This is a genomic window from Streptomyces sp. ISL-1 (genome assembly GCF_018614585.1).
Classification (GTDB): Bacteria; Actinomycetota; Actinomycetes; order Streptomycetales; family Streptomycetaceae; genus Streptomyces; species Streptomyces maoxianensis.
This window is the reverse complement of the sequence record NZ_JAGGOI010000017.1, coordinates 57,672-114,354: the sequence shown is the minus strand read 5'-3', so window position 1 is coordinate 114,354 and position 56,683 is coordinate 57,672. Positions and strand designations below refer to the sequence as shown.

At 70.3% G+C, this 56,683-nt stretch carries 51 protein-coding genes, 1 tRNA gene, 3 pseudogenes and 1 riboswitch (2 of these 56 only partly in view); of the genes and pseudogenes, 26 read left to right on the top strand and 29 right to left on the bottom strand.

Features of this window, described 5'->3' with window-relative positions:
• From J7E87_RS14480 to J7E87_RS14430, 11 genes are all read left to right on the top strand, one after another.
• Positions 1–317 carry the final stretch of a nucleoside triphosphate pyrophosphohydrolase gene (locus tag J7E87_RS14480; RefSeq protein ID WP_215093815.1) on the top strand. The gene continues 697 nt to the left of window position 1, outside the view, so only the last 317 of its 1,014 coding nucleotides appear in the window; its start codon lies off the left edge, out of view; the stop codon is at positions 315–317.
• Positions 314–1,549 carry a cytochrome P450 gene (locus tag J7E87_RS14475; protein ID WP_215093813.1) on the top strand — a complete coding sequence of 412 codons (1,236 nt, stop codon included), beginning with the start codon at positions 314–316 and terminating at the stop codon, positions 1,547–1,549. The genes J7E87_RS14480 and J7E87_RS14475 overlap by 4 nt, the downstream gene beginning before the upstream one ends.
• 112 nt (positions 1,550–1,661) lie before the next feature.
• The gene (locus J7E87_RS14470; protein ID WP_215093811.1) at positions 1,662–2,522 is read left to right on the top strand and encodes a transglycosylase family protein; all 861 of its coding nucleotides are present in this window, start codon (positions 1,662–1,664) and stop codon (positions 2,520–2,522) included.
• Positions 2,523–2,809: 287 nt separating this feature from the next.
• Positions 2,810–3,018: riboswitch (cyclic di-AMP (ydaO/yuaA leader) on the top strand.
• Between the two features lie 3 nt (positions 3,019–3,021).
• The gene (locus J7E87_RS14465) at positions 3,022–3,696 is read left to right on the top strand and encodes a transglycosylase family protein (RefSeq protein WP_215093809.1); all 675 of its coding nucleotides are present in this window, start codon (positions 3,022–3,024) and stop codon (positions 3,694–3,696) included.
• Between the two features lie 309 nt (positions 3,697–4,005).
• On the top strand, positions 4,006–5,292 hold the full coding sequence (gene eno / locus J7E87_RS14460) for a phosphopyruvate hydratase (protein WP_215093807.1): 1,287 nt from the start codon (positions 4,006–4,008) through the stop codon (positions 5,290–5,292).
• 147 nt (positions 5,293–5,439) lie between these two features.
• A complete protein-coding gene (locus J7E87_RS14455) occupies positions 5,440–5,916 on the top strand; it encodes a septum formation initiator family protein (RefSeq protein WP_215093805.1) in 477 nt (158 codons plus the stop codon).
• Positions 5,917–6,000: 84 nt separating this feature from the next.
• Positions 6,001–6,555, top strand: coding sequence for a DUF501 domain-containing protein (locus J7E87_RS14450; protein WP_215093803.1), 555 nt, complete (start codon positions 6,001–6,003; stop codon positions 6,553–6,555).
• Positions 6,552–7,466, top strand: coding sequence for a Ppx/GppA phosphatase family protein (locus J7E87_RS14445; RefSeq protein WP_215093801.1), 915 nt, complete (start codon positions 6,552–6,554; stop codon positions 7,464–7,466). The genes J7E87_RS14450 and J7E87_RS14445 overlap by 4 nt, the downstream gene beginning before the upstream one ends.
• Positions 7,467–7,812: 346 nt before the next feature.
• Positions 7,813–9,195: an NAD(P)/FAD-dependent oxidoreductase gene (locus J7E87_RS14440; RefSeq protein WP_215093799.1), complete on the top strand. Its 1,383-nt coding sequence runs from the start codon at positions 7,813–7,815 to the stop codon at positions 9,193–9,195.
• Between the two features lie 279 nt (positions 9,196–9,474).
• Positions 9,475–10,773 carry a cyclopropane-fatty-acyl-phospholipid synthase family protein gene (locus tag J7E87_RS14435; RefSeq protein WP_215093797.1) on the top strand — a complete coding sequence of 433 codons (1,299 nt, stop codon included), beginning with the start codon at positions 9,475–9,477 and terminating at the stop codon, positions 10,771–10,773.
• Between the two features lie 186 nt (positions 10,774–10,959).
• Positions 10,960–12,180 (top strand): phosphatidylserine/phosphatidylglycerophosphate/cardiolipin synthase family protein, encoded by a 1,221-nt coding sequence (locus tag J7E87_RS14430; RefSeq protein ID WP_215093795.1) that lies wholly within the window; start codon positions 10,960–10,962, stop codon positions 12,178–12,180.
• 96 nt (positions 12,181–12,276) lie between these two features.
• On the opposite strand, the gene J7E87_RS14425 is transcribed toward J7E87_RS14430, so the two are convergent.
• Complete coding sequence (locus J7E87_RS14425; protein ID WP_215093793.1) at positions 12,277–14,829, bottom strand: ABC transporter permease; 2,553 nt, start codon at positions 14,827–14,829, stop codon at positions 12,277–12,279.
• 52 nt (positions 14,830–14,881) lie between these two features.
• A complete protein-coding gene (locus J7E87_RS14420; RefSeq protein WP_215093791.1) occupies positions 14,882–15,652 on the bottom strand; it encodes an ABC transporter ATP-binding protein in 771 nt (256 codons plus the stop codon).
• Between the two features lie 376 nt (positions 15,653–16,028).
• On the opposite strand from J7E87_RS14420, the gene J7E87_RS14415 reads away from it, so the two are divergent.
• Positions 16,029–16,114, top strand: a tRNA-Leu gene (locus J7E87_RS14415).
• A gap of 150 nt (positions 16,115–16,264) precedes the next feature.
• On the top strand, positions 16,265–17,155 hold the full coding sequence (locus J7E87_RS14410; protein ID WP_215093789.1) for a Bax inhibitor-1/YccA family protein: 891 nt from the start codon (positions 16,265–16,267) through the stop codon (positions 17,153–17,155).
• A 93-nt stretch (positions 17,156–17,248) separates the two neighbouring features.
• Here J7E87_RS14410 and J7E87_RS14405 read toward each other — a convergent pair whose 3' ends face one another.
• Positions 17,249–17,479, bottom strand: coding sequence for a DUF4287 domain-containing protein (locus J7E87_RS14405; RefSeq protein WP_215093787.1), 231 nt, complete (start codon positions 17,477–17,479; stop codon positions 17,249–17,251).
• 99 nt (positions 17,480–17,578) lie between these two features.
• Between J7E87_RS14405 and J7E87_RS14400 the strand changes: the two genes are divergently transcribed.
• On the top strand, positions 17,579–17,905 hold the full coding sequence (locus J7E87_RS14400) for a hypothetical protein (protein WP_215093785.1): 327 nt from the start codon (positions 17,579–17,581) through the stop codon (positions 17,903–17,905).
• 24 nt (positions 17,906–17,929) lie between these two features.
• Here the strand turns inward: J7E87_RS14400 and J7E87_RS14395 are convergent, their stop codons facing one another.
• The 3 genes from J7E87_RS14395 to J7E87_RS14385 form a co-directional block, all read right to left on the bottom strand.
• Complete coding sequence (locus tag J7E87_RS14395) at positions 17,930–18,748, bottom strand: hypothetical protein (RefSeq protein WP_215093898.1); 819 nt, start codon at positions 18,746–18,748, stop codon at positions 17,930–17,932.
• Between the two features lie 534 nt (positions 18,749–19,282).
• Positions 19,283–20,503: an acetyl-CoA C-acetyltransferase gene (locus J7E87_RS14390; RefSeq protein WP_215093783.1), complete on the bottom strand. Its 1,221-nt coding sequence runs from the start codon at positions 20,501–20,503 to the stop codon at positions 19,283–19,285.
• 242 nt (positions 20,504–20,745) lie between these two features.
• A complete protein-coding gene (locus J7E87_RS14385) occupies positions 20,746–21,765 on the bottom strand; it encodes an SGNH/GDSL hydrolase family protein (RefSeq protein WP_215093781.1) in 1,020 nt (339 codons plus the stop codon).
• A gap of 125 nt (positions 21,766–21,890) precedes the next feature.
• Here J7E87_RS14385 and J7E87_RS14380 point away from each other — a divergent pair, with 125 nt between their 5' ends.
• A complete protein-coding gene (locus tag J7E87_RS14380; protein ID WP_215093779.1) occupies positions 21,891–23,279 on the top strand; it encodes a cystathionine beta-synthase in 1,389 nt (462 codons plus the stop codon).
• Positions 23,280–23,752: 473 nt separating this feature from the next.
• On the opposite strand, the gene J7E87_RS14375 is transcribed toward J7E87_RS14380, so the two are convergent.
• Both J7E87_RS14375 and J7E87_RS14370 read right to left on the bottom strand, forming a co-directional pair.
• Entirely contained in the window at positions 23,753–24,169 is a 417-nt protein-coding gene (locus J7E87_RS14375; protein WP_215093777.1) for a hypothetical protein, read from the bottom strand.
• Positions 24,170–24,278: 109 nt separating this feature from the next.
• A pseudogene (locus J7E87_RS14370) lies at positions 24,279–24,482 on the bottom strand (glycine betaine ABC transporter substrate-binding protein); the annotation flags it as partial.
• Between the two features lie 142 nt (positions 24,483–24,624).
• Here J7E87_RS14370 and J7E87_RS14365 point away from each other — a divergent pair.
• Both J7E87_RS14365 and J7E87_RS14360 read left to right on the top strand, forming a co-directional pair.
• A complete protein-coding gene (locus tag J7E87_RS14365) occupies positions 24,625–26,139 on the top strand; it encodes an aromatic amino acid ammonia-lyase (RefSeq protein ID WP_215093775.1) in 1,515 nt (504 codons plus the stop codon).
• Entirely contained in the window at positions 26,136–26,972 is an 837-nt protein-coding gene (locus J7E87_RS14360) for a MurR/RpiR family transcriptional regulator (RefSeq protein WP_215093774.1), read from the top strand. Before J7E87_RS14365 ends, J7E87_RS14360 begins: the two co-directional genes overlap by 4 nt.
• Before the next feature lie 295 nt (positions 26,973–27,267).
• Here the strand turns inward: J7E87_RS14360 and J7E87_RS14355 are convergent, their stop codons facing one another.
• The 6 genes from J7E87_RS14355 to J7E87_RS14330 form a co-directional block, all read right to left on the bottom strand.
• On the bottom strand, positions 27,268–27,642 hold the full coding sequence (locus tag J7E87_RS14355) for a hypothetical protein (protein ID WP_215093772.1): 375 nt from the start codon (positions 27,640–27,642) through the stop codon (positions 27,268–27,270).
• A gap of 57 nt (positions 27,643–27,699) precedes the next feature.
• Entirely contained in the window at positions 27,700–28,128 is a 429-nt protein-coding gene (locus J7E87_RS14350; RefSeq protein WP_215093770.1) for a roadblock/LC7 domain-containing protein, read from the bottom strand.
• 37 nt (positions 28,129–28,165) lie between these two features.
• Complete coding sequence (locus J7E87_RS14345; RefSeq protein ID WP_215093768.1) at positions 28,166–28,930, bottom strand: transcriptional regulator; 765 nt, start codon at positions 28,928–28,930, stop codon at positions 28,166–28,168.
• Positions 28,927–29,337 carry a hypothetical protein gene (locus tag J7E87_RS14340; protein ID WP_215093766.1) on the bottom strand — a complete coding sequence of 137 codons (411 nt, stop codon included), beginning with the start codon at positions 29,335–29,337 and terminating at the stop codon, positions 28,927–28,929. The genes J7E87_RS14345 and J7E87_RS14340 overlap by 4 nt, the downstream gene beginning before the upstream one ends.
• Positions 29,338–29,561: 224 nt before the next feature.
• On the bottom strand, positions 29,562–30,923 hold the full coding sequence (locus tag J7E87_RS14335; protein WP_215093764.1) for an APC family permease: 1,362 nt from the start codon (positions 30,921–30,923) through the stop codon (positions 29,562–29,564).
• 60 nt (positions 30,924–30,983) lie between these two features.
• Positions 30,984–32,306, bottom strand: a complete 1,323-nt coding sequence (locus J7E87_RS14330) for a diaminopimelate decarboxylase (protein WP_215093762.1) — start codon at positions 32,304–32,306, stop codon at positions 30,984–30,986.
• 118 nt (positions 32,307–32,424) lie between these two features.
• On the opposite strand from J7E87_RS14330, the gene hutU reads away from it, so the two are divergent.
• The 4 genes from hutU (at position 32,425) to hutI (ending at position 38,030) form a co-directional block, all read left to right on the top strand.
• Positions 32,425–34,089: a urocanate hydratase gene (hutU, locus tag J7E87_RS14325; RefSeq protein ID WP_215093760.1), complete on the top strand. Its 1,665-nt coding sequence runs from the start codon at positions 32,425–32,427 to the stop codon at positions 34,087–34,089.
• A 227-nt stretch (positions 34,090–34,316) separates the two neighbouring features.
• Positions 34,317–35,507 (top strand): allantoate amidohydrolase, encoded by a 1,191-nt coding sequence (locus J7E87_RS14320; protein ID WP_215093896.1) that lies wholly within the window; start codon positions 34,317–34,319, stop codon positions 35,505–35,507.
• Complete coding sequence (locus J7E87_RS14315; RefSeq protein WP_215093758.1) at positions 35,498–36,847, top strand: formimidoylglutamate deiminase; 1,350 nt, start codon at positions 35,498–35,500, stop codon at positions 36,845–36,847. Before J7E87_RS14320 ends, J7E87_RS14315 begins: the two co-directional genes overlap by 10 nt.
• 10 nt (positions 36,848–36,857) lie before the next feature.
• The gene (gene hutI, locus J7E87_RS14310; protein WP_251017421.1) at positions 36,858–38,030 is read left to right on the top strand and encodes an imidazolonepropionase; all 1,173 of its coding nucleotides are present in this window, start codon (positions 36,858–36,860) and stop codon (positions 38,028–38,030) included.
• Here hutI and J7E87_RS14305 read toward each other — a convergent pair.
• The 9 genes and pseudogenes from J7E87_RS14305 to J7E87_RS14265 form a co-directional block, all read right to left on the bottom strand.
• Positions 38,009–38,875: an SDR family oxidoreductase gene (locus J7E87_RS14305; protein ID WP_215093753.1), complete on the bottom strand. Its 867-nt coding sequence runs from the start codon at positions 38,873–38,875 to the stop codon at positions 38,009–38,011. The genes hutI and J7E87_RS14305 overlap by 22 nt on opposite strands.
• A 179-nt stretch (positions 38,876–39,054) precedes the next feature.
• Positions 39,055–39,234: a hypothetical protein gene (locus tag J7E87_RS14300; RefSeq protein ID WP_215093751.1), complete on the bottom strand. Its 180-nt coding sequence runs from the start codon at positions 39,232–39,234 to the stop codon at positions 39,055–39,057.
• Between the two features lie 104 nt (positions 39,235–39,338).
• Positions 39,339–39,485: pseudogene (locus J7E87_RS14295) on the bottom strand (IS982 family transposase); the annotation flags it as partial.
• 45 nt (positions 39,486–39,530) lie between these two features.
• Complete coding sequence (locus tag J7E87_RS14290) at positions 39,531–40,037, bottom strand: DUF3995 domain-containing protein (protein WP_215093749.1); 507 nt, start codon at positions 40,035–40,037, stop codon at positions 39,531–39,533.
• 483 nt (positions 40,038–40,520) lie between these two features.
• Complete coding sequence (locus J7E87_RS36135; protein ID WP_308312935.1) at positions 40,521–40,883, bottom strand: peptidoglycan-binding domain-containing protein; 363 nt, start codon at positions 40,881–40,883, stop codon at positions 40,521–40,523.
• Positions 40,884–41,965: 1,082 nt separating this feature from the next.
• The gene (locus J7E87_RS14280; protein WP_215093747.1) at positions 41,966–42,373 is read right to left on the bottom strand and encodes a hypothetical protein; all 408 of its coding nucleotides are present in this window, start codon (positions 42,371–42,373) and stop codon (positions 41,966–41,968) included.
• Between the two features lie 320 nt (positions 42,374–42,693).
• Positions 42,694–43,356, bottom strand: a complete 663-nt coding sequence (locus J7E87_RS14275) for a bifunctional 2-polyprenyl-6-hydroxyphenol methylase/3-demethylubiquinol 3-O-methyltransferase UbiG (protein WP_215093744.1) — start codon at positions 43,354–43,356, stop codon at positions 42,694–42,696.
• Between the two features lie 83 nt (positions 43,357–43,439).
• Positions 43,440–43,580 carry a hypothetical protein gene (locus J7E87_RS14270; RefSeq protein WP_215093742.1) on the bottom strand — a complete coding sequence of 47 codons (141 nt, stop codon included), beginning with the start codon at positions 43,578–43,580 and terminating at the stop codon, positions 43,440–43,442.
• Between the two features lie 135 nt (positions 43,581–43,715).
• Positions 43,716–44,408, bottom strand: a complete 693-nt coding sequence (locus J7E87_RS14265) for a hypothetical protein (protein ID WP_215093740.1) — start codon at positions 44,406–44,408, stop codon at positions 43,716–43,718.
• Between the two features lie 99 nt (positions 44,409–44,507).
• Here J7E87_RS14265 and J7E87_RS14260 point away from each other — a divergent pair, with 99 nt between their 5' ends.
• A complete protein-coding gene (locus J7E87_RS14260) occupies positions 44,508–45,197 on the top strand; it encodes an aspartate/glutamate racemase family protein (protein ID WP_215093738.1) in 690 nt (229 codons plus the stop codon).
• Positions 45,198–45,250: 53 nt separating this feature from the next.
• Here J7E87_RS14260 and J7E87_RS14255 read toward each other — a convergent pair whose 3' ends face one another.
• On the bottom strand, positions 45,251–46,456 hold the full coding sequence (locus J7E87_RS14255; RefSeq protein ID WP_215093892.1) for a cytochrome P450: 1,206 nt from the start codon (positions 46,454–46,456) through the stop codon (positions 45,251–45,253).
• A 291-nt stretch (positions 46,457–46,747) separates the two neighbouring features.
• Between J7E87_RS14255 and J7E87_RS14250 the strand changes: the two genes are divergently transcribed.
• From J7E87_RS14250 to J7E87_RS14235, 4 genes are all read left to right on the top strand, one after another.
• Positions 46,748–47,833 (top strand): GNAT family N-acetyltransferase, encoded by a 1,086-nt coding sequence (locus J7E87_RS14250; protein WP_215093736.1) that lies wholly within the window; start codon positions 46,748–46,750, stop codon positions 47,831–47,833.
• A gap of 151 nt (positions 47,834–47,984) precedes the next feature.
• Positions 47,985–49,445, top strand: a complete 1,461-nt coding sequence (locus J7E87_RS14245; protein WP_374195173.1) for a glycosyltransferase — start codon at positions 47,985–47,987, stop codon at positions 49,443–49,445.
• Between the two features lie 35 nt (positions 49,446–49,480).
• Positions 49,481–50,272: a polysaccharide deacetylase family protein gene (locus J7E87_RS14240; RefSeq protein WP_215093734.1), complete on the top strand. Its 792-nt coding sequence runs from the start codon at positions 49,481–49,483 to the stop codon at positions 50,270–50,272.
• A 55-nt stretch (positions 50,273–50,327) separates the two neighbouring features.
• Positions 50,328–50,702 carry a DUF6479 family protein gene (locus J7E87_RS14235; protein WP_251017420.1) on the top strand — a complete coding sequence of 125 codons (375 nt, stop codon included), beginning with the start codon at positions 50,328–50,330 and terminating at the stop codon, positions 50,700–50,702.
• A gap of 41 nt (positions 50,703–50,743) precedes the next feature.
• Here J7E87_RS14235 and J7E87_RS14230 read toward each other — a convergent pair whose 3' ends face one another.
• From J7E87_RS14230 to J7E87_RS14210, 5 genes and pseudogenes are all read right to left on the bottom strand, one after another.
• Positions 50,744–51,751 carry a glycosyl hydrolase gene (locus J7E87_RS14230; protein WP_308312933.1) on the bottom strand — a complete coding sequence of 336 codons (1,008 nt, stop codon included), beginning with the start codon at positions 51,749–51,751 and terminating at the stop codon, positions 50,744–50,746.
• 74 nt (positions 51,752–51,825) lie between these two features.
• Positions 51,826–52,269: a hypothetical protein gene (locus J7E87_RS14225; RefSeq protein WP_215093730.1), complete on the bottom strand. Its 444-nt coding sequence runs from the start codon at positions 52,267–52,269 to the stop codon at positions 51,826–51,828.
• Positions 52,266–54,137 carry a glycosyltransferase gene (locus J7E87_RS14220; RefSeq protein ID WP_308312932.1) on the bottom strand — a complete coding sequence of 624 codons (1,872 nt, stop codon included), beginning with the start codon at positions 54,135–54,137 and terminating at the stop codon, positions 52,266–52,268. Before J7E87_RS14220 ends, J7E87_RS14225 begins: the two co-directional genes overlap by 4 nt.
• Positions 54,138–54,155: 18 nt before the next feature.
• Positions 54,156–56,396: a lipopolysaccharide biosynthesis protein gene (locus J7E87_RS14215; RefSeq protein ID WP_215093728.1), complete on the bottom strand. Its 2,241-nt coding sequence runs from the start codon at positions 56,394–56,396 to the stop codon at positions 54,156–54,158.
• Positions 56,397–56,670: 274 nt separating this feature from the next.
• Positions 56,671–56,683, bottom strand: a pseudogene (locus J7E87_RS14210) (DegT/DnrJ/EryC1/StrS family aminotransferase) (its annotated part continues 1,157 nt past the right edge of the window); the annotation flags it as partial.

Sequence of the window (56,683 nt, the reverse complement as noted above, 5' to 3'; positions counted from 1 at the left end):
TCGGCGACGAGCGCGCCGAGACGCCGGAGGACGTGAAGGAGCACTGGCTCCGCACGAAGGCGATCGAGAAGCAGCGCGACTCCGTGACGGACGGCGTGCCGCTTGGCCAGCCCGGCCTCGCCCTCGCCGCGAAGCTCGCGGGCCGGGTCCGTACCGCCGGCCTCGACGTCCCGCTCCCCGCCGGCCAGGGCACCGGCTACGAACTGCTCGCCCTCGCCGTCCGGGCGGAGGCGTCCGGCACCGACCCGGAGGCCGCCCTGCGTGCCGCGGCCCGCGCCTACCGGGACGCGATCCGCGCCGCCGAGGGGCAGGAGTGAGCGCTCAGCCCGAGCTGTTCACCTGGGAGTTCGCCACCGACCCCTACCCCGCCTACGCCTGGCTCAGGGAGAACTCGCCGGTCCACCGGACCACCCTCCCGAGCGGGGTCGAGGCATGGCTGGTGACGCGGTACGCCGATGCCAAGCAGGCCCTCGCCGACCAGCGGCTCAGCAAGAATCCCGCGCATCACGACGAGCCCGCGCACGCCAGGGGGAAGACGGGGATCCCCGGCGAGCGCAAGGCAGAGCTCATGACCCATCTGCTGAACATCGACCCGCCGGACCACACCAGGCTGCGGCGGCTGGTGTCGAAGGCGTTCACCCCGCGCCGGGTCGCCGAATTCGCCCCGCGCGTACAGGAGTTGACCGACCGGCTCATCGATGGGTTCGAGGCGAAGGGGGAGGCGGACCTGATTCATGAGTTCGCGTTCCCGCTCCCCATCTATGCCATCTGCGACATGCTCGGCGTCCCGCGCCAGGACCAGGACGACTTCCGCGACTGGGCCGGGATGATGATCCGGCACGGCGGCGGGCCGCGCGGCGGTGTCGCCCGTTCTGTGAAGAAGATGCGGGGCTATCTCGCGGAGCTGATCCACCGAAAGCGGGAGGAGCCCGGGGACGACCTGATCTCGGAGCTGATCCGGACCAGCGACCACGGCGAGCACCTCACCGAGAACGAGGCCGCCGCCATGGCCTTCATCCTTCTCTTCGCGGGCTTCGAAACCACCGTGAACCTGATCGGTAACGGGGTGTACGCCCTACTTCGTAATCCGGAACAGCGGGAACGGCTCCAGGTGTCCCTCGCCGCCGGTGAGACGGAGTTGCTGGCCACGGGTGTCGAGGAACTCCTGCGCTACGACGGGCCCGTGGAGCTCGCCACCTGGCGATACGCCACCGAGTCGCTCGTCATCGGCGGGCAGCGGATCGCGGCGGGCGATCCCGTACTCGTCGTACTCGCCGCCGCAGACCGGGACCCGGAGCGGTTCGCCGCCCCGGACACCCTCGACCTGTCCCGGCGCGACAACCAGCATCTCGGGTACGGGCACGGCATTCACTACTGCCTCGGCGCGCCCCTCGCGCGTCTCGAGGGGCAGACAGCGCTCGCCACGCTGCTCAGGAGAATGCCGGACTTGCGGCTTGCGGGCGATCCAGCCGATTTGCGGTGGCGTGGGGGTCTCATTATGCGCGGATTGCGCACTCTGCCGGTTGAGTTCACCGCTCGCCAGACCTGACGTATCGTCAAGACTGTGACTTTCACGTGATCTCCGCTGCATCGACTTGTGACTTCCGTTCGAATGCGGCTACGTTCACCGTCGTCCCAGCAGTCACGTGAAAGGCCACCGCATGCGTTCCGGGAACGGGCGACACCGCCGACCTCGTCAGGTGCCGGCCATCGTTGTCGCGGCAGGAGTGACGGGATCGGCCATCGCCATTCCGCTTCTCGGCGCCGGTTCGGCCTCCGCCGCCGACGCCACCACGTGGGACCGCGTCGCGGAGTGTGAGAGCGCCGGCATGTGGAGCGCCGACCTCGACAACGGGCACTACGGCGGTCTGCAGTTCTCGCAGGAGACCTGGCAGGACTTCGGCGGTACGGAGTACGCGCCCCGCGCCGACCTCGCCAGCCGCTCGCAGCAGATAGCGGTCGCCGAGAAGGTCCTGGACGCGCAGGGCCCCGCGGCGTGGCCCGTCTGCGCGCCACTCGCCGGACTGAAGAACGACGGCGCCGCGACCGGCGTCGACCCGGGCCTCGTGCCGTCGTCCGAGCAGAGCGCCCCTGCCAAGTCGCTCATACCCACGAAGCCCTCCACCGCCGCGGCGCCTGCCGAGCCGTCCGCGGACCCGGCCGGGTCGGCCGAGTCGCCGGCCACGGACGCGGCGCCTGACGCCGACAGCAGCGGTGGCAAGCACCGTGGCGAGCCCGCGCCGGAGAAGTCCGAACCGGACAATGCGGATATTGACCGTGAGATTGGCCGTCATGCCTCGCGAGGTGACGACTCGGCACGGGACACGGCGGGCGAGAGCGGCAAAGCGGACGCCGCGCCCGGCGAGTACACCGTCCGGCCGGGCGACAGCCTGTGGTCCATCGCCGACAAGCAGGAGATCTCCGGCGGTTGGACCGACCTCTACGAGACGAACCAGGAGACAGTCGGCGCCGACCCCGACCTCATCCGTCCTGGCCAGAGCCTCGATCTGGGCCCGAAGTAGCGGTAATTCGCGCATAGTTGTCGGGTAGTTCGCGGGCTTATGTCCGAGTCTGTGAATGTGAGACAAGGGTCTCTTTGCCCCAACTTCCGTGACTTGCCCGGCGTAACCACTCAAACCACCCCTCACCTGCGAAAACGGGAGTGGCTGGAGTGGCGAGATGGGCGTTTTCTCCCCGATGTTCAGCTTTGAACATCGGGGAGAGCTGTGTTTACGGTCTGAACCGCTCGCCATCGCGGGCACCACTGACCGTCACGCCGAATCCTGCCGACGGTCGGGGGGAATAGTCGTCGCGCAGAGCGCCGAAGGCAGGAGCGGGGGACCCAAGGTAAGCGCCGGCCCCGGCCGTTGAGATCGACGGCTACCAACCGGCTTGGGGTGAAGCCGCGCGCAAAGACGCGCGGCCGGGCAAATCGTTTCCCGGTTCCTGGCGGAACTGGGGGATACCCCATCGGCCCGAACCCGACAGCTCACCTCGTAGGCGTCGGTGAGGGGAAGTTCCATGCTGTTCTCCAGCAAGGGCAAGCACCGCCGCCCGACCATTCTCAATCGGGCCTCTCGTATCGCCGCGATCACCGGCGTCGCCGGTGCGGCTGTCGCCGCCCCGCTCCTCGGCGCCACCTCGGCGTCCGCCGCGACCACCGCCGAGTGGGACCAGGTCGCCCAGTGCGAGGCCGGCGGCAACTGGTCCATCAACACCGGCAACGGCTACTACGGCGGTCTGCAGTTCTCGGCCTCCACCTGGGCCGCGTACGGCGGCACGCAGTACGCCTCGAGCGCCGACCAGGCCTCCAAGGCCCAGCAGATAGCGGTCGCCGAGAAGGTCCTGGCCGGCCAGGGCAAGGGCGCGTGGCCGAACTGCGGCGTCGGCCTCTCGAGCGCCGCGAACGACGGTGGCGCCGCCGACTCCGCCGCCACGCAGCCCGCGCAGCCGAAGCGCGCCGAGGTTCCCACCACCCGCTCCGAGCGCCCCGCCGCGCCGGCGAAGCCCGCCGCCGAGGCGAAGGACTTCAAGAAGGGCGACGGCGAGTACAAGGTCAAGGCCGGCGACACCCTCGGCAAGATCGCCGAGACCGAGAAGGTCAAGGGCGGCTGGCAGAAGCTGTTCGACCTCAACAAGGACATCATCGACGACGCGGACGTCATCCACCCGGGCCAGCAGCTCCACCTGAGCTGACCGGGCTCCGCCCGAGCCGGGTCAGCCGGCTCTGCCCGAGCCTGGTCAGCCGGCTCCGCCCGGGCTGACCCCCGGGCCCCAGAGCACCCCGGTCCGGCGCGCTGTCCCCCGTACGCGCCGGGCCGGGGTTCTGCCTTGTCACTGCCTGTTCACGCCCTTTTCCGTCCCAGCGGGCGGGCATCGGCCGGCCGATGCCCCCGGGCCGGTTAGGCTCGTGTCGCAAGGCCAGAGAGACCCTGCACTGTCCTGCACTGCTTGCGTCGCACTGCCTGCGCCACATTTAGCGTCACATCCCAGAAGGAGATGCTCGTGCCGTCCATCGACGTCGTCGTAGCCCGGGAAATCCTGGACTCCCGAGGCAACCCCACGGTCGAGGTCGAGGTTGGCCTCGACGACGGCAGCACGGGTCGTGCTGCTGTTCCGTCCGGCGCCTCCACCGGTGCGTTCGAGGCTCTTGAGCTCCGCGACGGTGACCCGAACCGCTACCAGGGCAAGGGTGTCGAGAAGGCCGTCCTCGCCGTCATCGAGCAGATCGGCCCGGAGCTCGTCGGGTACGACGCCACCGAGCAGCGCCTGATCGACCAGGCGATGTTCGACCTGGACGCCACCCCCGACAAGTCCTCGCTCGGCGCCAACGCCATCCTCGGCGTCTCCCTCGCCGTCGCGCACGCCGCGTCCGAGGCATCCGACCTGCCGCTCTTCCGCTACCTCGGCGGCCCGAACGCGCACCTGCTGCCCGTTCCGATGATGAACATCCTGAACGGCGGCTCGCACGCCGACTCCAACGTGGACATCCAGGAGTTCATGATCGCGCCGATCGGCGCCGAGTCCTTCTCCGAGGCCCTGCGCTGGGGCGCCGAGATCTACCACACCCTCAAGAAGGTCCTGAAGCAGAAGGGGCTCTCCACCGGCCTGGGCGACGAGGGCGGCTTCGCGCCGAACCTCGAGTCCAACCGCGCCGCGCTGGACCTGATCCTCGAAGCCGTCAAGGAAGCCGGCTACGTCCCCGGCAAGGACATCGCGCTCGCGCTCGACGTCGCCGCGTCCGAGTTCTACAAGGACGGCTCGTACCAGTTCGAGGGCAAGTCCCGCTCGGCCGCCGAGATGACCGAGTACTACGAGGAGCTCGTCGCCTCGTACCCGCTCGTCTCCATCGAGGACCCGCTGTTCGAGGACGACTGGGCCGGCTGGAAGGTGCTCACCGACAAGCTGGGCGCCAAGGTCCAGATCGTCGGCGACGACCTCTTCGTCACCAACCCGGAGCGCCTGGCCCGCGGCATCGATGAAGGCGCCGCGAACGCCCTGCTGGTCAAGGTCAACCAGATCGGTTCGCTGACCGAGACCCTGGACGCCGTCGAGCTCGCCCAGCGCAGCGGCTTCAAGTGCATGATGTCGCACCGCTCCGGCGAGACCGAGGACGTCACCATCGCCGACCTGGCCGTCGCCACCAACTGCGGCCAGATCAAGACCGGCGCCCCGGCCCGCTCCGAGCGCGTCGCCAAGTACAACCAGCTGCTGCGCATCGAGGAGATCCTCGACGACGCCGCGGTGTACGCGGGCCGCTCGGCGTTCCCGCGGTTTCGCTCCGCGAACTGAGTAGGCACAGCGCTCCGCGAACTGATAGGCGCAGCGCTCCGCGAACTGATAGCGAGAGCGAGGGCTGAGGCTCTCACCTACATACGTCCCCGGCCACGGTCCCGTACCGTGTCCGGGGACGTATGCGCGTAACGGGGAGGCGAGATCATGGCACGCAACGGGGACCAGGACCGGTTCTCCACCGCGACCCGGCTTCGGCTGCTCGGCGAGCAGACCGCCGCTCGCGTCTACCGGTCGCAGAACCGCAGGCAGGCCCGCCGCTCCCGGCTCACCGGCCGCGCGGCCTTCCTGGCCCTCGTGGTCTGCTCGCTGGCCGTCGCGCTCGCGTATCCGATGCGGCAGTACGTCTCCCAGCGCTCCGACATCGCCGAGCAGGAGCGCCGGATGGCGGACGCCAGGCAACAGGTCGAGCGGCTGAGGGACGAGAAGGCGCGGCTCCAGGACGACATGTACATCCGCCGCCTGGCCCGCGAGCACCTGCATCTCGTGGTGCCGGGGGAGACCGGTTACATCATGATCGACCCCGAGGCCGCCGAGAAGCGCCGCACCGAAGAGGGCGCGGCCGACCGCCCCTGGTACTCGAACGTCTGGGACGGCGTCGACAACGCCGACCGCAGCAAGTAGACCCGCAGCAAGTAGATGCGCGGCAAGTAACAGCCACACAGATGCACCGCTAGAACCGCTAGAACCGCTAGAACCAAGGCAGGCATGGAAACGCCCCCTCCCACCACCGCCCCGACCGAGCCCACCGACGCGGACATCGCCGCGTTCAAGAAGCAGCTCGGCCGTCCGCCGCGCGGACTGCGCGCCATCGCGCACCGCTGCCCGTGCGGTCAGCCCGACGTCGTCGAGACCGCGCCGCGGCTCCCCGACGGCACCCCCTTCCCGACGCTGTACTACCTGACCTGCCCGCGGGCGGCCTCGGCGATCGGCACGCTGGAGGCCAACGGCGTGATGAAGGAGATGCAGGAGCGGCTCGCGACCGACCCGGAGCTGGCCGCCAAGTACCGCGCCGCCCACGGGGACTACATCGCGCGCCGTGACGCCATCGAGGTGCTGGAGGGCTTCCCGAGCGCGGGCGGCATGCCGGACCGGGTGAAGTGCCTGCATGTCCTGGTCGCCCACTCGCTCGCGGCGGGACCCGGCGTCAATCCGCTGGGCGACGAGGCGATCGCGATGCTGCCCGAGTGGTGGCGCAAGGGTCCGTGCGTCACGCCGTGCGAGGAATCGTCCGGAGAATCCGGAGAAGGGGACGAGAAGTGACACGCGTCGCCGCCATCGACTGCGGTACGAACTCCATCCGGCTGCTCGTCGCCGACGCGGACCCGGCCACCGGTGAGCTGGTCGACCTCGACCGGCGGATGACGATCGTCCGGCTCGGTCAGGGTGTGGACCGTACCGGGCGGCTCGCGCCCGAGGCGCTGGAGCGGACCTTCGCGGCCTGCCGCGAGTACGCCGCCGTGATCAAGAAGCACGGCGCGGAGAAGATCCGCTTCGTGGCCACCTCCGCCTCGCGCGACGCGTCCAACCGGGACGACTTCGTCCGCGGAGTGCTGGACATCCTGGGCGTCGAACCCGAGGTGATCACCGGGGACGAGGAGGCGGAGTTCTCCTTCACCGGCGCCACGAAGGAGCTGCCGGGCCATGAGGAGCGCCTGGTGGTGGACATCGGCGGCGGCTCGACCGAGTTCGTCGTCGGACATCGGGAGGTCGAGGCCGCGCGGTCCGTGGACATCGGCTGCGTACGGCTGACCGAGCGGCACATCCGGCACGATCCGCCGACGCCCGACGAGGTCGCCGCGATGCGCGCCGACATCGAGGCCGCGCTCGACCTCGCCGAGGAGACCGTCCCGATCCGCGAGGCGCAGACGCTGGTCGGCCTGGCCGGGTCGGTGACGACTGTGGCGGCGATCGCGCTCGGCCTCGACGAGTACGACTCGACCAGGATCCACCACTCACGGATCCCGTACGCCAAGGTCGAATCGATCAGCGACGAGCTGCTGAACGCCGACCACGAGCAGCGCTCCGCGCACCCGGCGATGCACCCGGGGCGGGTGGATGTCATCGGGGCCGGGGCCCTCGTACTGCGCGCGATCATGGAGCGGATCGGGGTGCCGGAGGTGGTCGTGAGCGAGCACGACATTCTTGACGGGATCGCCTGGTCGATCGCTTAGAAGCGGCCTCGCAACGAACTTCGTGAAGTTCTTCACAAGGAAAAGGCACCTGATGGGTGTTGTGGGGGGCCGAAAGGCCCTTCCGGCCCGTCCGCGCCGGACGGCGGGGTGGATTCCGGGTGATGCGGGGTGCGTTGCGAGGGTGCGAACCGGGCTGCTGGTTCATCCGTGGAAGGTCCCTTAGGGGCCAGCTCACGAGGGGTGAGCGACGGTTCCCCCGATGCCCTGGTTCCCCTGCGGCGCCATGACATCTCTCAAGTGGGCCGCGCAGTGTAGCAGAGGTGGGCCGAGAGCTTGTGAAGGGGCTCACGAGCACCCCCCCTGAGGGGGGTGGATACTCGATGGCATGAGCACCACGGAGCGTCCCAGGATCCTCGTTGTAGGCGGTGGGTACGTAGGCCTGTACGCAGCTCGTCGCATTCTGAAGAAGATGCGCTACGGCGAGGCGACCGTCACGGTCGTCGACCCGCGCTCGTACATGACGTACCAGCCCTTCCTCCCCGAAGCTGCCGCCGGCAGCATCTCGCCGCGGCATGTCGTCGTCCCACTGCGACGCGTGCTGCCCAAGGCTGAGGTGCTCACCGGCCGGGTCACCACCATCGATCAGGACCGCAAGGTCGCCACGATCTCGCCGCTGGTCGGCGAGGCGTACGAGCTGCCCTTCGACTACCTGGTCGTCGCCCTCGGCGCGATCTCCCGTACCTTCCCGATCCCCGGCCTCGCCGAGCAGGGCATCGGTATGAAGGGCATCGAGGAGGCCATCGGGCTGCGCAACCACGTACTCGAGCAACTCGACAAGGCCGACTCGACCACCAATGAAGAGGTCCGCCGCAAGGCGCTGACCTTCGTCTTCGTGGGCGGCGGCTTCGCCGGCGCGGAGACCATCGGCGAGGTGGAGGACCTGGCGCGCGACGCGGCCAAGTACTACAGCAGCGTCAAGCGCGAGGACATGCGCTTCATCCTGGTCGACGCGGCCGACAAGATCCTTCCCGAGGTCGGCCCGAAGCTGGGCAAGTACGGCAAGGAGCACCTCGAGGGCCGCGGCATCGAGATCTACCTGTCGACCTCCATGGACTCCTGCGTGGACGGCCACGTGGTGCTGAAGAACGGCCTCGAGGTCGACTCCAACACCATCGTGTGGACGGCCGGCGTGAAGCCGAACCCGGCACTGGCGCGCTACGGCCTGCCGCTCGGCCCGCGCGGCCATGTGGACTGCACCGAGAAGCTCCAGGTCCAGGGCACCGACTACGTCTGGGCGGCGGGCGACAACGCACAGGTCCCGGACATCGCGGCCCGCAAGGCCGGCGTCGAGAACGCCTGGTGCCCGCCGAACGCCCAGCACGCGCTGCGTCAGGCGCGGGTCCTCGGCGACAACGTCATCTCCGGTATGCGGGGCTTCCCGCAGAAGGAGTACAGCCACGCCAACAAGGGTGCGGTGGCCGGTCTCGGCCTGCACAAGGGCGTCGCGATGATCGTCATGGGCAAGGTGAAGATCAAGCTCAAGGGCCGTCTGGCGTGGTACATGCACCGTGGCTACCACGGCCTGGCCATGCCGACGTGGAACCGTAAGATCCGGGTCTTCGCGGACTGGACGCTGGCGATGTTCCTCAAGCGCGAGGTGGTCTCCCTGGGCGCGATGCAGACGCCGCGCGAGGAGTTCTACGAGGCGGCCAAGCCGGCTCCGACGGTGGCGGCGGCGCCTGCCCCGGAGAAGGCGAAGGCCTCATAGCTTCAGGCAACCCCGCGAAAGGGGCCGCCCGCCATCCGTGGTGCGGGCGGCCCCTTCGCTGTGTCCGGGCCCGAACGAGGGCCCGGAGGCGCGGTCCCCGGGTCAGTCATATGGGCCGCCGGGTCAGGTACATGTGGGGAGAATGTATTTTGCCTGGGCATTGCGCGTGGCCGGGAAGCACGCACAGTGGTCGGATTGTTCTCAGGAGTGCATCCCGCCGTCCCACCGCGGCGTGGTGCAGGAGCATTTCTGGGATCCATCGTCACGGAGGTGTGCGCCATGGGCGACGCCGCGCTGCGGCTTACCACTCTTGCCGAGGAGTTGCTCGGGACCCCGCTCCCGGTCCGTATCCGGGCCTGGGACGGCAGTGAATCCGGGCCTCCGGGAGCTCCCGTCCTCGTCATCCGGCACCGTCGCGCCCTGCGCCGGCTGCTGTGGCGACCCGGGGAGCTCGGGCTCGCCCGGGCCTGGGTGGCCGGCGAGATCGATGTCGACGGGGATCTGTACCACGCCCTCGATCTGCTCGCCGGGCTGCTCTGGCAGCGCGACGACCCGGACGAGGACAGCGGCAACAAGCTGCTCGACCCCCGGCTTCGCGCCGCCGCCCGCGGACTGCTGAAGATCGGCGGGGCGCTGCCCCCGCCGCCACCGCCCCCGGAGGAAGTCCGGCGGCGCGCCGGGCCCTTGCACACCAGGCGGCGGGACAAGAACGCCATCAGCCACCACTACGACGTCGGCAACGGCTTCTACGGACTCGTCCTCGGGCCTTCCATGGTCTACTCCTGCGCCTACTGGCAGGACGGCGGCACCCTTGAGGACGCGCAGCACGACAAGCTCGACCTCGTCTGCCGCAAGCTCGCCCTCAAGGAGGGCGACCGGCTCCTCGACGTCGGCTGCGGCTGGGGCTCCATGGCGGTCCACGCCGCCCGTGAGTACGGCGTGGAGGTCGTCGGCGTCACCCTCTCCCGCGAGCAGGCCGCCTACGCCCGTAAGCGCATCGCCGAAGAGGGCCTCACCGACCGGATCGAGATCCGCGTTCAGGACTACCGGGACGTCAGGGACGGCCCGTACGACGCCATCTCCTCCATCGGCATGGCCGAACATGTCGGCGAGGTCCGCTACCGCCAGTACGCCGACCAGCTCTTCTCCCTTCTCAAGCCCGGCGGCCGGCTGCTCAACCACCAGATCGCCCGCCGCCCCGAGAGAGACGAATCCGCCTACCGCGTCGATGAGTTCATCGACCGCTATGTCTTCCCCGACGGGGAGCTCGCTCCCCTCGGCCGTACCGTCAGCACTCTCGAGGAAGCCGGTTTCGAGATCCGCGACGTCGAGTCGATCCGCGAGCACTACGCCCTCACCCTGCGCCGCTGGGTCGCCAACCTGGAGGCGAACTGGCCCCAGGCCGTGCGGCACAGCTCGCCGGGCAGGGCCCGCGTCTGGCGGCTCTACATGGCCGCGTCAGCGGTCTCCTTCGAGCGCAACAGGATCGGCGTCAACCAGATCCTGGCGGTGAAGACGCCGGAGAGCGGGAACTCCCGGCTGCCGCTGCGTACGCGCGAATGGAACAGGACCGGGTGAGCCGACTGGGGGGCAACCGTCCTTCACTTGGGCGAGATTGATACGTTCCACCCTTCAGGCTCGGAGATCGAGGCGGGGGCGCTGAGGCCGAAAGGCCCCGCGCCCCCGCCTCCTTTTGTGTGCGCACGGGCGCATCCTCCGGTGTCTGGTTTGTCATGTATGCGTAACAATGAAAGGAAGAGCCACTTGCGCCGCCACACGAGATGGCTGCTGAGCCTCACCGCCGCGCTCCTGTCCGCAGCCACGCTCTCCACGGCCACCGCCTCCGCGGGAACCGACGCGCTCGCCGTCACCACGACCGCCACCTTCAACAACCCGGCAGGTACCACCGCCGAACAGGACAAGGTCCGCGACCACATCGTGAACCTGATCAATGACGCCCAGTCGGGCACCTCGATCACGGTGTCGATGTACAACTTCACCGACGATGTCGTCAGTGAAGCGCTGGTCACCGCCAACCAGCGCGGCGTCTCGGTCCGGGTGATCCTCGACCACACCACCCTGACAACGGTCGGGAACGAGTACGCCACGCTCACCGGCGGACTGGGCACCGACCGTGCCAACACCTCGTGGGTCTACGCCTGTCCCGCCGGACGCGGCTGCATCGGCAGCCGGACGCTGCCCGGCGACGACGGCGCGATCAACCACAACAAGATCTTCCTGTTCTCCCGGGTGGGAGGCGCGGACAATGTGGTCGTACAGGCCTCGGCCAATATGACCGGCCTCCAGCGCACCGAGCTCTTCAACAACGCGGTGACGATCGTCGACTCCGGGCTCTACGGCATTTACCAGGCCTACTTCGCCGACCTGCTCAAGTACGGCACATCGAGCGGTCTGAGCCACTACTACCAGACCCCGTCGAGCGGCCCGTACAAGACGTACTTCTTCCCGCGCAAGGAAACCGCTGGCACCCAGTTCGACGGCGACGCCGCCACCGACACCGTCAAGCTGATCCTCGACAAGGTCAGCTGCGCCGGCGGCACCGAAGTACGGATGGCGGCCAACCTCTTCTACCGCAAGGAGGTCGCCACCGAGCTCGTCTCTCTCGTGAACGCCGGCTGCTCCGTGACCCTTGCCCACGACGGGAACCCGGGAACGGCGGATACGCCGGGCTCGCTGGGCAAGACCGTGGAGGGCATCATCTCCGGCAAGCTCACCAAGCGCGTGGAGTGCTGGGAGAATTCGCCGTCGGGCGCCAAGATCGGTCTGCACTCCAAGTACCTGATGGTCAGCGGCACATACGACGGGGTGGCCGGCAAGAAGCTGGTCTGGACGGGCAGCCACAACTACTCGTATCAGGCGCTCCGCTCCAACGACGAGACGCTGCTCAAGATCGACAACGTGGCGCTCTACAACCAGTTCAAGGCCGACCACGACCAGCTGATGAGCTACTGCGCCGGCACCTGACGGCGTCGGGCGGCGATCCGGGCGCACGGGACCCGGGCGCAAGCACAGGGGCCCCGCGACCTGCCCAGGTCGCGGGGCCCTTGTGGCGTACCGGAGTTACTCGGTCTTGATCGCCGTCAGCATGTTCAGCCTGGCGGCACTGCGCGCCGGCCACAGCGAGGCCAGCACCCCGACCACCCCGGCGAGCAGCAGGAAGATCCCGATCCGGTCCCACGGCACGACCAGCGCGTACCCGGGGATGTCGGACTTGATCGTCTCGCCGACCGCCCAGGCCAGGAAGGAGCCGAGTCCGATGCCGATCACCGCGCCGAAGAGCGAGATCACCACCGCCTCCAGGCGGATCATGCGCTTGACCTTCCGGCGGTCCAGGCCGATCGCCCGCAGCATGCCGATCTCCTGCTGACGTTCGAAGACGGACATCGCGAGGGTGTTGATGACACCGAGCACCGCGATGAGCAGGGCCATCGCCAGCAGTCCGTACATGATGTTCAGCATGGTGTTGATCATGCCGCCGAACATGTTCCGGATGTCCTGCCGGTCCATGATGCTCATCGCCGGGTTGTCACCCAGCGCGTTCACCAGCGCCTGCTCGTTCGCCGTGCTCGCGCCGCCTTCCATCTTCACCCAGACCTCGGGGATGTACGGCTTCGGCTCGAAGGGAGCGACCAGCGACGTCGGCACCAGGACCGGCGAGAGGAACTCGTTCTCCTTGTAGACCGCGCCGATCGTCAGGGTCTTCGTCTCCGCCTTGCCGCCCTCGCTGTCGTCGCCGAACTTCACCCCCACCGTGTCGCCGGCCTTCCAGCCGTTCGACTTGGCGGTCTTCTCGGCGACGGCGATCTGGCCCTTGCCGAGCGTGGCCATGGAGCCGGAGACCGTCTTCAGGTCGAAGACCTCCTCCACGTCCCCGGGGGTGACCGCGGAGGCGGAGTGGAACTCGTTCTTGATCTCGAGCGAGGTGGCCTGCTGCGGGGAGACCGCGCTGACCCCCTTCGCCTTCTCCAGCGCGGTGAGCGCCGACTTGTCGAGGGCGCCGCCGCCGGCCATGGTGACCATGTAGTCGGCGCGGATGTTGTCCGTGGTCATCTTGTCGATGGCCTGGCCCAGCGTGACACCGATGACCGTGAGGCCGGTGACCAGCGTGAGGCCGATCGCCAGCGCCGAAGCGGTGGCTCCGGTACGGCGCGGATTGCGGACCGCGTTCTGCCCGGCCAGCTTGCCGGAGACCCCGAACAACCGGTTCAGCAGGGGTCGCGCCAGCGCGATGACCGGACGGGACAGCAGCGGGATCAGCACGATGATGCCGATCAGCGTCAGGAACGCGCCGCCGCCGATCACCATCCGGCCCGTGTCCTTGCCCATCGCCGCACCGGCGAGGATCGCCGCCGCACCGGCCAGCGTGATGACACTGCCGAGGGTGTTGCGTACGACCAGGGACTTGGTGGTCGCGGGCAGATGGGCGCTGCCCATCGCCGCCACCGGCGGGATCTTCGCGGCCCGGCGGGCGGGCAGCCACGCGGCGAGCACGGTGACCAGTACACCGACGGCGAGCGCGGAGGCGATCGCGGTGGGCGAGACGATCAGCGGACCGGCGGGCACCTTCGCACCGAAGGAGCCCATCGCCGAGCGCAGCCCGGTCGCAAGACCGATACCGAGGACGAAGCCGATCACGGAGGCGAGCGCGCCGACCACCAGCGCCTCGAGCATCACCGAGCGCTTGACCTGGCGGCGGGAGGCGCCGACGGCGCGCATCAGCGCCAGTTCCCTGGTGCGCTGGGCGACCAGCATGGTGAAGGTGTTGGCGATCAGGAAGACGCCCACGAACAGGGCGATGGCCGCGAAGGCGAGCAGCATCGTGTTGAGGTTGGACAGGCCCTGCTCGATCTCCCGGGCCTGGTCGTCGGCGAGTTGCTTGCCGGTCTGTGCCTCGGCGTCCTTGGGCAGCAGCGGCTTGACCTCGTCCAGGATCTTCTGGTCGGAGGCGTCGGCCGCGGCGGCGATGGTGACGTCCTTGAAGTAGCCGGGCTGCAGATACAGCTTCTGGGCGACCGGGGTGTCGAAGAGGACCAGACTGCCGCCCGCGTTGACCGCGCCGTCCTCGGTGGTGAAGACACCGGAGAGGGTGTACTCCTTCACCGGGCCGTTGGTCGCGACCCGCACGGTGTCCCCGACCCGGTACTTGCCCTTGGCCGCGGAGTCCTCGTCGAGGGCGATCTGGACGTCCTTCACCGGGCCCGAGCCGTCGGTGAAGGTGTAGGCGGCGTCCTTGCCGTCCTTGCCGGGGGCGAAGTTCGCGCCGGTGTTGGACCAGCCGTTGCCGATCAGCTTGCCGTCCTGGTCGGCGACCCCGGCGAAGCCGGAGACCCGCCCGGTGGCGCCGGCGACCCCGTCCAGCCCCCGGATCTTGTCCAGGGTCCGGGTGTCTATGCCGGCGTCCTTCGTGCCGTCGCTCTGGGGGTTGGGGTAGGTGGTGACGGCGACCGCGACATTGTCGTAGCTCTTGGCCGACTGATTGCGGTAGGCGTTGCCGAGGGTGTCGGTGAAGACCAGGGTGCCGGAGACGAAGGCCACGCCGAGCATCACGGCGAGCACGGTCATCAACAGTCTGGCCTTGTGCGCGAGCACATTGCGCAGGGCGGTACGGAACATGTCTGTGTCAGTCCTGGGGTGAGAGCCGGAGGGGTTGAGGAACAGCGGTCGTTCAGCTGGTCCGGCCCTTGGCGTCGAACTCCTTCATCCGGTCGAGGACCCCGTCGGCGGTGGGGTGCAGCATCTCGTCGACGATCCGGCCGTCCGCCAGGAAAATCACCCGGTCGGCGTAGGAGGCGGCCACCGGGTCGTGCGTGACCATGACGACGGTCTGACCGAGCTCACGTACGGAGTTGCGCAGGAAGCCCAGGACTTCCGCGCCCGAGCGCGAGTCCAGGTTTCCGGTCGGCTCGTCACCGAAGATGATCTCCGGCTGGGAGGCGAGGGCGCGGGCGACGGCGACGCGCTGCTGCTGGCCGCCGGAGAGCTGGGTGGGGCGGTGGCTGAGCCGGTCCTGCAGGCCCACCATCTCGATGACCTGCTTCAGCCACTGCTTGTCGGGCTTACGGCCCGCGATGTCCATCGGGAGAGTGATGTTCTCCAGGCCAGTCAGTGTCGGCAGCAGATTGAACGCCTGGAAGATGAAGCCGATCTTGTCCCGGCGCAGCTGGGTCAACTGCTTGTCCTTGAGGGAGCCGAGCTCGGTCTCACCGATCCGTACGGACCCGGAGCTGAAGCTGTCCAGGCCGGCCACGCAGTGCATCAGCGTGGACTTGCCGGAGCCCGAGGGGCCCATGATCGCGGTGAACTCCGCCTGCCGGAAGTCCACGGTGACATGGTCGAGCGCGACCACCTGGGTCTCGCCCTGTCCGTACACCTTGGACAGGTCCGTGGCGCGGGCGGCCACTGCGGTGGCGCGGTGAGCGATGGGGGTGGTGGTCACGAGTGGGCTCTCCTGTCACGGTGACTTGCGGGGACGAGACCATCCTGTCCGCCGTCCGGCGGCGAATCGTCACTCCCGGTGCCCGTTCCAAGGGCCCCCTTCAGTCGGACCGCAGAGCCCGATCGTCCTCCTTTGGTATGACGGCGTCCCTGAGATCCGGTGAGGGGGCGGGGCGGTGGAGGGGGGCGGCGACTTTCCGTCAATCCCGCGTGCGGACAGCGGCGGTCAGGAGCCGGGCGGGGCATGTACGAATGACCCCTTACCTGCGCTGACGCACCCTCAGGCGTCAATAAAATAAGACAAGATCGGGCCACCGGCCCCGCGGACCGGTCGATCTACCCGGATAGGCTCCAGTGGCAACGCGGACTCGCGCCACGCCCGGATGGTGGAATGCAGACACGGCGAGCTTAAACCTCGCTGCCCCTCGGGGGCGTACCGGTTCGAGTCCGGTTCCGGGCACCACAACGCGCTCCACGCCTGGCGGTGGCCGCCCTGGCGGGCGGCGCTGTGGTCACGATCCTGGAAAGATCCTCCCCGAGCACTAGGGTCCTTCTTTTGCTCCCGCATTACTCTTGACCTCAAGGCCGCGCAGGGTGGCCAAGGAGGAGTGAGATGAGGAGCAGTAACCCGGTCTTCTCGCGACGGGGGTTCAGCCGCGACAACGGCTACGCGGGGTTCAACGCGCAGCAGCCGCAGGCCGGGGGCCCCGTCGTAGGTAACGACCCCTACACCCAGGGTGCAGGCAACCCGTACGCCACCAACCCGTACGCACCCGCGGACACACAGCTCGGCGCGGGCCCGCAGGCCCCCGCCCGTCCCAATGTGATGACCATCGACGACGTCGTGGCGCGCACCGCCATGACGCTCGGCACGGTCGTCGTCACCGCCGTGCTCTCCTGGGTCCTGCTGCCCGTCGACGAGGCCAACATCGGCAAGTCGTACGGCATCGCGATCGGCGCGGCCCTGGTGGCCATTGTCCTTTCGCTCATTCAGGCGTTCAAGCGCAAGCCGGTGCCGGCGCTGATCCTGGCGTACGCCGCCTTCGAGGGCGTCTTCCTCGGGGTGATCTCCAGCGCGGTCAGCACCTACATCAGCCCCGGCACAGTGATGCAGGCGGTGCTCGGCACCATGTGCGTCTTCGCCGGTGTGCTCATCGCGTACAAGACCCGGCTCATCCGGGTCAACCGCCGCTTCTACGGCTTTGTGATGGCCGCGGCCATGGGCTTCATCCTGCTCATGGTGGTCAACCTGCTGTTCGCCGTCATCGGCGGCGGTGACGGCCTCGGCTTCCGCAGCGGCGGCCTCGGCATCCTCTTCGGTGTCATCGGCGTCCTCCTCGGCGCCTGCTTCCTGGCCCTGGACTTCAAGCAGGTCGAGGACGGGATCGCGTACGGCGCTCCGCGCGAGGAGTCCTGGCTGGCGGCCTTCGGCCTCACCCTGACCCTGGTGTGGATCTACCTGGAGATGCTGCGGCTGCTGTCGATCCTCAATGGCAACGACTGACCGTCCAGGACCGGTCGCCCAGACCGTGCCGAAGGGCCCGCGGGGATTGCCCGCGGGCCCTTCGGCGTCTGGTCGGCGTCTGGCGGTGCGGACCTAGAGCAGCTTGCGCGCAGCGCGCCTCAGGTCGTACTCGTGGATGATCGCTTTGGCATGTCCGTACGCGAGGTTGTGCTCGCTCCGGAGCCAGCTGACCTTCTCTTCGAAGCGGAAGAGGGAGGGTCCTTCATCGACGGTGCGGAGCCAGTCGGAGATATCACGACCAGTGCAGTGCGGGATTCGGGAGATCAGGTTGCGATGGGTCTCTTCGGAGAAGACTTGGGACATCGGCGCCTCCGGACGCTTTGCGCGTGTGGTCCTTCACGCCACCGTGCCTGAGCGTTCGCGTATTGGCAACAGTGCCGGGGTGGCGCATAGGGTCGCGGAGTGCTTGATACGACTGAGCTGACGAGGGCTGTCGACCGCTTCGCCGACCGTCTGCGGGCCGCCCCGCAGAGCCGGCTGAACCGCGGTGCGGCGGCCGAAGGGCTGGCACTGGCCAGGGAATTGGCGGTGCGGGCCCAGCGGTTCGAGGCGCCCGGACAGGCCCCGCGGATCATGCCGGAGGCGGGACTGTTCGCAGTCGCGGATCAACTTAACGTCGCCGGGCACGATTTGGCTGAAGCGTTGCGGACGGCCCCGTCCGGGTCCCTGAGGGAGGTGGACGAGGCCGTGGGTCTCGTTGAGGCGGCCGAGCGGCGGGCGGGGCTGTAACCCGGGCCGGGCGGCTCGCGGGGGCTACAGCGACGCGATGACGCGGTCCGCGAGGATGTAGATGCTCTCCTCGCCGTACCCGAAGGTCAGGGTGTACGCGCCCGCGATGCCGGAGCCGCCGAGCAGCACCGGAGCGTCGCCGGCGTGCAGCGCCTCGGCCAGCTGCTCGGCGGTCTCGCGGTGGCCGGGGGTCATACAGAGCGTCGTGCCGTCGGCGAAGACGTACACATCAAGGGTGCCGAGCGGTCCCGGACGCACGTCGCAGAGGGCCGTACGCGACTCGGCGAGCTCGTCGAGGCGGGCCACGGTGCGCTCGTGGTCGGTGACCACCGGGGTCTGTACCGGGACGAAGTCCGGGTGCGAGGGGTGGCGGCGGCGGGCCGCGGCCAGCTCGGGGGAGTCCTCGGCGAACTCCGTCACCTCGGGCAGGTCCGCCATCTCGTCGAGTGCGTCGGCCGCCTCGAAGTCCATCGCCTCCAGGCCCGCGAAGTCGGACTGGCGCGGGACGTAGAAGGGCGGCAGCTCGTCGCCAGGGGCGCCCAGGCCGCCCAGCAGGGAGGGAGCGTCCGCCGCGTCGCGGGTCTCCTGCGCGGCCCAGAAGGCGCGCGCCTCGGCCAGTTCCCGCTCCCGCTCCTCGGCCAGCGCCTCGGCGACAGCGGCGCGTATCTCGCCATCCGGCGCCGGGCGGGCCTGCGGTACGGAGGCGATGCGGCTGGTGCCGTGCGCGGTGAAGAGCTCGGTGCGCAGGGCCGTGACCTGCTTACGGAGCCCGTGGGCGGCGTGCAGGGCAGCGGCTCCCACGGCCGTGGCTGCGGCCGTGGTCAGCAGCAGGGCAAGAGACATGGCGCTCACTGACTTACTCCCGGTTTCACTCGATCCCCCCGACTTCCTACATCAGCTTGCGGTGAGTCCGCGCCCCCTGTCAGTGCATTACGTCACGAAATGGACAGGACTTTGTGTCCTGCGTTTGGCGTGAATGTAGCGCTGACCTGGGAAAAGAGCACTCCCCCAGGAGATAGGTCACATCCTGGGGGAGATTCGGTCACGACTCGAGTTCCGCGCGGGCCCGAAAGGGTCTAGCTGAGGCGTTCGATCCCTTGGTCGCGTTCCGCTTTGCCTCCGCTTCGGGCAAGTGCCGCCTTCGTACCTCAGGCGACCCATACCCTCCGCTGCCGCTCAGCTCAGCCGCTCGCTCTCTTGGTCGCGTTCCGCTTCGGCCTCCGCTTCGGGCAAGTGCCGCCTTCGTACCTCAGGCGACCCATACCCTCCGCTGCCGCTCAGCTCAGCCGCTCGCTCTCTTGGTCGCGTTCCGCTTCGCCTCTGCTTCGGGCAAGTGCCGCCTTCGTACCTCAGGCGACCCATACCCTCCGCTGCCGCTCAGCTCAGCCGCTCGATGACCATGGCCATGCCCTGGCCACCGCCCACGCACATCGTCTCCAGGGCGAACTGCTTGTCGTGGAACTGGAGGCTGTTGATCAGCGTTCCGGTGATCCTGGCGCCCGTCATGCCGAAGGGGTGGCCGACGGCGATGGCGCCGCCGTTGACGTTCAGCTTGTCCAGGTCGACGCCCAGGTCGCGGTAGGACGGGATGACCTGTGCGGCGAAGGCCTCGTTGATCTCGACCAGGTCGATGTCGCCGATGGACAGGCCGGCACGCTGAAGCGCCTGCTTGGAGGCCTCGACGGGGCCGTAGCCCATGATCTCGGGGGAGAGTCCGGAGACACCGGTGGAGACGATGCGGGCCAGCGGGGTCAGGCCGAGCTCGCGGGCCTTGGTGTCGGACATGATCACGAGGGCGGCGGCGCCGTCGTTGAGCGGGCAGCAGTTGCCGGCGGTGACCAGGCCGTCGGGGCGGAAGACGGGCTTGAGGCCCTGGACCCCTTCGAGGGTGACGCCGGCCCGCGGACCGTCGTCCTTGGAGACGACAGTGCCGTCGGGGGTCGTGACCGGGGTGATCTCGCGCTCCCAGAAGCCGTTCTTGATGGCTTCCTCGGCGAGGTTCTGCGACCGTACGCCGAACTCGTCCATGTCCTGGCGGGTCACGCCCTTGAGGCGGGCGAGGTTCTCGGCGGTCTGGCCCATCGTGATGTACGCGTCGGGGATCAGGCCGTCCTCGCGCGGGTCGTGCCAGTCCGCACCCTCCTGCTCGGCGCGGGCGGCGGTACGCGCCTCGGCCTCGGCGAAGAGCGGGTTGTGGGTGTCGGGCAGGGTGTCGGAGTTGCCCTTGATGCTGCGCGAGACGGTCTCGACTCCGGCGGAGATGAAGACGTCGCCCTCGCCGGCCTTGATGGCGTGCAGCGCCATGCGGGAGGTCTGGAGGGACGAGGAGCAGTAACGGGTGATGGTGCAGCCCGGGAGGTGGTCCATCCCCATCTGCACGGCGACGATGCGGCCGAGGTTGTGCCCCTGCTCGCCGCCGGGCAGCCCGCAGCCGAGCATCAGGTCGTCTATGTCCCTGGGGTCGAGCTCGGGGACCTTGGCGAGCGCGGCCTGGATGATCGTGGCGGTCAGGTCGTCGGCGCGCAGCTCCTTGAGGGAGCCCTTGAAGGCCCGGCCGATGGGGGAGCGGGCGGCAGAGACGATCACGGCTTCGGGCATCACAGCTCCATGAGGGGCGAGGCGGTGGGGCAGGACTGTTTGGGAAGTTACCCGTCCGTATGGCTGCGGTCACGGGCCGGGTCGTGTGATGCGGACCTCTTTTCTAAGCGACCGCTCAGCCCTTCCAGTATGCGCCCGCGCCGCGCGGACCGAGCGGCTGCTTCGCCGCGCAGTCCGCACCGGCCGCACCGGCGGCGCCGGCCGCACTGCGAGCGCTGCCCGCGCCGCCCTCGCCGCCCTTGCTAGGCCCGCCGTACTTCCGACGGCGGCGGTGCCGGTTCCGTCGTAGGGGGCGGTTCCGGGAGCCGGCGGCGACGGCGGTGCTTCAGGAGCGCCCACGGGGCCCTGGCGCCCGTGACCTCCGTGCCCGCCTCCGCCGCCGCCGTGGCCGCTGCGCGCGCCACCGGGAGCATGTCCTCGTCGCGGCTCGCGTCCAGGTGGTCGGTCTCCGGCCACAGGCCCAGCACCGCGCACAGGGTCGGCAGCATCGCCATCGCCGCCGTCGCGTAGCCCTCCGCCGACGGGTGGTAGTTGTCCGCGCCGAACATCTCCCGCGGGTTCGCCTCGAACTCCGGGCCCAGCAGATCGCCCAGCGAAACCGTACGGCCGCCCTGCTCCACCACCACGATCGTCTGCGCCGCCGCCAGCTGCCGCGAGACCCGGCGGGCCAGCCAGCGCAGCGGCTGGTACACCGGCTCGATGGTGCCCAGATCGGGGCAGGTGCCCACCACCACCTCCGCGCCCGCCGTACGCAGCCTGCGCACCGCTGCGGAGAGCAGCCGCACCGAGTGCGTGGGCGGCATCCGGTTCGTGACGTCGTTCGCCCCGATCATGATCACGCAGACGTCCGGGGTCCGGGTCGCGAGCAGCCCGGTGACCTGGCGCTCCAGATCGGTCGACTGCGCGCCGGGCAGCGCGACATTGCACACCTCCACAGGCCGCTCGGCGACCGCCGCCAGACCGGACGCGAGCAGCGCCCCCGGCGTCTGGCCCGCCCTGCGGACGCCCTGTCCGGCCGCCGTGGAGTCCCCGAGCACGGCGAGGAGCAGTGGATCGCTGTGCCCGAAGGCCAGCCCGTACAGGCCGTCACCGCGCGGCGGGAGCGGGGCCGTGCCGCCGCCCACCGAGCGTTTCGCCAGCTGGACCTCCGCCAGCACCAGTCCCACGGCCGCCGCCCCGAGCAGCCCGATGCCGCCGCCGCCATAGGCCGCGCCCGCGGCGATGCGTCGTGCCACCCTCGCCCTCGACACAGTCCGAGTCACCTCCTCGTAGCTCTGCGTAGCAGCGCTACGTCGTCATCAGCTAACTGCCCCGTGGCGACCGTCGCCCAATCACACGCTGCTCCGCTTACGCTGGCGGCATCACTACGGAGACCCCGGAGAACATTGTGCGTATCCACCACTCGATGATCAGTCTCGTCGGCAACACCCCGCTGCTGAAGCTGAATAGCGTCACCGCAGGCATCCAGGCGACGGTCCTGGCCAAGGTCGAATACTTCAATCCCGGCGGGTCGGTGAAGGACCGCATCGCCCTGCGGATGATCGAAGCGGCGGAGGAGAGCGGAGCGCTGCAGCCCGGCGGCACGATCGTCGAGCCGACCAGCGGGAACACCGGCGTCGGTCTTGCCATCGTGGCCCAGCAGAAGGGCTACAAGTGCATCTTCGTCTGCCCGGACAAGGTGTCCACGGACAAGATCAATGTGCTGCGTGCGTACGGCGCCGAGGTCGTCGTCTGCCCCACGGCCGTCGACCCCGAGCACCCCGACTCGTACTACAACGTCTCCGACCGGCTGGTGCGGGAGACGCCCGGCGCCTGGAAGCCCGACCAGTACTCCAACCCGAACAACCCGCGCTCGCACTACGAGAGCACCGGTCCCGAGCTGTGGGAGCAGACGGACGGGCGGATCACCCACTTCGTCGCGGGCGTCGGCACCGGCGGCACGATCTCCGGCACCGGGCGCTACCTCAAGGAGGCCAGCGACGGCGAGGTCAAGGTCATCGGCGCCGACCCGGAGGGCTCGGTGTACTCCGGCGGCTCCGGCCGGCCGTACCTGGTCGAGGGCGTCGGTGAAGACTTCTGGCCGTCCGCGTACGACGCGACGGTGACCGACGAGATCGTCGCCGTGTCCGACAAGGACTCCTTCCAGATGACGCGCCGTCTCGCCAAGGAGGAGGGCCTGCTCGTCGGCGGCTCCTGCGGCATGGCGGTCGTCGCGGCGCTGCGCGTCGCCGAGGGCCTGGGCCCCGACGACGTGGTGGTCGTGCTGCTCCCGGACAGCGGCCGTGGCTACCTCTCCAAGATCTTCAACGACGAGTGGATGGCCGACTACGGCTTCCTGGAGGGCGAAGGCCCGTCCGCGAGCGTCGGCGACGTGCTGCGCCACAAGGAGGGCGGCCGGATCCCGAGCCTGGTGCACATGCACCCGGAGGAGACCGTCGGCGAGGCCATCGAGGTGCTGCGGGAGTACGGCGTCTCCCAGATGCCGATCGTCAAGCCGGGCGCCGGTCACCCGGACGTGATGGCCGCCGAGGTGATCGGCTCGGTCGTCGAACGCGAGCTGCTGGACGCCCTGTTCAACCAGCGTGCCGCGCTGAACGACCCGCTCGAGAAGCACATGTCCGCGCCGCTGCCGCAGGTCGGCTCGGGCGAGCCGGTGGCCGACCTGATGTCGGTGCTCGGCGTGGCGGACGCGGCGATCGTGCTGGTGGAGGGCAAGCCGATGGGTGTGGTGAGCCGTCAGGACCTGCTGGCGTTCCTCGCCGGCGGCGGCAAGTAGCCGTCCGGGGGACGGGAATTCGCGCCGAGGGCGACCGGGCCACTCCCGGTCGCCCTCGGCGGCGGGGCCAATCCGCACTGTGGCTTCCGGGCCGCTCCGGCCCCCGTAGTGCCCCGGTCGCGAAAACGGTACGGGCGCGACACGTTCGCGCAGCACCCGCTTAACACGAGTGCGGCACATTGGTGGATGTCGGCAGGGGGCCCGGGCAGGGATCCCGGCCGGCACCCAATGCGGCGTCTAGGAAACTCCGGAGCGGCTCCCGGACCTCCCAAGACGCCCTGGACGCGGAGACCGGCCTGACCCGGGACCGTGTCCCACGCGGGGACCGCCGTCGTCCCGCCCCCCGGTTCGCCGGGGGTGCCGGCGGTCCCCGCGCACAGCTTTTTCCGGCGCCAGGTTCCCCTTCGGGGCGCCTTGGACGCGCCCCTTCGGCTGACTCGAGACGCGCCCCTTCGACTCACTCGCGAAGGTGCCTACTCCTCCCAGTCGGACTTCTCGCTCCTGTGGCGCTGCCACGGCCAGCCCCGCGCCGCGTGCACCGCGTTGACGCCGACGATGCCGAACCAGGCGACGACCAGGCCCGGCAGGTCGGCGTTGACCACGGCGATCGCCGACAGCGGAACGGCGAGGATCATCGAGATGATCCCGAAGCCGAAGCGCTCCCCGAAGTTGGCCTCCGCGGAATGCGACGGGCGGGCATCCCGGGCGACCGTCATCTGCTGTTCGGCGAGCTGGCGCCGGACACGGCGGTCCACCGTGCCGTCGAGGCGCTGTTCGACCTTCTCCAGGAATGATTCGATGAGCGCGGACTCGTAGTCTTCCCCCAGCTCACGGCGGGCGTGCAGGGTGGCGTCGAGTTCCTTCTTGAGCTCAGGGTCGCGGGCTTCCATAACGGTTCACGCTACGGCCGGGTGCCCGCCGCGTCAGTGGGGCTAGCCCCACTGTTTCCCCCTGGGGGAGCCGGGGGTGAGGTTCGTACGGCCCGGGCCGTGCCGTCGGTCAGCTTCCCTTCTTGGCGAGGCCGTGCTGCTTCGCCCAGGAGTTCGCGACGTCCTCCGGGTCCTTCTTGTCCTTGTCGACCTGCCGGTTGAGCTCGGTCAGCTGCTCCGTGGTCAGCGCGGCGCCGAGCCGGGCCAGCGCCTTGCGCACCGTCGAGTCGGCCTTGCGGTCCGCGATCAGCGGGACGACATGCTGACCGGGGATCCCCTTGCCCCGCCTGCATATCGTCATGCAGAGTTCTCGGCGTCTGAATAAGTTGTCAATGCCCCGGGGTAAATCACTGGTTAGAGATGCTCGATGCTCGGCAGGCAGGACAAGCCGTCCGAAAAGGAGGGGTCTACGCGTGATGTCGTCCCACATGTTGGACTCGCCCATCGGCGTCGTGGTCCTCGACGGACAGAGCCTCCCGGTCGCGGACATCGTCCGGCTGGCCGATGGCGCGGCTCGACCCGTACCCGGCTCAGAAGCGATCAAGCGTGTCGAGGCCGCCTGGGACGCCGCGCGGGAGCTCGCCGCCTCCGGCCGCGTCTACGGGCGCTCCACCGGCGTGGGCGCCAACCGGAACGAGAACGTGCCCACCGGGGCCGCCGCCGACCACGGCCTGCGGCTGCTGCGCTCGCACGCCGGCGCGATCGGCGAGCCGCTGCCCGCCCGCGAGGTCCGAGCCATGCTGGCGGTACGGGCGAATCAGCTGCTCGCGGGTGGCGCCGGACTGCGGCCCGGCGTCGTCACCGCGCTCTGCGAGGCGCTGGAGAGCGGCGCGTACCCGGTCGTGAACGAGTTCGGCTCGGTCGGCACCGGCGACATCGCGGCCCTCGCCCAGATGGGGCTGGCGCTCGCTGGCGAACAGCCCTGGAATGTCGATGCGGGCGGCCCGCCCCCAGAGGCACAGGCGCTCGACAACAATGACGCCCTCGCCCTGATCAGCTCCAACGCCCTCACCCTCGGCCAGGCCGCGCTCGCCCTCGACGAGCTGCGCGCGCTCGTCGAGGCCACCGAGCTGGTCGCCGCCCTCTCGCTGCTCGCGGTCGACGGCTCCTACGAGGCCTACGCCGAACCCGTGCACGCGGCCCGCCCGCACCCCGGCACGTACGCCGTCGCGACCAGGATGCGCCAACTGCTCGGTGCGCCCGAGCGGCCGACCCCGCCGCTGGGCCGGATCCAGGACCCGTACGGATTCCGCTGCCTGCCGCAGATCCACGGACCCGCGCAGGACGCCGCGGACGCGCTGGAGCGGACCCTCGCGGTCGAGATCAACGCGGCCGCCGAGAACCCGCTGATCCGGGCCGCCGACATGGCCGCTTACCATCACGGCGGCTTCTACATGGCGCAACTCGCCCTGGATCTCGACCACTTCAGGCTCGCCATCACCCAGACGGCGCGGCTGTCCACCTCCCGGCTCTCCGCCCTGAACGAGCCCGCCTTCACCCGGCTGCGGCCCTTCCTCGCGGACGCGGAGGCCGCGAGCTCCGGCGTGATGATCCTCGAATACGCGGCGGGCGCGGCCCTCGGCGATCTGCGTGCCTTTTCCGCGCCCGCGTCGCTCGGCCACGCGGTACTGTCCCGGGGCGTCGAGGAACAGGCCAGCTTCGCCTCGCTGGCGGCGCGTCAGACGCTGCGGGCGGGGGGCGCGTACCGGCTCGTCATCGGCTGTGAACTCGTCGCGGCGGTACGGGCGTTGCGCCAGCGCGGGCTGCGCCCCGACCCGGAACTCCCGGTGGGTCGCGCCTTCGAGCTGGCCGAGTCGGTCCTCGACGAGGACGTCGCCGACCGGCCGCTCACCGACGATGTGACGCGGGCGGCCGGGCTGCTCGACCGGTTCACGGACCTGATGAGGGACACGACGAGGGGGATGGCATGAGCGAAAGCCCTGCCGCGAGACTGCAGCAGCTTTTCGAGGGCCACCGGCTCACCCCGACGCAGCGGCGGATCGCGCACAGCATGGTGCGGCGGGCGGGCGATGTGCCGTTCCTGTCCAGCGTGGAGCTCGCCGAACTGGCCGGTGTCAGCCAGCCGTCCGTCACCCGCTTCGCCGTCGCGCTCGGCTTCGACGGCTATCCGGCGCTGCGCCGGCATCTGCGGGAGGTCGCGCCCGCTTCGAGTGAGGCGGGCCCGGACGCGTACAACGAGTACCAGCAGGCGGTGCACGCCGAGATCGAGAACCTGAGTCATCTGGCCGAGCTGCTCGCCGACCCCTCCCCGGTCGAACGCGCGGGCCGGCTCCTTGCCGCGTCCCGCCCGCTGCTGGTGCTCGGCCTGCGCGCCGCGTCCTCGCAGGCCCGGGGCTTCGCGTACTTCGCGGCCAAGGTCCACCCGGATGTACGCCTGCTGGACGAGGGCGGCACGATGCTCGCCGACCGCATCGACGCGGCCCGTCGCGCGGGTGCGACCACGCTGCTGTGCTTCGCGCTGCCGCGGCACCCCAAGGAGGTCGTGGAGGCACTGGCGTACGCACGCTCCGCGGGCTTGAAGGTGGTGACGGTCGCGGACTCGGCCTTCGCCCCGGTGGCCGGCCACAGCGACCTGCTGATCCCGGCGGCGGTCGGCACGGGCCTGGCCTTCGACACGGCGTGCGCGCCGATGCTGCTGGGCCGGGTGCTGCTGGAGGCGATGTGCGACGACCTGCCCGACGCGCAGGCGCGGTTGGAAGAATTCGACGCGAGGGCGGCGGAGCGGGGCCTGTTCGTGGAGTAGTGGCCACGGGCTGCGGCGGGGCGCGGGCCGTGTGACCTGCGGGTCTGGCGGCGGGCGCACCGCTGCTGCTCGCCGGCGTCGGGCTGCCCGGTCTCTGCGTCGAGGCGCCCTGGCTCGGCCGCCGGGAGCGGGCGAGCGGGACGCTGCTGTGGATCCGTACCGACCGGATCGCGAAGGGCCCTGTCGTCGCGCCCTTCAAGGGCTTTCGGGCCATCGGCGTCGCGGGCGGCGACGCCGCACCCCGCGGGGCGCGGCGCCGCTGACCGGCGAAATGCCGGACAGTCCGGCCGCGGGGTCAGACCTCCAGCTCGGCCTCGATCTTCTTCAGTTGGTGCCGGGCCATGGCGAGGTTCGCCCGTTGCTTGTCCAGCGCGATGTAGAGGAACAGGCCGTTGGTGCCCCGGCCCTTGAGCAGCCGGATCATGTGGTACTGCGAGCCGAGCGTGATCAGGATGTCCTCGATGCCCTCTTTGAGCCCGAGCTGCTCCATGGTGCGCAGCTTGGCGCGCACCACGTCGGTGTTGCCCGCGGCGGCCACCGTCAGGTCCAGGTCCTTTCCGCCGCCGATGGTGCCGAGGGCCATTCCGCTCGTGTAGTCGACGAGTGCGGCGCCAAGGGCGCCCTCGATGACAGTGGTGGCTTCCTTGAGGGCGGTTTCGGTGTTGGCCATGAGAGGCGCACTTCCTTTCCGTCTGTTTGGGGTGCGTGATGGTGTGGGGGTCATGGGTCAGGTGTTCTCCGGTCGTTCGAGGGCGCTGTCGACCAGTTCGCCGATGCGGGCGCTGGAGCGGCGGGCCTCGAGATGGAGCCGGCCCACGTTGATGCGTGGCTCGGCCAGGAGGGTGAGGACGGCCGAGGCGCCCGCCGCGTAGGTCGCGACGTATCCCAGGTCGCCCCGGACCAGCAGCTCACGGAAGCCGCCCTGGCCGGTGGTCTCGGTCAGGCGCAGAGCGACGCCGAGGGCGGCGGCGGTCAGTGCGGCGACGCTCTCCGCCTCTGCCGTGTCCGCCGCCAGCACCAGGCCGTCCGCGCTGGCGGCGAGGGCCCCGGTCAGCTGTGGCACCCGGACGCGGAGCCGTTTCAGTTCACCGAGCACATCGGCCTCGACCGTCATGAGCTGTCTCCTCTCGGCGCGCAGCCTCAGTGCGCGTCTCATGACGGCGAGCGGAATGCCCGGTGGATGGAGCGGTGCGTCACAGGCTTGCCTCCAGTGCGTCGCGGAGCCGGCGTAGCAGCGCGGAGTCCAACATGGCGGGTGGCTCCGCGATCTCGGATATGGCAGTGGGCTCGGTGGGCTCGGCCGGCTCGGCGCGGATCTGGATGAGCCCCGCCGCGGCCAGCCTTCGCACCTCGATCAACGTGTTGAAGGCGGGACGGCCGAGCTTCCGGGCGATCGCGGCCGGGGTGCGTACGCCGTCGGCAAGGTTCAGGAGTGCCTGCTGTCGGGGGCTGACCGTCAGCTCCGTGGTGTGCGGGCTGCGCTCCACCGGAGCGGTGTCCATCTCGGGATAGGGCCACAGGGAGTCCAGCAGCCGGCCCCGCCGCCGTGCCTCGCGCTCGACCACCTGGGCGGGGACCGGTCGCACTGCTCCGATCCAGTGGGCGACCCCGTAGCGGAAGCGGGTCGGACCGCTGCCCGGCGCCAGCGCGAAGAAGGCCGCGTCGAACAGCGCGCCCAGATGGCAGATCTCCAGCTCGCCGCCGGCGACCTGGCCGCTGTCGACGAGAAAGCGTGCGACCTCGTTGCGCGCGCCCGCCTGCGCCACCGCGTCCGCCCAGTGCTCGGGCCGCAGCCGGCCGCTCGCAGTCAGCAGTACGTCGAGGCCGGGCGCGGCCGGGCTCTCGGCATGCACGATCTGGCCGTCGGCCAGATAGAGGGCGCCGTGGTCGCGTACCAGCACGCCGGTGGCTCGCTCGTCCGCCAGCCGGACGAGCATCGGGGAGACAGCCGTTCTCATCCGAGCACCAGCCGTTCGGCGAGGTCCGAGAGGCGCAGGCGGGCCAGTGCCAGATTGCCCAGCTCCCGGTCGAGCCACAGATGCAGGAAGACGCTGCTGTCGAAGGTGGTCTCCACGAACCGCACCACGTGATAGCCGGTGCGGGTCGTGACGATGAGGTCCTCGACCGGCGGCCCCTTGGCTTTGCCACTGTCGTCGTCCACGGCGGGCTCCTCGGGTGCGAACGCCCCGTACTCCGTGGCCATCCTCGCCAGTTCGGCGGTCTCCGCGGCGGTCGCCTCGTGATCGCTTCCCGATGGCTCACCGACCGAGCCGAGCGCCAGCCCGCTGATCCAGTCCACGACTGCCGCTCCGCGCGCGCCAGGCACCAGCATGGCTTCCAGCAGACACTCGTCGATTCCGGGCACGCGGACGCTCCTCTCCGCCTGGGAATGCGGCGCACTGTTGTGCGGCAGTGACGGAGAAGTTACGCACCGTCGGCACGGGAGGGGGGAGTTGGGGCATTTTCCATCGGAACATGCCAGCGCCCGTTAAGATCCGCACCTAACCGGCGGTTCCTGACGGCTCGAGACCGGATGTCCGGCATGCCCGCACGCCGCCGGGACGGCGCGGCGGGCACTGGGGCAACTCCTTAGGTCCGGTCCTCGCCGCGTACCTTCAGCGCCACCTTGTTGATCGCCCACAGCACAACCCCGAGCGCGAGAAGCACCCCCGCCCGGATGTAGACGTCCGCCGCCCGGTCCGCGAGCGGGCTTGCCAGGATGATCGCGGTGATCGCGCCGAGCACCGGCAGTGGCGTCCAGGTGCGGAAGTGCGGGTGGTCCACGCGGTCCTTGCGCAGGACCAGTACGGCGATGTTGACCACCGCGAAGACACACAGCAGCAGGAACGCGGTGGTGTCGCCGAGCCCCTCGATCTCGCCCGTGGACACCAGCCCGATGGCGAGCAGCGTGACGAAGATGATCCCGTTGACGGGGGTGCGGCGGTTGGGCAGCACCTTCCCCATGGCGCGCGGCAGCACCCTCTCGTTGGCGAGGCCGTAGCAGAGCCGCGAAGCCATCATGATGTTGATCAGCGCGGAGTTGGTGACGGCGAAGAGCGCGATCCCGGCGAAGAGTTTGGGCGGGAAGACGACTCCGCCGGCCTTGACGACTTCCAGCAGCGGGCCGCTGGACTTCTCCAGCACGGTGTACTCGACCAGCAGCGAGGACACCAGCGCGACCAGCACATAGATCGTGCCGGTGACGGCGACGCCGATGAAGATCGCCTTGCGGAAGGTGCGGGCCGGGTCCTTGGTCTCCTCGGCCATGTTGACGGAGTCCTCGAAGCCCACGAAGGCGAAGAAGGCGAGCGCGGTCGCTCCCAGCACGCTGGTGAGCAGTGCGAACCCCGTGCCCTCGGCTTCGAAGTCGCTCAGCCGCGACGGCTCGCCCCCTCCCGTCAGTACCGCCCACAGTCCGATGGCGAGGATCACCAGCAGACCGCTCAGCTCGACCAGCGTCAGTACCACGTTGGTCTTCACCGACTCGGACACGCCGCGCAACGCCAGGCTCGCGAGCGCCAGGATGAAGACGATCGCGATCAGTGTCGACGGGATGGCGCCGGTGAACTCCTCCAAGTAGTCGCCGCTGAAGGCACGCGCGGCGGCGCTCGCGGACGACAGCCCGGAGCACATCACCATGAAGGCGATGATGAAGGTCAGGAAGGGGACCTTGAACGCCTTCTGCGTGTAGAGCGCGGCGCCCGCGGCCTTCGGGTACTTGCCGACCAGTTCGACGTACGACGCGGCGGTGAGGAGGGCGACGATGAAGCTGATGGCGAACGGCAGCCACAACGCCCCGCCGACCTTCCCCGCGACCTTGCCGGTCGTGGCGTAGATGCCGGTGCCCAGGATGTCGCCGATCACGAACAGGATCATCAGCTTCGAGCTGATGGCCCGTTTGAGCGGCGGCTCGTTGAGCGGCGTCGCTTCCGGTGTGCCGGTCGTGGACATGGGCCCCTCCGGTCGGTGGGATGACAGAAAGGATCTGCCCCATGCGCGGTGCGGACTACCTCAGATGCCGCCGGTCAGCGCATCCGGGTGATCGCCGCCGGACTCGCTGACGATCCCCTCCAGGCTCTGCGGGGCCCGTACGGTCGCGAACCGCACAGATCCGTCCGCACCGGTGCCGAAGCCGTACACCCCGGGCCGCGGAAGGCTGTTGTAGCCGTAGTGGTTCGAGAAGTAGTACGCGCCGGTGTCCAGCGCGGCGATCACATCGCCCTGCTCCAGCAGGGGCAGCGGCCGCGCCTCGGCGAGCAGGTCGCCCGCGAAGCAGGCCGGTCCCGCGATGTCCTGCGGGACGTCCGCACCGGCCTTCGGGATGCCCTTGGAGTCGTACGCGGCGATGCGCAGCGGCCAGGAGATCGGGTCGTAGACCGTACGGGTGGCGACCTGGACGCCCGCGTGGGTGACCGCGATGGGGCGGGAGCCCGCCGTCTTCGCGTACTCGACGCGGGCGAGCACCGTGCCGTGCTTGGCGAGCAGGGACCGGCCGAACTCGGTGACCAGGCCGTAGCGCCCGTCGAGCAGCCCGGGGACCTGCTCCGCCAGCAGCCCGGCGTACTCGGCGAAGGTCGGGGTCTCCTCGTCGGAGGCGAAGTTGACCGGGAGGCCGCCGCCGATGTCGATGGTGTCGATCTGCTGCCGCCCGACCGCGGCGTTGATCTCCTCAGCGAGCTTGTACACCGCCCGGATGCCCTGCGCCATGAGGGTGAGCGGCATGCCCTGCGAGCCGGAGTGGGTGTGCAGCCGGGTCAGCCAGGGGCGGTCGAGATAGGCGCGTACGACCCACTCGCGAGCCCCCTCGTCGCGCAGCGCGACCCCGAATTTCGAGGTGGGCGTCGCCGTGGAGAGCGCCCCGATGGCGCCCCGGCCGATTTGCGGATTGACCCGCAGGCCGAGCGGGGACCGGCTGCCGGCGGAGGAGACGAGGGCGTCGACGCGCGCGAGCTCCTGCGGATTGTCGGCGTTGACGGCGATCCCCAGGGAGAGGGCTTCGCGCAGCTCGGAGGGTGTTTTGGCGGGGGAGTCGAGGACCGTGCGCTCCGGGCCCACGCCGGCGGCCCGGGCCAGCGCCAGCTCGCCCGGGCTCGCGACCTCCGCGCCGATGCCCTCGGCGCGCAGCAGCGCGAGTACGGCAGCGAGGGGTGAGGCCTTCACGGCGAAGGCGTGCAGCACGGGCGCGTCGGTGACGGCGGCGAATGCCGCTCGCAGCGAGGCGGCGGAGGCGCGGATGCCGGCCACGTCGAGGAGGGCGGCGACCGGCTGCGCCTCGCTGAGAAGACCCTGCTCCACTGCCGCACGTACGGCCTGATCCCGACGGTCTGAAGCCATGTGCTTCAGCCAATCACCCGGTAGGCCACGGCGCAGCTGTTGACTAAGACTATTCAGGCCGACAGGATGTGAATAGATGAGCCAACACTCATGATCGCAGTCGCGAGGAGGCATTGCCATGTCAGGACCCCGACCCGTACGGGCACCGCGCGGTACGGAACTGAGCGCCCTGGGATGGCAGCAGGAGGCCGCCCTCCGCATGCTCCAGAACAACCTCGACCCCGAGGTCGCCGAGCACCCGGACAAGCTCGTCGTCTACGGCGGCACCGGCAAGGCCGCCCGCGACTGGCGCTCCTTCGACGCGATGGTGCGCACGCTGCGGACGCTGAAGCAGGACGAAACGATGCTCGTCCAGTCCGGCCGCCCGGTCGGTGTGATGCAGACGCACGAGTGGGCGCCGCGCGTGCTCATCGCCAACTCCAACCTGGTCGGTGACTGGGCGAACTGGGAGGAGTTCCGGCGTCTCGAGGCACTCGGCCTCACCATGTACGGCCAGATGACGGCCGGTTCGTGGATCTACATCGGCACACAGGGCATTCTGCAGGGCACGTACGAGACGTTCGCCGCCGTCGCCGCGAAGAAGTTCGGCGGCACGCTGGCCGGGACGATCACTCTGACCGCCGGTCTGGGCGGAATGGGCGGCGCGCAGCCGCTGGCCGTCACCATGAACGACGGCGTCGCGATCTGTATCGACGTCGACCCGCGGGCGATCGAGCGCCGTATCGAGCACCGCTACCTGGACGTGCGCGCGAACTCGCTGGAGCACGCGCTCCAGCTGGCCGTCGAGGCACGCGACGCGCGCCGCCCGCTCTCCATCGGCCTGCTCGGCAACGCGGCGGAGCTGCTGCCGAGGATGCTCGCCGAGGGCGCGCCGATCGACATCGTGACCGACCAGACGAGCGCCCACGATCCGCTGGCCTACCTGCCGGTCGGTGTCGACCTCGACGACATGCAGTCGTACGCGGCGGAGAAGCCGGCCGACTTCACACAGCGCGCGCGTGAGTCGATGGCCAGGCATGTGGAAGCCATGGTCGGCTTCATGGACGCGGGCGCCGAGGTCTTCGACTACGGCAACTCGATCCGTGGCGAGGCGCAACTGGCCGGTTACGGCCGGGCGTTCGACTTCCCCGGCTTCGTCCCGGCGTACATCCGGCCGCTGTTCTGCGAGGGCAAGGGCCCGTTCCGCTGGGCCGCCCTGTCGGGTGAGGCTTCGGACATCCACAAGACCGACAAGGCGATGCTCGAGCTCTTCCCCGAGAACGAGTCCCTGCACCGCTGGATCAAGCTGGCCGGCGAGCGCGTCCACTTCCAGGGCCTGCCGGCCCGTATCTGCTGGCTGGGCTACGGCGAGCGGGACCGCGCGGGCGAGCGCTTCAACGACATGGTGGCGTCCGGCGAGCTGGCCGCCCCGCTGGTGATCGGCCGCGACCACCTGGACTGCGGCTCGGTGGCGTCCCCGTACCGCGAGACGGAGGCCATGCTCGACGGCTCCGACGCGATCGCCGACTGGCCGCTGCTGAACGCGATGGTCAATGTCGCGTCCGGCGCGAGCTGGGTCTCCATCCACCACGGCGGCGGCGTCGGCATGGGCCGCTCCATCCATGCGGGCCAGGTCTCCGTGGCGGACGGCACGAAGCTGGCCGGCGAGAAGATCCGCCGGGTGCTGACGAACGACCCGGGAATGGGCGTCATCCGGCATGTGGACGCGGGCTACGACATCGCGGAGTCGGTCGCGGACGAGCGTGGCGTGCGGGTCCCGATGCGGGAAGGGGACCAGGCGTGACGTCGGCCGACGCCAACCCGGCCGGCCCGGCGCCGGAGCACCGGGCCCCGGGCGAGGCTGCCCCCACGGGCGGCGGGCGGGCGGAATCAACCCCTCCGGCGTTTGAGGAGCGGGGGTCCCCGCACGCCCGCGGGGCGGAGGGGGAGGGTCCGGCGCGGAGCCCCCACGCGGCGGAGCCGCACGGTGAAACAGTGGGAAGGGACAGGGCCGGGGAGTCCTTCCACCAGATGTGGGCGGACCTCGCCCCCATCGGCCGCAACCCGGAAACCCGCGGCTACCGCCGCTACGCCTGGACCGCCGCCGACACCGACTGCCGCGCCTGGTTCCGGGCCCAGGCAGAAACCCGCGGCCTCACCTACGAGACCGACCGCAACGGCAACCAGTGGGCCTGGCTCGGCGACCCCACCGCCCCCGGCGCCGTCGTCACCGGCTCGCACCTCGACTCCGTCCCCGACGGCGGCGCGTTCGACGGCCCCCTCGGCGTCGTCTCCTCCTTCGCCGCGCTCGATGAACTCCGCCGCAGGGGAGCGGAGTTCACCCGGCCCCTCGCCATCACCAACTTCGGTGACGAGGAGGGCGCCCGCTTCGGCCTCGCCTGCGTCGGCTCGCGACTCGCGGCCGGACAGCTGACGCGCGAAGCGGCGTACGGGCTCCGCGACGGCGACGGGGTGTCGCTCCCGCAGGCCATGGAGGCGGCCGGATACGACCCGTCCACCATCGGTCCCGACCCCGAACGGCTCGCCCGTATCGGCGCGTTCGTCGAGCTCCACGTCGAGCAGGGCCGTGCCCTCGACCTGTCCGGCGACCGGGTCGGCATCGCGTCCGCGATCTGGCCGCACGGCCGCTGGCGGTTCGACTTCCACGGCGAGGCCAACCACGCCGGCACCACGCGGCTCGTCGACCGCCGCGACCCGATGCTGACGTACGCGCAGACGGTCCTCGCCGCGCGCCGCGAGGCGGAACTCGCGGGCGCGGTCGCCACGTTCGGCAAGATCGCCGTCGAGCCGAACGCCGTCAACGCGATTCCCTCGCTGGTGCGCGGCTGGCTGGACTCCCGCGCTCCCGACCAGGCCACGCTCGACACGGTGACGGCCGGCATCGAAAGATCCGCGCGCGAGTACGCCGACCGGCACGGGGTGGACCTGACGGTCGTACGGGAGTCCTTCACCCCCGTGATCGAATTCGAGCACGCCCTGCGCGACGAGCTGAACAAGATCCTGGGCGGCACGGTTCCGGTGCTCGGCACGGGCGCGGGCCACGACGCGGGTATTTTGTCCGGTTCCATCCCGACGGCCATGCTGTTCGTACGGAACCCCACGGGCGTCTCGCACTCCCCGGCGGAGTTCGCCGCCGAGGACGACTGTGTGGCCGGGGTGCTCGCACTCGCCGACGTACTGGAGGGCCTGGCGTGCAGTTGACGTACTGGGCGGAACACGCCTGGCTGGAAACGAACGTCGAGCCGGGCGTGGCGCTCGAGGTGGCGGACGGCCGGATCACCGCCGTACGCAAGGGGGCCGAAGCCCCGCCGCCGGGCGCCGTAGTGCTGCGCGGCCTGACGATCCCGGGCCTCGCGAACGCACACTCGCACGCCTTCCACCGCGCCCTGCGGGGCACGGTGCAGGTGGGCGCCGGGACCTTCTGGACCTGGCGCGAGGTGATGTACCAGGTCGCGTCGCGGCTGACACCGGAAACGTACTTCTCGCTCGCCCGGGCGGTGTACGCGGAGATGGCGCTGGCCGGGATCACGGCGGTCGGCGAGTTCCACTATCTGCACCACGCGCCGGGCGGGGCCGCGTACCGCGACCCGAACGCGATGGGCGAGGCACTGATCGCGGCGGCGGCGGATGCGGGGATCCGGATCACGCTGCTGGACACGGCGTATCTGTCGTCCGCCATCAGGAATAAGCACAGTGGCGAGGCGCCGACCAAGCTCCAGTTGCGCTTCTCCGACGGCACGGCAGAGGCGTGGGCCGAACGGGCCTCCGCGCTGAAGGGCGGCGACCATGCGCTGATCGGCGCGGCGATCCATTCGGTACGCGCGGTCCCGGCCGGGCAGCTGAGCACGGTGGCTCAGTGGGCACAGGAGCGCCGGGCCCCGCTCCATGTCCACCTCTCCGAGCAGACGGCGGAGAACGAGGCGTGCCTCGCCGCGCACGGGTGCACCCCGACGCGACTGCTCGCCGACCACGGCGTACTGGGCCCGCGGACGACGGGCGTCCACAACACGCATCTGACGAACGAGGACGTCGCGCTGCTGGGCGGGACGTCGTCGGGCACGTGCATGTGCCCGACGACGGAACGCGACCTGGCGGACGGCATCGGCCCGGCGGCGGCGCTGCAGGGGGCCGGCTCACCGCTGTCGCTCGGCAGCGACAGCCATGCTGTGATCGACCTGCTGGAGGAGGCGCGCGCGATGGAACTGAACGAACGCCTGCGCACCCGGACGCGCGGCCACTGGACGGCCGCGGCCCTGCTGCGGGCCGCGACCGAAGACGGCCACGCCGCACTGGGATGGCACGAAGCGGGCCGCCTCGAGCCGGGCATGCTGGCGGACTTCACGACGGTGGCCCTGGACTCGGTCCGCACGGCGGGTCCGGTGCAGCGCCTGGCGGTCGAGACGGCGATCTTCGCGGCGACGGCGGCGGATGTGCGCCACACGGTCGTGGCGGGCCGCCAGGTGGTGCGGGACGGTTCGCACGTCCTGGTCCCGGACGTCCCGGCGGCCCTCGCCTCGTCCATCGCAGCGCTGCGCGGCTAGAGAGGAACCCATGACCACCACCGTCATCACCAACATCGGCAGCCTCGTCACCAACGACCCCGCCCTCGGCGACGGAACCCCCATCGGCCTCCTCCAGGACGCCGCCGTAGTCATCGACGGCGACCGCATCGCATGGGTCGGACCCAACGCCGACGCCCCGGCAGCCGATGAGGCCGTCGACGCCGCCGGCCGCGCCGTCATCCCCGGCTTCGTCGATTCCCACTCCCACCTCCTCTTCGCCGGCGACCGCACCCAGGAGTTCAACGCCCGGATGTCCGGCCGCGCCTATACCGCCGGCGGCATCCGCACCACCGTCGCCGCCACTCGCGCGGCCTCTGACGAAGCGCTCGAAGCGAACCTCACGCACTACCTCCGCGAGGCGCTGCGCCAGGGCACCACCACTTTCGAGACCAAGTCCGGCTACGGGCTCACCGTCGAGGACGAGGCCCGCGCCCTGCGGATCGCTGCGAGGCACACCGACGAGATCACCTACCTCGGCGCGCACATCGTCCCGCCCGACTACGCCGACGACCCCGCCGCCTACGTCGCCCTCGTCACCGGCGAGATGCTCGACGCCTGTGCTCCGTACGCCCGTTGGGTCGACGTCTTCTGCGAGAAGGGGGCCTTCGACGGCGACCAGGCCCGCGCGATCCTCACCGCCGGCAAGGCGAAGGGCCTGCACCCCCGTGTGCACGCCAACCAGCTGAGCTACGGCCCCGGCGTGCAGCTCGCCGTCGAGCTCGACGCCGCCTCCGCCGACCACTGCACGCACCTCACCGACGCGGACGTCGACGCCCTCGCGAGCAGCGAGACCGTCGCCACGCTGCTGCCCGGCGCGGAGTTCTCCACCCGCGCCGAATGGCCGGACGCCCGCCGCCTGCTCGACGCCGGCGTGACCGTCGCGCTGTCCACGGACTGCAACCCGGGCTCGTCGTTCACGTCCTCCGTCCCGTTCTGCATCGCCCTCGCCGTACGGGACATGAAGATGACCCCGGACGAAGCCATCTGGTCCGCGACGGCCGGCGGGGCGCGGGCGCTGCGCCGTACGGACATCGGCCGCATCACCCCCGGCGCCCGCGCCGACCTCGTGCTGCTCGACGCCCCGAGCCATGTCCACCTCGCCTACCGGCCGGGCGTCCCGCTCGTCTCGGACGTATGGCGTCAGGGCAAGAGGTGCCCGTAGCTGTCCGGGTTGTCCATCAAATACCCGGCGAAGGTCTTCGCCGGGTGCCCGGTCAACCGCGGTACGGCATCGGAGACGGTGGCCATCTCCCCGGCGGCGATCGCCTCGTACGAGGACACCCAGCCGGTGACCTCCCAGTCCTCGACGCCGTAGTGGGCCCGTGAGGCGTACGCCTCCTCGCGCGTCTCGGGCACATAGGTGACCGTGCGCCCGGTGACCCGGCTCAGTTCCCCGGCCACCTCGGCGAGGGAGAGCGCGACGGGCCCGGTGACGTCGTACGTCGCCCCGTCGTGCCCATCGCCCAGCAGCACGGCAGCGGCCACGTCCGCGATGTCCTCGTGCGCGACGGCGGCCACCCGCCCCTCGCCCGCGGGCCCGCGGATCACCCCGTCCGCCCCGGCCATCGCCGGCAGCTCGGCCAGATAGAAGCTGTCCCGCAGGAAGGTGTACGCCGGCCCCGTGCCCCGGATGTACTCCTCGGTGTGCCAGTGGTCGCGGGCGTACGTGAACGTCGCGTCGGGCGCGGCGCCGAGGAAGGACACGTACACGATGCGCTCGATCCCCGCCGCGACGGCGGCGTCGACAGCGCTGGTGTGCACCCGCACCCGTTCGCGCGCCTCGTGCGCGGAGACGAGAAACAGCGTCTGCGCCCCGTCGAGGGCCCGCCGCATCGCCTCCCCGTCCCGGTAATCGGCGGCGGGCGCGATGTCGGCCCCCGCCGGCGCGGGCAGCCGCCCCGGATCCCGCCCGAGCAGCCGAACGGCGGCCCCGGCCCCGACAAGCCGACGGGCAACCCGCCCCCCGACGCGGCCACTTGCTCCGGTGACGGCGATGACTGGGGGCATGGACTGTCCTCTCCTCGTGCTGCTTGCTCCGAGGCTACGGCCGGGCTTCGCCGATTTTGCTGAGCAGCGCCTCGACCGCCGGCTTTCACCAGGTCGTACACGGGCGCAATGTCTGAGAGCACCTTGCTCACCCTGGGACGCGTCCATCGGAGGACGGGGCGGCGGGGCAATACCGTCGGTCAACCGCCGTACTTTGCGCCGACGAACATCAACGCCACAAAGATCAGCAGCACGAACCCGAGGATGCAGCCGCACCCTGAGCCATCGAGTGACTGAACCGAGGTTTTGTTTGATTCACGCAGGAACAACCATGCGGCGATCCCAAGCACCAGAAGTATCGGAACAACTGCATCAACCATGGCGTCCCCCACCGCTCGCCGTTGGGCTACCGCCCAACATGCCTGTCACTGAGCGCCAGAGAGCTTACTGATTCCGCTGGATTCCTCCCAGCACAGCCGAAACGGAAGCCGAGCAGTGCCTGGGCCACGGCGAGCGTGACCAGCTCCGCGTCGCTCAACTGCGGCGGGCAGCCCATCCATCGCTCCACCTCCAGCTCGTCATCGACCTTCACGTACAGTGCCGTCAGCAGGGTGTCCAGTTCATTCGTCACAGAACGATCTTGGGCACCCTCTTCTCCGCATTCCCCGACGCACTGTCAGGCAGTGCCGCTACTCGCGCCCTTCGCTCTTCCGGCCCCCCGTGCGGCTAAACCGAAGGCCAGACCACCGACCAGGAACCAGGGATTCCACAACAGCAGCGTCCACAGCCGCTGTTCCGGGCTTACGTCTATCTCCTGGCCCGCAGTGTCGCTCAGCAGCAGCACCTCGACGGCGATGCCGCGCACCAGCAGCACAGCGCAGGCCCCCCACCCCAGGGCCTTGACCACCCGTCCTGCCAGGCCACGAGGCTGCGGCCTGGCGAGAAGCCATCCCAGCACACCGCCGACAAGGCATAGCAATCCCACGCCCCACAAGCCCACCGCCACGAACCACCCAGGGCGTTCCTCGGCCAGGGGCCCCGCCGAGACGCTGAGGCCCCAGTCGCCGCCCAGCGCCCAGTAAAAATGAAGCACGGCGAAAGCAATCGCCCAGGCACACGCGATGCGCCCCCACAACCCCGGCGTTGTCTTGTCCTGCGGATCTTCATACATGGCGAGGAGCATGCCACTGCCGTGGCACGCCGCCGCCGGCACCGCTGAGAAACCAGCACACCCACCATCGAGTTACTGAGCTTTTCGTTGGGTTGTCGCAGGTGGTGACGGCGGTTGATCCCTGCTCCATCGCCCGGCTGGAGAAGCGGGTCGAAAACGCAAGGACATCACGCCGAGATCGAGACCTACCTCAACGACAAGCTCACCTGCCGCCGCTCCCTCGTTCCCACTCTCGCGAAGCGCCAGAAGGACGGCCGCTTCCGCAGCGCAATCCGCGGCGGCAGCAGACGGGCAGGACTGACCGGCGGAGGCAGCGGGGCAGACCGTGCCGCCGTACCGCATACGGTCTCCTCGAGGCCGCCCCGCTGTCCGACGGCACGCCCGCACTCCAGGCGAGTCCCGTGTCAGGCGATGGTTCCTCCACCGTCGACGTGCACGGTGGTACCGGTTGAATCAGACAGCCGCCCAGACCCACGCCAACCTGACCGAGTCCTGCTACTTGGTACGCAACATGAGGGCGAGGCGCGTGTTGTCGCCGTAGACGCCCGTCTCGTCACCGCGGACGCCGTACCACTGCTGGAATCTGGCCACAGCCGCTCGGACCTCCTTGTCGTAGCGACCATCGATCGCGCCGCCGTCGTACACGTTCGGGACCTGGAGCAGACGGACCTGCAGCTCGTATACCCCATGGCCGCTGTCGCCCTGGCGCAGTACGCCCGTGCCCGGGATCTCGGGGAGCCTGGGAGCGGGGTTGTCGGGCGCGGGCGGCCGGTCCAGTTGCTCGGACGGCGCGGACGGGACCGCCGGTCCGGGGTTGTCGATGCCCAGCAGCGAAGATGCGAGGATCAGTCCGCTCACGGCACCCAGTCCGAAGACTCCGGCGACACGAGTGTCCCGTCGGTCGGCGAAGCGCCGCCATCCTCGGCTTCTGTTCCTCGCGTGCGTCCGGACGGGGGGTGATGGCGGTGGCGACTCCGAGGACGGGGCGAGGAGTTGGTCCGAGGGCGGAGCCGAGCGCCCGGGGGCAGCCGACCGGTTGGTGTACGGGCGCGGGCCGGACCGGCCGCGCGCGCCCTCCTGCGGGGGAGGACAGGTCAGCGGCGGTGCGACGTACGTCGGGCCTGCGCCACTCGCCATCGGCGGTCTTCCCGCCGGGGGTGGCGTTCCCAACGACGGGGGCGGAACAGGCTCCAGATGCGTGGCGCGCAACCACAGCGGCTCCACCACGACATCCTCCGGAGCGTCGACCTGCCGTACGCCACCGGTCTTCAGCGGCTCCACCGCATAAGGCTCGACGGCGAGCGGAGGATCCAGACCCAGGCACTCTGGCCCAGGCGCCACAGGCTGTGTCCGTCGGGGTAGGGGCGGAGCCGGGGGCAAGGACACAGACGGGGGCGGATGAGTGACGCCTGCGTCCCTGGTCTGTTCGCTGGGTTGTTGCCAGGACGGCGGCGGGGCTTCGGGCCGGCCCTGCTGCTCGTCAATCGCGTAGAGGTCGGCGCGTGCGGCGTCCAAGGCGTCCAGCACGACCTGGAAGGAGTCCCGTATCTCTTGCGCGAGATCAGAACCTGGACTGTGAGCTCGCTGAGGTTCGGTGTCGTTGAATCCCACCGGCGGTCCTCCTCAACCAACGTCCGTGGAATGTCTTGTCGCGGACAAACCAGCGATGTCTTTCATGGGCGGATACGCACCAAAACGTCAAATGACGGTCGCAGGGGTGGGTCTGTGACGGAGAGGCGGGCGGCACGGGTCGGGCTTCGCTGTTTCGTTGTGAGGCGATACGCAGCCCGTGCGGCCTTGTCTCAACCTCCCTCCGGGATGTGGCCCACATCTCGTGGATTCCTTCGGTGCCCTCAGGGGCGGGCGTCACACCCGACGAGCAGGAGGCCGAGCACATCACAGAGGCGAAGAAATCAGCGCGCCGAAGAGGACGTTCAGCCCTAGTAGGGCGGCTGTGCGGGCTCGGGTTCGGATGCGGGCTCGGGCTTGGCCGGGGCATCCGCGGGGACGGGCTGGGCATCCGCGGGGACGGACGGGGCATCCGCGGCGACGGGCAGGGCGCCCGGCCGCTCGTACCACGTCGTACGGGTCACGACCCGTCCGCTCGCGATCCGCCCGAGCCGCCGCTGCAGGTACCCCGCGGCCTCCAGCTCTCGCAATGCGCGGGCGATGCGGACCTCGCCCTCCGGGAAACGCTCGACGAGCTTGCCGATGCTGACGCGGGCGCCGTCCGGGAGGGACTGGATGTGGACGCCGATGCCGATCGCGACGGCGGACAGCTCACGGTGCTGGGCGAGGTGGTTGCCGACGACGGCGAACTCCGAGTCGTGGCGGTGCCGTACGTGCATCACTCCGGCATGCGGGTCGGTCTCACTGCGCGCGCATGAGGGCGCGCTAGACTTCGTTGAAGTCATCGGGAAGCCTTTTTCTTCCTGGATGAACAGGCCCTCGTCCGGGATGCCAGTCCCGGCGGGGGCCGTCGTCATATGCGGTTGGTATGGCGCGACCGTACCGCCCATCCCTGCACATCTGCCACTTCGTCACCTGAACGAGTGAGAAGTCCGGTTGGGTGAGGGAAGTTCTTTCCCAAGTTCTTTAAAGGGGCATCCAGCAAGGCCAGTTGGTGGTCCACCGGGGCCCGGATTTCACACCCCCGGCGCAAGGAGCCTCAACTTGCAACAGCGCGCACTATCAGTGTTCCGATGTGGCCGGTCTTCGGAGCATCCAGGACGTGCGCTTCGGCACTTCTGAAACCACTCTTGACCAGCAGGCTCGACCACCTTCGGGGCGTGTAGCTGTAGCGGTAGGTGAACATTGCCCTGCCGGCGAATCCCCCCTTGTACATTCCCTGCGGACCATAGGCTCCAGGGATGGCCGGTGGCTGGGAGAAGACCAGGACTCCACCGGGGTTCAACCGCTCGGCGATCAGCGGGAACAGCTTGACCGGATCGGTGAACCACGCGGCCCCGAAGATCGAATAGATCGCGTCGTAGGTTTCCGTGCCGGCGCGCAGGTGGTCGAGTACCTCGGCGCAGACGAACTGCGCGCCCATCGGCCCCCAGCGCTCGGTGGCGTGCTCGACCATGACGGGCGAGAGGTCGACGCCGGTCACCTTGACGCCCTGCTGAGCGAGAAAGGCCAGAGCATGCCCCGTGCCGCACCCGATCTCCAGCGCGGTCTCCGGATTGCCCAGGAGCTCCGTGCCTGGCCCGTGTCCGGCGTACTGGGTCCAGCAGAAGACGGGATCGGAGTCGAACACATCACCTTTGGTGCTCTGGGCGTACGCATCCCAGAGTTCGCGTTCGGCCTCGACGTCGTGTCGTGCGGGCAACGTGCATCCTCTGCGTGAGTAGTGGGAGTCGCCCTGCCCCTGCGCTCCTGAAGAGAGTGGCAGGGGCAGGACTTTACTGCCGCTCAGTGGCTGTCGGGCAGCTTGTTGTCACACGGTGAGCAGGTGGCCTCGTCCTTGGCCCAGAGTTCGTCGTGGACCTCGAAGCCTTGTCCCGAAGGAGCTCCGCCGTTCTGCTGGGCGGTCTCGACACTGACATTGACCATGAGCGCGCTCCTCGATGCCACTGTTCACAGCTCGCGACTGGCGCAGATGAGTGGTCCTGACGCATGCGCTTTTTAGGATCGCTGCCCGCACCGGGCTGCCGGCCGGCCTGGTCACTGGCTTCTGCTCAGCAGATATCAGGTCGGCCGCCCCTCACCTTCCCGCGCGCGGGCGTTCAGGATCAGCAGCCCTCCCGCCCCCAGCATCCACAGGGCCAGCAGCAGCGGTGTGAACCACGCGGTGAGCGGACCCGCCAGCGACAGCACGGCCACCACGAAGCCCGCCCAGCCGAGCCAGGCCGGTACCGAGGGGGTGTCCTGTGCCGCGCGCCAGAGCGCGAAGAGCATCACTGCCGCGCCCGCCATCGCCGCGATGATCGCGCCGTACGCCACGTACAGCAGCAGGATCGCGGCGAGTGAGGTGACGGGGATGACCGGGAAGACGTCGGAGTGGTCCGCCGTGACCGCGAAGATGTTCCCGGTGATCGCCGCGACCATGAGGAACACCGCGAACACCGTGCCGCCCACCAGCACGAGATGCGATCGGTTGCCGGCCAGCCGCGCGACCGCGACCAGGAAGAACAGGAACAGCATGCCCGCCGCCAGCAGGATCAGTGTCGCCGCCTCCGCCAGGTGCTGGCTGCTGTCCTTGACGTAGAAGAGCACGACCCGCCTGATCGCGCCGCTCCCCTCGAGGTCGGGTGTGCGCATCCACAGCACATGCCCGGTGATCAGCAGTGCCGCGGCCGCCAGACCCGCGATTCCGGGCCACAGGTCTCTGTGCGGGGCGGGTTCCACGTGCGGGGCGGGTTCCGGGCTCTGCGACGCCATAATCGTGGCCTCCCACGCGAGCATCCCCGAGCATGGACGTTTTTTCCATTTTGTCACTTGTCCGCCGGGGTCGTACGGCGGGCGTGGCACAGTGGGCCGATGAAGACCATCGGGCTGATCGGCGGTATGAGCTGGGAATCCAGCGCGGAGTACTACCGGCTCCTCAACGAGCTCGTACGCCGGCGTCTGGGCGGGCTCCATTCCGCCAAGTGCCTGCTCCACTCCCTCGACTTCGCCGAGATCGAGGAGCTTCAGGTCGCGGGAGAGTGGCAGCGCGCGGGCGAGATTCTCGCCGATGCGGCCAGGGGGCTCCAGGCCGCGGGCGCGGACCTGCTGCTGATCTGCACCAACACCATGCACAAGGTCGCGGGCCAGGTGGAGGCCGCCGTCTCGGTGCCGCTGCTGCATCTCGCCGATGCCACCGCCGATGCCGTACGGGCCGAGGGCATCGGCCGCGTCGGGCTGCTCGGGACCGCCTTCACCATGGAGCAGGCCTTCTACCGGGACCGGCTGGCCGGGCACGGGCTCGACGTGCTCACCCCCGACGGCGAAGGGCGTGCGCTGGTGCACCGGGTGATTTACGAGGAGCTGTGCCTCGGTGTCGTACGCGAGGAGTCCCGCGCCGCGTACCAGGACGTCATCGGCAAGCTCGTCGCCGCCGGGGCGGAAGGCGTCGTACTCGGTTGCACCGAGATCGAGTTGCTGATCCGCGACGAGGACAGTCCTGTGCCCCTCTTTCCGACGACCCGGCTGCACGCCGAGGCCGCTGTGGACGCGGCGCTGCGCTAGAGGCTCGCCCCAAGGGCCGCCACGGGCCACAGGCCAGGGGCGAGCCAAGGGACTCAGGGTCGCGGGCGTACCGGCAGCTTGTGCACGCTGTTGCCCACGAAGCTCGCGTGGCGCGGCAGTTCCGCTTCCCCGACCGCCAGGTCCAGCTCCGGGAAGCGCGCGAACAGCTGCTCCAGCGCGATCGTCGCCTCCTTCCGCGCCAGCGGTGAGCCCAGGCAGTAGTGCGTGCCGTGCCCCAGCGAGAGATGCCGGGCGCCGCCACTCCTGGTGATGTCGAAGCGGTCCGCGTCCGGGCCGTGCGCGGCCTTGTCGCGGCCGGCGGCAGAGTAACCGGCAAGCACCGGCGTGCCCTTGGGGATCACCGTCCCCTCGAACGTGAGATCGCGGGTCGGATAGCGGAAGGGAAAGAAGCTGACCGGGCTGTCCCAGCGCAGCGTCTCCTCGACCACGTCCGACCAGGACGCCTTGCTGGACTGTACGAGCTCCAGCTGGTCCCGGTGCGCGCAGAGCGCGCGGACGGCGTTGGTGATCAGGTTCAGCGTCGTCTCGTGCCCGGCGATGATCATCAGTAGCAGGGTGCCGATCAGCTCGTGCTCGCTGAGCCGGTCGCCGTCCTCCTCGCGGGCGGCGATCAGCGCGCTGGTCAGGTCATCGCCCGGGTTCTCCATACGGGTCGCGGCGACCGACGCGAGGACCGCCACCAACTCCCGGTTCGCCGCCATCGCCTCCTCGGGGCCGATGGAGGTGCTGACCACCTGGTTCGACAGGTGGTGCAGCCGGTCCTGGTGCCCGGCGCCCACGCCGAGGAGTTCGCAGATGACGCCCATCGGCAGCGGCAGCGCGAAGTGGGTACGCATATCGGCCACGCCGTCGCCCGCATCGGCCGCCTCGCCCAGGCCGTCCAGCAGCTGTGCCGTCACCGTCTCGATCCGGGGCCGCAGCGCTTCCACCCGCCGTGCCGTGAACGCCTTGCTCACCAGCGAGCGCAGCCGCCGGTGGTCCGCGTCGTCGGCGGTGGTCATGCCCTGCACGGTCGCGAAGGTCTTCAGCGGCCAGCCGTCGGGTATCTCCCCGTCGCGCAGCGCGGTGAAGTGCTTGGCGCCTTTGGCGACATCGGGATGGGCGAGGAACTCCTTGAGCGCGTCATGGCCGAGCACCGCCATGCCCGCCACATCACCGGGGAGCACGACCCGGGCGACGGCGCCCTCGGCGAGCAGCCGGGCGTTGTCCGCGTGCGGGCAGCCGCCGGCCGGATCCATCCGGTGCGGGGTGTCACGTGAGGTGGTCAACTGGGCTCTCCTCCGGCGCGGCAGCAGAAGCAATCCTATGAGTAACAGAGCGCGTCCGAACGTCAGTTGGAAGCTCGCTGTCACATTGCCTCCGCGCCGGCCTCTCTCTCCCCTCCCGTCACTCAAGCCTCATGGGTAATCCACCCTTTCCGCTCCTTCACGGATCCGTCACAAGAAGGGCGTCGCTCCCTACCCTGTCGGGATATCGACCGGTACCGTCCTGTCCCGGGGAAGCTCAAGGGGGAAGACCGGGGGGTCGAGTTGAGCGGTGTACGCATTCGTGTGCTGAAACCGGACGAGCTGGGCGAGGCTGAGACCGAGGCCTGGCGGGAATTGCGCGCCAAGAGCGGGGCGCCCGCCAATCCGTTCATGGAGCCGGAGTTCACCCTCGCCGTCGGCCGGGTGCGGCCCGCGGCCAGGGTGGCGGTGCTGTGGGAGGACGGGGAGCCGGCCGGCTTCTTCCCGTACGAAAGAGGGCCGCTCGGCCACGGCCGGGCGATCGGCCTGGGGGTCTGCGACTGCCATGGCGCGGTCCTGCGCCAGGGGCTGACGATCGCGCCCCGTGAACTGCTGCGGGCCTGCGGGCTGTCGGCCTGGGAGTTCGACAATCTCGAAGCGGGTCAAGGCGTGTTCCAGCCGGACGCCGCCGAGGAGCTCGCCTCTCCCGTCATCGACGTCGGCGCGGGCTACGCGGCGTACGAAGAGGCGCTGCGCGCCCAGTCGCCCAAGTTCCTGAAGACGACGCTGGCCAAGGAGCGCAAGCTGGGGCGGCAGGCGGGCGAGGTGCGGTTCGTCTTCGACGAGCGCGATCCGGCCGCGCTGCGCACCCTCATGGGGTGGAAGTCCGCGCAGTACCGCAGGACCGGGCGCCGGGACCGCTTCGCCAAGGAGTGGATCAGCGCCCTGGTGCGGCTGCTGCACGAGACGCGCACGCCCGGCTGCTCCGGGGTGCTCTCCGTGCTGTACGCCGCGGACCGGCCCGTCGCCGCGCACTTCGGGCTGCGCTCGCCCACCGTGCTGTCCTGCTGGTTTCCGGCGTACGAACCCGAGTTCGCCAAGTACTCACCGGGTCTGATCCTGCATCTGCGGATGGTCGAGTCGGCCGCCGCACAAGGCATCGGAATGCTCGATCTGGGGCGCGGGGCGGCCGAGTACAAGGACGCGCTGAAGACCGGCGAGCTGCGGGTGTACGAGGGCTCGTCCGTTCGGCCGGGGGCGCGGGCGGCCCTGTACTGGCTGAGCCGCGAGCCCGCGCGCCGGGCGCACAGCTTCGTGCGCGGCAGGCCGCGGCTGGCCGAATACGCGCAGAAGACGCTGAACCAGATCGGCAGGCTGCGGGGCAACTGACCGCCGGAGCAACCGCGCAAGCTGGGGGAGTCTCGTGAACAGCACACCGCACGGACGGAACACGTCAGGCACGTCGCCCGGGCCGGTCACGGCAGCCGGGTCCGACGCGGCGCGCGGACAGGAAACACCGCGCTCGCCTCTGTTCGCCGAGATCCAGGTCACCGAGCTGGACCTGGAAGCTCCCGACGGAGCCGTGCTCAGCTTCGGCCCCGCGCCGGGCGGCGGCCCGGCCGTCCGGAGCGGCGACGTCTACGCCCTGGTGCGCCTCCGCGGCCGTCCCGTCGCCACTGTCATGTGCCGCGTCCCGCCCGGCAAAGCGCCTGCCGACGCCGTCGCCGCGGCGGCCCGCGCAGCGCTCGCGAGCAGTGAGCCGCCCGCCTCCCGCGGCGCCCCGGGTGACCACCCGCCGGGCAGCGACCGTCCGCGCCCTGGGCCCGCGGCGACCACGGAACCCGGCACGAGTCGTACCCCGGGGAACCGCCCACCGGGCAGCGACCGTCAACGCCCCGCGTCCGCGGCGACCACGGAACCCGGCACGAGCCGTACCCCGGGTGACCGCCCGCCGGGACGCCCCGGGCCCGCGGCGACCACGGAACCCCGCACGAGTCGTGCGAGCGTTGTCGTCGCCACCCGCGAGCGCGCCGACCAGCTGGCCCGCGCGCTCGACTCGCTGCTGGAGCAGGACCACCCGGACTTCGAGATCGTCGTCGTCGACAACGCGCCCGCCACCAGTGCCACCCAGGATCTCGTCGAGCACAAGTACGCCGAGCGCGTCCGGTACGTCCGCGAGCCCGTGCCCGGCCTCGCCGTCGCCCACAACCGAGGGATCGCCGTCGCGGACGGCGCGGTCGTCGCCTTCACGGACGACGACGTCGTGGCCGATCCGCACTGGCTCACCGCGCTCACCGCGCCCTTCGCCGCCGACCCGGGCCTGGGCTGCGCGACCGGGCTGATCCTGCCTGCCAGGCTGCGCACTCCCGCGCAGATCCTCCTGGAGAGCCACGGCGGCTTCGCCAAGGGCTTCGAGGCGCGGCTCTACGACCCGGCGCGCCCGCCCGCGGACGAACCGCTCTTCCCGTTCACCGCGGGCAGCTTCGGCTCCGGCGCCAATATGGCCTTCCGCGCCACGGCGCTGCGGGACATCGGCGGCTTCGACCCCGCCACCGGCACCGGCACCCCCGCCAGGGGCGGCGACGACCTGTACGCGTTTGTCAGCGTCCTCGCCGCCGGGCACCGGCTGCGCTACACGCCCGACGCGCTTGTCTGGCACCACCACCGGGAGACCTGGCAGGACCTGCGGAACCAGGCGTACGGATACGGCGCCGGCCTCACCGCGTATCTCACCGCCCTCCTGGTGCGCCGCCCCGCCCTGCTGCCCGCGCTGCTGCGAAAGCTGCCGCGCGGCCTCGCGCACGCCCGCACCATCACCGCCCACCGCGAGGCCGCCGGATCGGCCGTGCCAGGGGCCCACGGGGTGCAGGACCATCCCTGGCCGCGCCGGCTGTCCCGGCTGGAGCGCCGCGGCATGCTGGCCGGGCCGGTCGGGTATGCCAGGGCGCGCGTACGGGTCCGGGGCGTAGCGCTCCCGTGGGAGCGGCGGGGGGAGAAGTGAGAGGCGGGGGAGTGCGGAGAGGCGACGGTGCGACGATGCCCCGGATTCCCGTACTGCTCTACCACGCCGTGATGGACGACCCGCCCGACTGGATCGCCGAATTCACCGTCACGCCAAGGGACTTCGGCGCGCAGCTGGACGCGATCGTGGCCAGCGGGCGCACGCCGGTCCCGATCAGCGCTCTCGTGAGCCGTCTCGCGGACCGCTCGCCGCTGCCGGACCGGCCCGTCGTCCTCACCTTCGACGACGGCTTCGCGGATCTGCCGGGCCCCACCGCCGAGGCGCTCGCCTCCCGCTCGCTGCCCGCCACCGCCTATCTCACCACCGGGGCCATCACCCCCGGCCGGCGCAGCCTGCTGCCGCCCGCGCCGATGATGACGCTCTCCCAGGTGCCGCTCCTCGAGCAGTACGGCATGGAGGTCGGCGCCCACACCGTCACACACCCTCAGCTGGACACCCTCCCGTCCGGCGCGCTCCGCCGGGAGCTGCGCGAGCCCAAGGCGGTGCTGGAGGATGTGCTCGGCCATGAGGTGGCACATCTCGCCTATCCGCACGGCTACAACAGCCGGGCCGTGCGCAAGGCGGCTCTCGGGGCCGGGTACGCCTCCGCGGTCGCCGTCCGGCACGCGCTGAGCTCCGAGACCGACGAGGCGTACCGCATCGCCCGCCTCATCCTGCGCCGCAGCCACACGGCCCGGGACATCGAGGCGTGGATGGACGGACGGGGCGCTCCGGTCGCGCCGTTCCCCGACTCGCTGCCGACGATCGGCTGGCGGCTCTACCGACGGGCGCGCGCTGCCGCGAAGGGCCCGGTTTTCGCAGGCTAGGCCACTTCCGTGATGCGGAATGTGAGAGATGCGGTATTACGGGTAACTCCACAGTATGAATGCATTCATGTACGCACAGGCCGACCAGCTCACGGATCCTCTCGCCCGGGGGCTGGGAGCCGCCCTCGCGCCGGTCGTCGCTGTCGTGGTCATCGCCGTGGTGGGTTTCGGCGCGGCGATGTGGGCGAACCGCAGACGCCCCTACGAGCCACCGAGCCCCGAGGAGCAGCCCCGGCCGCCGGAACACGCCACCCACCTCGAGGAGAGCCGGGAACCCGATGAGGATTTCGGCGCCGAAGACGGGCGCCGCATCCTGCCGCACGAGATGAAGGGCTACGGGAACTTCGGCTCCCACACGTCACACGGCGAACGGCCCGCCGACGACGAGAACAGCGGCGGAGCGTCCGCCAGTGGCCGACCCGGCGGCTGACCGACGACGCGCCCGGTCGCGCCGGTCGCGCCCGGGAATCGTCATGGCCGCGGCTGGTTGAAGTACGGGTCCGAGACCGCCCTGCGCAGGCTCTTCCAGGACTCGTCCCTGGCCAGTGAGAGGTCGCAGCCGGGACCCGGGTCCCGGTAGTTCCACTGGAGCGCGGCCCGTACTCCTTCCAACTCCTTGATCACCCGGGGCACTTGCTCGTACCACTCGGCCTGGGCGGACGGCTTCGCGGGATCGTCCGCCGTGCCGAACTCCGAGAGCATCAGCGGCTTGTCCGCCGAGAGGTTCTTGCGGATCCAGTCGTGCGACGCCGTCTGCGTCTGCTCGAAGCTCTGCCATTTCGCCTTGTGGCAGCTGAAGTAGTTGTACTGGTTGTAGCCGATCCAGTCGACATAACGGTCGCCCGGATAGAGCGCGCGGAACAGCTCACTGTGGCCGGTGTAGCCGGTGATGATCCACGTCCACACCACATTGGTCACCCCCAGCTCACGGAACCGGTCATGGATGTGCCGGTAGGCGGCGACGTACTCGGCGGGTGTGCCGTTGGCGGGAGTGCGGGTGTCCATCTCCAGGTCGAAGGAGAGGAACAGCGGTTTGCCGTACGCCTTGATCCGCTTCGCCTGCACATCGATCACGCTGGTGTCGAGCGCCCCGGAGGTGATCTGCCTCCAGCTGGGCTGCTGCGCCGGGGTGCCGTTCCACCACTTGCTCTCCCAGGACAGCAGCAGCATCCGGTCCTTGCCGACGCGCCGCTCCTGATCGGTAAGCAGCTGTCCCTCCAGGCCGTCCAGAGACATGTCGTGGTACGTGTAGACGATGTCCAGCTTGCGGCCGATGCGCTTCTCGTAGGCGAGGACGTTGGCTTCGAGGTCGGGCTTGGCGTGCCGTACATACGCGCCGAACCAGGCGCCGCAGCGTGGCACCAGCAGTTCCGTCGGCCGGCATTCGGCGCCGTGTGCCAAGCGGTCGGAGCCGTCGGAACCGGAGGACTTGAGGGCGAGTACGCCCACGAGCAGCACGCCGACGAGGGCTGTGGACACGGCCCACGACCGTCGTCGGTCGGGCGGCCTGCGATGGATGCCTGGCGCCCCGCGAACGGGGCGTCGGGGTAACGTCACAGGGGTGAGCCTTTCTGTGGCGGCGAGGACGCGCGCGCCGTCCGAGTCCGGCCGGGCAGCTGCGGACAGCAGGCGGCGAGCATTGTCAGCACGGTGAGCAGCACCAGGACCCGTATGCCGCTGAACGCGTGCGCGGCCATCAGCGCCGTGGCGCAGATGAGGGTCGCGCCCACACTCAGGAAGGCGGCGAGGACAAGTTGCTCCAGACGGTCGGAGTCCCGTTCGAAGCCGCCGTCCCAGCTCTCCACCGGGCCGACCGCCTGATGACGCCTCAGGGCGGGGCCGCAGATACGCAGGACGGCGGCGCCGGGACCCGCGAGCAGGAACACGGCGACGGGCGCGACCCGCAGCGGTGATCCGGCGGGCAGTGTGGTGGCGCCGACGGCGCACCAGCCGGCGAAGGGCGGCAGCAGCCGGATCGCGAGCGACTGAGGTCTCATGAGGTCCTCCCCGGCGAGCTGTCGGTGCGCTTCAGTTCGTAGATGACACCTGCGCTGTTGCGGCCGACCCGCTCGAACAGCGGGGAGGCCGCGACGGACTTCTCGATGCTCCGCAACTGCTCGCCGGTGAGCATGCCGTTCATCTCGGAGTTGGCGATCTGGCCCTGGGTGAGCAGGAAGTACGCCCTGGCCGGCGGTTCCACCGCGGCCATGTCCCGGGCCAGCGTCCCGGCCGGGTCCTTCATGATTTCTTCGACATGGCTTTTCTCGTCGTCGAGGAACCAGTAATGCTGCACATTCCAGTACGAAGCGTACGCGAGCGGGTAGTTGCGATGGGCGGCAACGACAAGAGAACCCTGGGGCGCCCGGTCGAAGACCTGCTGTACCAGCGCGACCTCCTGCGGCGGGAAGTAGCTGAGCCGGTCCTTGCCCGAGTAGCTGGGCACGAACGCCGCCGTGAGCGCCAGCAGCACAACCCCGGGCAGCACCGCGAACCGCAGGCCCACCGCGGGCTGCGGGACCCCGTGCCCGCCGGGCTCCGCGGCCAGCGGCCGCACCGCGGGCAGCAGCGCGGCCGCGGCGAAGAAGCACGCGCCCGGGAGCATGAACAGCAGCACCCGGAAGATCATTTCGCTGCCGTAGTCATTGGCCACCAGCATCAGCAGCGGGACGGCGGCGAGCAGCAGCAGCGGCCGGGCGCGGTGCCGCAGCACCCGCCCGCGCAGCACGCCGACTGCGGCGAGCAGCAGTACGGAGGCCGAGAGGATCCGGGACACCCAGGAGACGATCACCGGTCCGGTGCCGGTCGGCGTCGACCCGTAGCCCGTCTCCAGATTGCCGCTCACATCGCCGAAGGAGCTCACCATCTCGGGCACCGCCTCCCGCAGGAACGGCAGCGAAGCGGTGAGATTCCACGCCAGGAACACCAGCAGCAGCGTGATCAGCAGCGTCCAGTCGCGGTAGCGGCGGGTCAGGCACAGCACGCCGAGACTCGCCACCAGCATCACGGGGGTGAGCTGGTGGGAGATGACGATGGCGGTGATCAGCGGGATGAGCAGGGCGGTCCACAGCACCTGCCGCGATCTGCGGCCCCGCGCGGGGCGCTCGCCGCGGCGCAGGACGACCGCGATCACGCCGAGATACAGGGCCAGGGCCAGCGACTGCGGCGAGAAGTAGTCCTGTCCCACCCAGTTGGCTACGTAGAAGAGCCAGACCGCGGTCCAGATCAGGCGGCGGTCCTGGGTGAAGGTGCGGTAGATCAGCAGCAGCGGCGTGAGCAGCAGCAGGCTGGAGACCAGCGGCCACCAGGCCATGTACATCGCCGCGTTCTCCACGCCGGTCAGCCGCACCAGCGCGGCCTGCGCGGCGAAGAACCCGGGCCACTGGTCGTACACCGCCATGTCGCCCAGCTGGTCGCCGCGCTGGAGGCCGCCCGCGGTGAGCAGATGCTCGATGACCGCGTCGTGCTTCCACGCCCAGGAGTACAGCGGGGTGGGGTAGACGAGCGCCTGGGTGGCGCGCTCCAGCACGATCAGGCCCACGGTGTACGCCAGCGACCAGCCGTTTGCGCGCAGCGGATCGCGTACGCAGACCCAGAAGCCCACGGCCAGCAGCGCCAGCGCGATCCAGAAGGCGACCGGCAGCGCCCCGACGAGCCCGAAGTCGCCGAGGCGTGAGGTGTCGGTGCGCACCATGGCGTACGCCCACAGAGCCAGCGCGCCGGCCAGCGGGGCGGTCAGCAGCAGCCGCGCCGGCCAGTGCGAGTGGTCGGCGGCGGGCAGGTCGGCGAGATCCATCGCGGGATGGCTCGTGTCCCGCTGGTTGGGGGCGGCCACGGGTCTCCCGGTCTCGGTGGCTGGCTGTTGCACGCTTGTCCCCCTGGTGGTTCAGTTCCGTGCCGGCGTCGAACGCGCCGCGCGTATCCAGATAAGTGCCAACGCCGCGCAGGTGAGGAGCGCCTGGAGCGGGAGCGCGACGGGCGCGAGAGGTCTCTGCAGCGCCCAGCCGCACACCGCGAGCAGCCACAGTGCCCCCCACTGTGCCGCGACGGGCAGCTTGATCGCCCGGAGAATCGCCAATACCGCCACCAGGCAGAGAAGTTGACAGACAATCGGCAGCCAGCGCAGCAGCGGCTCGGGACTGTCGAGTCCCGCGGCCGCCGCGAGGAAGCCGGCCAGCGTGTCGTACCACCACCCGCCCCGGACGGGCTCCGGTTCCCGGCCCAGCACCGCCGGCGCGGTGTGCAGCGCGGCGAAGGTGACCAGCAGTCCGGCTCCCAGCAGCGCCGGGCGCGGGCGCAGCAGCGAACAGGCGGCGCTGTGGACGACGATCAGCAGAACGCTCGCGGTGAGCGTGATCGGCGGCAGCGACTTCAGCAACTGCGTGCCGGAGAGCCGGTCCACGGTGATGTCCGGGGCGGGGAAGAGGGGCGCCCAGAACAGCACGGCCGCGAGCCCGAGCAGCAGCCAGAGTGCGACGGCCAGCCGCCCCTCGCCGGGCTCGGTCGCCGGGTGCGACGCAGGCGCGGGCTTCGCCCACCCGCCCGCCTCCCCGTGGCCGGGCCGCCGGGCCGGATCCCGTACGTAGACGTTGATGCCGAAGGCGGGGGTCGCCGTGTCGTCGTGCACACCCCGCAGATACGCCGTCTGCTGCGCCCAGTCCGTCCCGTACTCCTGCGCGTACTCCTGTGCCGCCTCCTCGCGCCGCTCGGCGGCCCGGCGCGCCCAGGTCGTGCCGTAGGCCTCCTCCTCGGCGGCGCGGCGCCGCACCAGCCGGGTGAACAGGCTCGGCCGGGGCTCGCGGGCCGAGAGCACCGCGCGCAGTCCCGGCGCGGACACCGCCGCCATCACCGTCATCGACAGGAGCAGCCCGAGGCCCGCGCCGGAGATCCCGACGGGTCCGAGCAGCAGGGCCGCGCTGCCCAGCACGAGCGCGCACATCGTGCCCTGGAGGGCGGCGAGCACGCCCGTACGCCCCTGGACGCGCAGCACCCCGATGTACAGCTCCACGGCGACCCGGGGCAGGGCGGCCGCGGCCAGCAGCCGCAGCACGGTGGTGCCGTGCTCGGCGTACTCCTCGCCGAACGGGGCGAGGATCTGCGGGGCGAAGACGACCAGGAACACCACTACGGGCACCAGCAGCACGGCCATCCGGCGCAGCGCGCCACGGACCCCGCCGGCCAGGCTCTCCGGGCTGTGCGAGGCGTGCGCGGTCAGCGAGGAGGCCATGTTGATGGCCATGAACTCCATCGTTCCGCCGACGGTGTACGCGATGTAGAAGAAGCCGTTGTGCGCGGCGTCGAAACGGACCGCGACCATCACCGGCAGCAGATTGATCATCGCCAGCGAGAACAGCGACCCGACCGAGTCGCCGGCGAGGAAGCGGCCTATGTCGCGCATCCGCAGCGGCTCGCGGTGGCGGTCGGCCGCGGCCTGGCGGGGGATGAGCCGCCGGAAGATCAGCCAGCCGAGCGGCAGCACGGACAGGGCGATGGCCGCCGCCCAGGAGACGAAGATGCCCAGCACGGGCAGGGCGGTGGCGAAGACGGCGAGCAGCAGCAGCTTGCCGATGGAGAAGACCGCGTTGCCGACCGGCACCCACACGGCCTTGCGCAGCCCGGTCAGCACGCCGTCCTGGAGGGTCAGCAGCGCCCAGCCGACGCAGGACGCGATGAACAGCAGGCCCGCGCCCACGCCGCTGAGCGGTGCGTACGAAGGGCCCCACAGGTCGAGCGTGAGCAGGAACGCGACGGAGGCGAGGCACACCACCAGCGAGCTGACGGCGTACGCGCGCCACACCAGCGGCCCGGTGGCGCGTCCGGCCCGCGGCACGTAGCGCACCACCGCGCCGATCATGGTCGTGGCGGTGATGGAGGCCAGCAGCCGCATGGCGGCGATGGCGGCGGAGCCCTCGCCGACCGCCTCCTCGGTGTAGTAGCGGGCGGCGACGAGCCAGAAGCCGAGGCCCAGTGCGGCGGAGACGCCGGTGGAGAGCATCAGCGCGTAGGCGTTGCGGAACATCGAGTCGCCGCTTGGGCGCTCGGCGCTCACGCCGCCGCCGCCCGGCTCGGCGCCGCCCGGCGCGCCGCCGGACGCGTCCGGCGAGCGAAGCCGGGCCGTATCAGTCACTGCCACCGCCCTGCGGGCCGACGGCACGGTCCGTGTCGCTGTGTGCCCTGGTGGGCGTGTCCGAGGGCTGGCCCGGGCTGTCGCCGGGCCGGCTGTGCGGGCCTGCGGGGCGGCCTGTGTCGCTGCCCCCGGCGTGCGCGCCCCGGTCTCCGCCGCCGACCGGTCGGCTGTGCGGGCGGCCCGGTGGGTCCATGTCGCTGTCAGGCCGGCCGTGCGGTCCCGCGCTGTGGGTCGGCCGGCTGCCGGGCCAGGCTGTGGCCGCGGCGTCGCCCGCTCCCGCACCGTCG

Excerpts from the sequence above, each read along its gene's own strand:
- J7E87_RS14365 (WP_215093775.1), top strand. The coding sequence starts at position 24,625 with ATGTCGTCCCACATGTTGGACTCGCCCATCGGCGTCGTGGTCCTCGAC.
- J7E87_RS14255 (WP_215093892.1), bottom strand. The coding sequence starts at position 46,456 with ATGGATCCGGCCGGCGGCTGCCCGCACGCGGACAACGCCCGGCTGCTC.
- J7E87_RS14335 (WP_215093764.1), bottom strand. The coding sequence starts at position 30,923 with ATGTCCACGACCGGCACACCGGAAGCGACGCCGCTCAACGAGCCGCCG.
- J7E87_RS14390 (WP_215093783.1), bottom strand. The coding sequence starts at position 20,503 with ATGCCCGAAGCCGTGATCGTCTCTGCCGCCCGCTCCCCCATCGGCCGG.
- J7E87_RS14435 (WP_215093797.1), top strand. The coding sequence starts at position 9,475 with ATGGGCGACGCCGCGCTGCGGCTTACCACTCTTGCCGAGGAGTTGCTC.
- J7E87_RS14320 (WP_215093896.1), top strand. The coding sequence starts at position 34,317 with ATGTGGGCGGACCTCGCCCCCATCGGCCGCAACCCGGAAACCCGCGGC.
- J7E87_RS14360 (WP_215093774.1), top strand. The coding sequence starts at position 26,136 with ATGAGCGAAAGCCCTGCCGCGAGACTGCAGCAGCTTTTCGAGGGCCAC.
- hutU (WP_215093760.1), top strand. The coding sequence starts at position 32,425 with ATGTCAGGACCCCGACCCGTACGGGCACCGCGCGGTACGGAACTGAGC.
- J7E87_RS14410 (WP_215093789.1), top strand. The coding sequence starts at position 16,265 with ATGAGGAGCAGTAACCCGGTCTTCTCGCGACGGGGGTTCAGCCGCGAC.
- J7E87_RS14235 (WP_251017420.1), top strand. The coding sequence starts at position 50,328 with ATGAATGCATTCATGTACGCACAGGCCGACCAGCTCACGGATCCTCTC.
- hutI (WP_251017421.1), top strand. The coding sequence starts at position 36,858 with ATGACCACCACCGTCATCACCAACATCGGCAGCCTCGTCACCAACGAC.
- J7E87_RS14305 (WP_215093753.1), bottom strand. The coding sequence starts at position 38,875 with ATGCCCCCAGTCATCGCCGTCACCGGAGCAAGTGGCCGCGTCGGGGGG.
- J7E87_RS14465 (WP_215093809.1), top strand. The coding sequence starts at position 3,022 with ATGCTGTTCTCCAGCAAGGGCAAGCACCGCCGCCCGACCATTCTCAAT.
- J7E87_RS14425 (WP_215093793.1), bottom strand. The coding sequence starts at position 14,829 with ATGTTCCGTACCGCCCTGCGCAATGTGCTCGCGCACAAGGCCAGACTG.
- J7E87_RS14375 (WP_215093777.1), bottom strand. The coding sequence starts at position 24,169 with ATGGAAGCCCGCGACCCTGAGCTCAAGAAGGAACTCGACGCCACCCTG.
- J7E87_RS14330 (WP_215093762.1), bottom strand. The coding sequence starts at position 32,306 with ATGGCTTCAGACCGTCGGGATCAGGCCGTACGTGCGGCAGTGGAGCAG.
- J7E87_RS14440 (WP_215093799.1), top strand. The coding sequence starts at position 7,813 with ATGAGCACCACGGAGCGTCCCAGGATCCTCGTTGTAGGCGGTGGGTAC.
- J7E87_RS14350 (WP_215093770.1), bottom strand. The coding sequence starts at position 28,128 with ATGAGACGCGCACTGAGGCTGCGCGCCGAGAGGAGACAGCTCATGACG.
- J7E87_RS14280 (WP_215093747.1), bottom strand. The coding sequence starts at position 42,373 with ATGCACGTACGGCACCGCCACGACTCGGAGTTCGCCGTCGTCGGCAAC.
- J7E87_RS14450 (WP_215093803.1), top strand. The coding sequence starts at position 6,001 with ATGGAAACGCCCCCTCCCACCACCGCCCCGACCGAGCCCACCGACGCG.
- J7E87_RS14265 (WP_215093740.1), bottom strand. The coding sequence starts at position 44,408 with ATGGCGTCGCAGAGCCCGGAACCCGCCCCGCACGTGGAACCCGCCCCG.
- J7E87_RS14270 (WP_215093742.1), bottom strand. The coding sequence starts at position 43,580 with ATGGTCAATGTCAGTGTCGAGACCGCCCAGCAGAACGGCGGAGCTCCT.
- J7E87_RS14405 (WP_215093787.1), bottom strand. The coding sequence starts at position 17,479 with ATGTCCCAAGTCTTCTCCGAAGAGACCCATCGCAACCTGATCTCCCGA.
- J7E87_RS14395 (WP_215093898.1), bottom strand. The coding sequence starts at position 18,748 with ATGTCTCTTGCCCTGCTGCTGACCACGGCCGCAGCCACGGCCGTGGGA.
- J7E87_RS14345 (WP_215093768.1), bottom strand. The coding sequence starts at position 28,930 with ATGAGAACGGCTGTCTCCCCGATGCTCGTCCGGCTGGCGGACGAGCGA.
- J7E87_RS14260 (WP_215093738.1), top strand. The coding sequence starts at position 44,508 with ATGAAGACCATCGGGCTGATCGGCGGTATGAGCTGGGAATCCAGCGCG.
- J7E87_RS14455 (WP_215093805.1), top strand. The coding sequence starts at position 5,440 with ATGGCACGCAACGGGGACCAGGACCGGTTCTCCACCGCGACCCGGCTT.
- J7E87_RS14225 (WP_215093730.1), bottom strand. The coding sequence starts at position 52,269 with ATGAGACCTCAGTCGCTCGCGATCCGGCTGCTGCCGCCCTTCGCCGGC.
- J7E87_RS14240 (WP_215093734.1), top strand. The coding sequence starts at position 49,481 with ATGCCCCGGATTCCCGTACTGCTCTACCACGCCGTGATGGACGACCCG.
- J7E87_RS14290 (WP_215093749.1), bottom strand. The coding sequence starts at position 40,037 with ATGCTCCTCGCCATGTATGAAGATCCGCAGGACAAGACAACGCCGGGG.
- J7E87_RS14355 (WP_215093772.1), bottom strand. The coding sequence starts at position 27,642 with ATGGCCAACACCGAAACCGCCCTCAAGGAAGCCACCACTGTCATCGAG.
- J7E87_RS14470 (WP_215093811.1), top strand. The coding sequence starts at position 1,662 with ATGCGTTCCGGGAACGGGCGACACCGCCGACCTCGTCAGGTGCCGGCC.
- J7E87_RS14300 (WP_215093751.1), bottom strand. The coding sequence starts at position 39,234 with ATGGTTGATGCAGTTGTTCCGATACTTCTGGTGCTTGGGATCGCCGCA.